Source organism: Avibacterium endocarditidis, from assembly GCF_965138825.1.
Lineage (GTDB): Bacteria > Pseudomonadota > Gammaproteobacteria > Enterobacterales > Pasteurellaceae > Avibacterium > Avibacterium endocarditidis.
The window spans coordinates 1-57,236 of record NZ_CBCSDH010000003.1; the positions used below are offsets into that span (position 1 = coordinate 1).

56 protein-coding genes, 1 rRNA gene, 1 other RNA gene and 1 pseudogene (1 of these 59 running past the window's edge) are annotated in these 57,236 nt (G+C 41.6%); 34 read left to right on the forward strand and 25 right to left on the reverse strand.

The window, feature by feature from the left end; translation table 11 throughout:
- Positions 1-86, forward strand: a 5S ribosomal RNA gene (gene rrf / locus ACNAV8_RS11640); the annotation flags it as partial.
- 373 nt (positions 87-459) lie between these two features.
- Here rrf and ACNAV8_RS02230 read toward each other — a convergent pair.
- From ACNAV8_RS02230 to treB, 3 genes and pseudogenes are all read right to left on the reverse strand, one after another.
- A pseudogene (locus tag ACNAV8_RS02230) lies at positions 460-702 on the reverse strand (lipopolysaccharide kinase InaA family protein); the annotation flags it as partial.
- A 132-nt stretch (positions 703-834) separates the two neighbouring features.
- Positions 835-2,526 (reverse strand): alpha,alpha-phosphotrehalase, encoded by a 1,692-nt coding sequence (treC, locus tag ACNAV8_RS02235; RefSeq protein ID WP_103854753.1) that lies wholly within the window; start codon positions 2,524-2,526, stop codon positions 835-837.
- A 10-nt stretch (positions 2,527-2,536) separates the two neighbouring features.
- Positions 2,537-3,955 carry a PTS trehalose transporter subunit IIBC gene (gene treB, locus ACNAV8_RS02240; protein WP_103854754.1) on the reverse strand — a complete coding sequence of 473 codons (1,419 nt, stop codon included), beginning with the start codon at positions 3,953-3,955 and terminating at the stop codon, positions 2,537-2,539.
- Between the two features lie 357 nt (positions 3,956-4,312).
- Between treB and ACNAV8_RS02245 the strand changes: the two genes are divergently transcribed.
- Together ACNAV8_RS02245 and ACNAV8_RS02250 are read left to right on the forward strand one after the other, a co-directional pair.
- The gene (locus ACNAV8_RS02245; protein ID WP_103854755.1) at positions 4,313-5,365 is read left to right on the forward strand and encodes a helix-turn-helix domain-containing protein; all 1,053 of its coding nucleotides are present in this window, start codon (positions 4,313-4,315) and stop codon (positions 5,363-5,365) included.
- A 2-nt stretch (positions 5,366-5,367) separates the two neighbouring features.
- Positions 5,368-5,856: a PIN domain-containing protein gene (locus ACNAV8_RS02250; RefSeq protein ID WP_415777136.1), complete on the forward strand. Its 489-nt coding sequence runs from the start codon at positions 5,368-5,370 to the stop codon at positions 5,854-5,856.
- Positions 5,857-5,990: 134 nt separating this feature from the next.
- On the opposite strand, the gene treR is transcribed toward ACNAV8_RS02250, so the two are convergent.
- From treR to dksA, 4 genes are all read right to left on the reverse strand, one after another.
- A complete protein-coding gene (gene treR, locus ACNAV8_RS02255; RefSeq protein ID WP_103854756.1) occupies positions 5,991-6,935 on the reverse strand; it encodes a trehalose operon repressor TreR in 945 nt (314 codons plus the stop codon).
- A 32-nt stretch (positions 6,936-6,967) separates the two neighbouring features.
- Positions 6,968-7,465: a 2-amino-4-hydroxy-6-hydroxymethyldihydropteridine diphosphokinase gene (gene folK / locus ACNAV8_RS02260; RefSeq protein WP_415777137.1), complete on the reverse strand. Its 498-nt coding sequence runs from the start codon at positions 7,463-7,465 to the stop codon at positions 6,968-6,970.
- The gene (gene pcnB, locus ACNAV8_RS02265) at positions 7,465-8,769 is read right to left on the reverse strand and encodes a polynucleotide adenylyltransferase PcnB (RefSeq protein ID WP_415777183.1); all 1,305 of its coding nucleotides are present in this window, start codon (positions 8,767-8,769) and stop codon (positions 7,465-7,467) included. The genes folK and pcnB overlap by 1 nt, the downstream gene beginning before the upstream one ends.
- Positions 8,770-9,083: 314 nt before the next feature.
- Positions 9,084-9,521: an RNA polymerase-binding protein DksA gene (gene dksA / locus ACNAV8_RS02270; protein ID WP_103854759.1), complete on the reverse strand. Its 438-nt coding sequence runs from the start codon at positions 9,519-9,521 to the stop codon at positions 9,084-9,086.
- Between the two features lie 382 nt (positions 9,522-9,903).
- On the opposite strand from dksA, the gene ACNAV8_RS02275 reads away from it, so the two are divergent.
- Positions 9,904-11,352 (forward strand): NAD-dependent succinate-semialdehyde dehydrogenase, encoded by a 1,449-nt coding sequence (locus tag ACNAV8_RS02275; RefSeq protein ID WP_103854760.1) that lies wholly within the window; start codon positions 9,904-9,906, stop codon positions 11,350-11,352.
- A gap of 52 nt (positions 11,353-11,404) precedes the next feature.
- Here the strand turns inward: ACNAV8_RS02275 and argA are convergent, their stop codons facing one another.
- On the reverse strand, positions 11,405-12,718 hold the full coding sequence (gene argA, locus ACNAV8_RS02280; protein WP_415777138.1) for an amino-acid N-acetyltransferase: 1,314 nt from the start codon (positions 12,716-12,718) through the stop codon (positions 11,405-11,407).
- A 124-nt stretch (positions 12,719-12,842) separates the two neighbouring features.
- Positions 12,843-13,106, reverse strand: coding sequence for a GrxA family glutaredoxin (locus ACNAV8_RS02285; protein WP_103852784.1), 264 nt, complete (start codon positions 13,104-13,106; stop codon positions 12,843-12,845).
- A gap of 195 nt (positions 13,107-13,301) precedes the next feature.
- Between ACNAV8_RS02285 and ACNAV8_RS02290 the strand changes: the two genes are divergently transcribed.
- Positions 13,302-14,219: an ATP-grasp domain-containing protein gene (locus ACNAV8_RS02290; RefSeq protein ID WP_103854762.1), complete on the forward strand. Its 918-nt coding sequence runs from the start codon at positions 13,302-13,304 to the stop codon at positions 14,217-14,219.
- 109 nt (positions 14,220-14,328) lie between these two features.
- Here ACNAV8_RS02290 and ACNAV8_RS02295 read toward each other — a convergent pair whose 3' ends face one another.
- The 4 genes from ACNAV8_RS02295 to ACNAV8_RS02310 are packed head-to-tail and all read right to left on the reverse strand — an operon-like array spanning position 14,329 to position 17,124.
- Positions 14,329-14,937 carry a hypothetical protein gene (locus tag ACNAV8_RS02295; protein ID WP_194750670.1) on the reverse strand — a complete coding sequence of 203 codons (609 nt, stop codon included), beginning with the start codon at positions 14,935-14,937 and terminating at the stop codon, positions 14,329-14,331.
- Between the two features lie 58 nt (positions 14,938-14,995).
- Positions 14,996-15,385, reverse strand: a complete 390-nt coding sequence (locus ACNAV8_RS02300; protein WP_103854764.1) for a SufE family protein — start codon at positions 15,383-15,385, stop codon at positions 14,996-14,998.
- A gap of 4 nt (positions 15,386-15,389) precedes the next feature.
- Entirely contained in the window at positions 15,390-16,589 is a 1,200-nt protein-coding gene (locus ACNAV8_RS02305) for an aminotransferase class V-fold PLP-dependent enzyme (RefSeq protein WP_415777139.1), read from the reverse strand.
- Positions 16,579-17,124, reverse strand: a complete 546-nt coding sequence (locus ACNAV8_RS02310; RefSeq protein WP_103854766.1) for a thermonuclease family protein — start codon at positions 17,122-17,124, stop codon at positions 16,579-16,581. Before ACNAV8_RS02310 ends, ACNAV8_RS02305 begins: the two co-directional genes overlap by 11 nt.
- A 123-nt stretch (positions 17,125-17,247) precedes the next feature.
- On the opposite strand from ACNAV8_RS02310, the gene ACNAV8_RS02315 reads away from it, so the two are divergent.
- The 3 genes from ACNAV8_RS02315 to ACNAV8_RS02325 are packed head-to-tail and all read left to right on the forward strand — an operon-like array spanning position 17,248 to position 19,698.
- A complete protein-coding gene (locus ACNAV8_RS02315) occupies positions 17,248-17,661 on the forward strand; it encodes a CidA/LrgA family protein (RefSeq protein WP_103852791.1) in 414 nt (137 codons plus the stop codon).
- Positions 17,658-18,344, forward strand: coding sequence for a CidB/LrgB family autolysis modulator (locus tag ACNAV8_RS02320; protein ID WP_415777140.1), 687 nt, complete (start codon positions 17,658-17,660; stop codon positions 18,342-18,344). The genes ACNAV8_RS02315 and ACNAV8_RS02320 overlap by 4 nt, the downstream gene beginning before the upstream one ends.
- A 1-nt stretch (position 18,345) precedes the next feature.
- Positions 18,346-19,698, forward strand: a complete 1,353-nt coding sequence (locus ACNAV8_RS02325; protein ID WP_415777141.1) for an anti-phage deoxyguanosine triphosphatase — start codon at positions 18,346-18,348, stop codon at positions 19,696-19,698.
- Positions 19,699-19,712: 14 nt separating this feature from the next.
- On the opposite strand, the gene ACNAV8_RS02330 is transcribed toward ACNAV8_RS02325, so the two are convergent.
- Positions 19,713-20,048, reverse strand: a complete 336-nt coding sequence (locus ACNAV8_RS02330) for a hypothetical protein (RefSeq protein ID WP_415777142.1) — start codon at positions 20,046-20,048, stop codon at positions 19,713-19,715.
- 238 nt (positions 20,049-20,286) lie between these two features.
- Here ACNAV8_RS02330 and lrp point away from each other — a divergent pair, with 238 nt between their 5' ends.
- The 6 genes from lrp to prfA all read left to right on the forward strand — a co-directional run bounded on the left by lrp (position 20,287) and on the right by prfA (position 28,566).
- Positions 20,287-20,766 (forward strand): leucine-responsive transcriptional regulator Lrp, encoded by a 480-nt coding sequence (gene lrp / locus ACNAV8_RS02335; RefSeq protein WP_103852795.1) that lies wholly within the window; start codon positions 20,287-20,289, stop codon positions 20,764-20,766.
- A gap of 1 nt (position 20,767) precedes the next feature.
- Complete coding sequence (locus ACNAV8_RS02340; RefSeq protein ID WP_415777143.1) at positions 20,768-23,653, forward strand: FtsK/SpoIIIE family DNA translocase; 2,886 nt, start codon at positions 20,768-20,770, stop codon at positions 23,651-23,653.
- 114 nt (positions 23,654-23,767) lie between these two features.
- Positions 23,768-24,388 (forward strand): outer membrane lipoprotein periplasmic chaperone LolA, encoded by a 621-nt coding sequence (gene lolA, locus ACNAV8_RS02345; protein WP_103855139.1) that lies wholly within the window; start codon positions 23,768-23,770, stop codon positions 24,386-24,388.
- 86 nt (positions 24,389-24,474) lie between these two features.
- Positions 24,475-25,824, forward strand: coding sequence for a replication-associated recombination protein A (locus ACNAV8_RS02350; protein ID WP_103855140.1), 1,350 nt, complete (start codon positions 24,475-24,477; stop codon positions 25,822-25,824).
- A gap of 120 nt (positions 25,825-25,944) precedes the next feature.
- Positions 25,945-27,234, forward strand: coding sequence for a serine--tRNA ligase (serS, locus tag ACNAV8_RS02355; protein WP_103855141.1), 1,290 nt, complete (start codon positions 25,945-25,947; stop codon positions 27,232-27,234).
- Positions 27,235-27,483: 249 nt separating this feature from the next.
- Positions 27,484-28,566, forward strand: coding sequence for a peptide chain release factor 1 (gene prfA / locus ACNAV8_RS02360; protein WP_194750759.1), 1,083 nt, complete (start codon positions 27,484-27,486; stop codon positions 28,564-28,566).
- A gap of 63 nt (positions 28,567-28,629) precedes the next feature.
- On the opposite strand, the gene prmB is transcribed toward prfA, so the two are convergent.
- Positions 28,630-29,568 carry a 50S ribosomal protein L3 N(5)-glutamine methyltransferase gene (gene prmB, locus ACNAV8_RS02365; RefSeq protein WP_103855653.1) on the reverse strand — a complete coding sequence of 313 codons (939 nt, stop codon included), beginning with the start codon at positions 29,566-29,568 and terminating at the stop codon, positions 28,630-28,632.
- A gap of 182 nt (positions 29,569-29,750) precedes the next feature.
- Positions 29,751-30,260, reverse strand: coding sequence for a 5-(carboxyamino)imidazole ribonucleotide mutase (gene purE / locus ACNAV8_RS02370; protein WP_103855652.1), 510 nt, complete (start codon positions 30,258-30,260; stop codon positions 29,751-29,753).
- A 275-nt stretch (positions 30,261-30,535) separates the two neighbouring features.
- On the opposite strand from purE, the gene pepN reads away from it, so the two are divergent.
- The 6 genes from pepN to cdd all read left to right on the forward strand — a co-directional run bounded on the left by pepN (position 30,536) and on the right by cdd (position 38,678).
- Positions 30,536-33,151, forward strand: a complete 2,616-nt coding sequence (gene pepN, locus ACNAV8_RS02375) for an aminopeptidase N (protein ID WP_415777144.1) — start codon at positions 30,536-30,538, stop codon at positions 33,149-33,151.
- Positions 33,152-33,226: 75 nt separating this feature from the next.
- Positions 33,227-34,243, forward strand: coding sequence for a quinone-dependent dihydroorotate dehydrogenase (gene pyrD / locus ACNAV8_RS02380; protein ID WP_415777145.1), 1,017 nt, complete (start codon positions 33,227-33,229; stop codon positions 34,241-34,243).
- Positions 34,244-34,416: 173 nt separating this feature from the next.
- Positions 34,417-35,253: an RNase RNM gene (rnm, locus tag ACNAV8_RS02385; RefSeq protein WP_415777146.1), complete on the forward strand. Its 837-nt coding sequence runs from the start codon at positions 34,417-34,419 to the stop codon at positions 35,251-35,253.
- Positions 35,254-35,357: 104 nt separating this feature from the next.
- The gene (locus ACNAV8_RS02390; protein WP_103855787.1) at positions 35,358-36,422 is read left to right on the forward strand and encodes a 3-deoxy-7-phosphoheptulonate synthase; all 1,065 of its coding nucleotides are present in this window, start codon (positions 35,358-35,360) and stop codon (positions 36,420-36,422) included.
- Positions 36,423-36,464: 42 nt separating this feature from the next.
- Entirely contained in the window at positions 36,465-37,589 is a 1,125-nt protein-coding gene (gene tyrA / locus ACNAV8_RS02395; protein WP_103855788.1) for a bifunctional chorismate mutase/prephenate dehydrogenase, read from the forward strand.
- Between the two features lie 177 nt (positions 37,590-37,766).
- Positions 37,767-38,678 carry a cytidine deaminase gene (cdd, locus tag ACNAV8_RS02400; protein ID WP_103855789.1) on the forward strand — a complete coding sequence of 304 codons (912 nt, stop codon included), beginning with the start codon at positions 37,767-37,769 and terminating at the stop codon, positions 38,676-38,678.
- Between the two features lie 37 nt (positions 38,679-38,715).
- Here the strand turns inward: cdd and ACNAV8_RS02405 are convergent, their stop codons facing one another.
- Both ACNAV8_RS02405 and ACNAV8_RS02410 read right to left on the reverse strand, forming a co-directional pair.
- Complete coding sequence (locus ACNAV8_RS02405; protein ID WP_103855790.1) at positions 38,716-39,264, reverse strand: KdsC family phosphatase; 549 nt, start codon at positions 39,262-39,264, stop codon at positions 38,716-38,718.
- A gap of 4 nt (positions 39,265-39,268) precedes the next feature.
- Positions 39,269-40,204: a KpsF/GutQ family sugar isomerase gene (locus tag ACNAV8_RS02410; RefSeq protein WP_103855791.1), complete on the reverse strand. Its 936-nt coding sequence runs from the start codon at positions 40,202-40,204 to the stop codon at positions 39,269-39,271.
- A 120-nt stretch (positions 40,205-40,324) separates the two neighbouring features.
- Between ACNAV8_RS02410 and rnpB the strand changes: the two genes are divergently transcribed.
- Positions 40,325-40,715, forward strand: an RNA gene (rnpB, locus tag ACNAV8_RS02415) — RNase P RNA component class A.
- A gap of 129 nt (positions 40,716-40,844) precedes the next feature.
- Here rnpB and matP read toward each other — a convergent pair.
- Positions 40,845-41,294, reverse strand: coding sequence for a macrodomain Ter protein MatP (gene matP, locus ACNAV8_RS02420; RefSeq protein ID WP_415777147.1), 450 nt, complete (start codon positions 41,292-41,294; stop codon positions 40,845-40,847).
- Between the two features lie 187 nt (positions 41,295-41,481).
- Between matP and ACNAV8_RS02425 the strand changes: the two genes are divergently transcribed.
- The 4 genes from ACNAV8_RS02425 (at position 41,482) to fabA (ending at position 44,731) form a co-directional block, all read left to right on the forward strand.
- A complete protein-coding gene (locus ACNAV8_RS02425) occupies positions 41,482-41,805 on the forward strand; it encodes a hypothetical protein (protein WP_103855792.1) in 324 nt (107 codons plus the stop codon).
- Positions 41,789-42,151: a hypothetical protein gene (locus tag ACNAV8_RS02430; protein WP_103855793.1), complete on the forward strand. Its 363-nt coding sequence runs from the start codon at positions 41,789-41,791 to the stop codon at positions 42,149-42,151. Before ACNAV8_RS02425 ends, ACNAV8_RS02430 begins: the two co-directional genes overlap by 17 nt.
- Positions 42,152-42,193: 42 nt before the next feature.
- Entirely contained in the window at positions 42,194-43,957 is a 1,764-nt protein-coding gene (locus ACNAV8_RS02435) for an AAA family ATPase (protein WP_415777148.1), read from the forward strand.
- A gap of 240 nt (positions 43,958-44,197) precedes the next feature.
- Positions 44,198-44,731 (forward strand): bifunctional 3-hydroxydecanoyl-ACP dehydratase/trans-2-decenoyl-ACP isomerase, encoded by a 534-nt coding sequence (gene fabA, locus ACNAV8_RS02440; protein WP_103852821.1) that lies wholly within the window; start codon positions 44,198-44,200, stop codon positions 44,729-44,731.
- 91 nt (positions 44,732-44,822) lie between these two features.
- Here fabA and ybaK read toward each other — a convergent pair whose 3' ends face one another.
- On the reverse strand, positions 44,823-45,305 hold the full coding sequence (gene ybaK / locus ACNAV8_RS02445; RefSeq protein WP_415777149.1) for a Cys-tRNA(Pro) deacylase: 483 nt from the start codon (positions 45,303-45,305) through the stop codon (positions 44,823-44,825).
- Between the two features lie 67 nt (positions 45,306-45,372).
- Between ybaK and ACNAV8_RS02450 the strand changes: the two genes are divergently transcribed.
- The 7 genes from ACNAV8_RS02450 to ACNAV8_RS02480 all read left to right on the forward strand — a co-directional run bounded on the left by ACNAV8_RS02450 (position 45,373) and on the right by ACNAV8_RS02480 (position 52,807).
- Positions 45,373-46,347, forward strand: a complete 975-nt coding sequence (locus ACNAV8_RS02450) for an oxidoreductase (protein WP_103855794.1) — start codon at positions 45,373-45,375, stop codon at positions 46,345-46,347.
- A gap of 285 nt (positions 46,348-46,632) precedes the next feature.
- Positions 46,633-47,943, forward strand: coding sequence for an NCS2 family permease (locus ACNAV8_RS02455; protein ID WP_415777150.1), 1,311 nt, complete (start codon positions 46,633-46,635; stop codon positions 47,941-47,943).
- A 142-nt stretch (positions 47,944-48,085) separates the two neighbouring features.
- A complete protein-coding gene (gene dinB, locus ACNAV8_RS02460; RefSeq protein WP_103855278.1) occupies positions 48,086-49,159 on the forward strand; it encodes a DNA polymerase IV in 1,074 nt (357 codons plus the stop codon).
- 99 nt (positions 49,160-49,258) lie between these two features.
- The gene (htpX, locus tag ACNAV8_RS02465; protein WP_110479009.1) at positions 49,259-50,125 is read left to right on the forward strand and encodes a protease HtpX; all 867 of its coding nucleotides are present in this window, start codon (positions 49,259-49,261) and stop codon (positions 50,123-50,125) included.
- Positions 50,126-50,494: 369 nt separating this feature from the next.
- Positions 50,495-51,031: an elongation factor P hydroxylase gene (locus ACNAV8_RS02470; protein WP_103855276.1), complete on the forward strand. Its 537-nt coding sequence runs from the start codon at positions 50,495-50,497 to the stop codon at positions 51,029-51,031.
- 91 nt (positions 51,032-51,122) lie between these two features.
- The gene (locus ACNAV8_RS02475; RefSeq protein ID WP_103855275.1) at positions 51,123-52,040 is read left to right on the forward strand and encodes an ABC transporter ATP-binding protein; all 918 of its coding nucleotides are present in this window, start codon (positions 51,123-51,125) and stop codon (positions 52,038-52,040) included.
- Entirely contained in the window at positions 52,040-52,807 is a 768-nt protein-coding gene (locus tag ACNAV8_RS02480; protein ID WP_181022017.1) for an ABC transporter permease, read from the forward strand. The genes ACNAV8_RS02475 and ACNAV8_RS02480 overlap by 1 nt, the downstream gene beginning before the upstream one ends.
- Positions 52,808-52,875: 68 nt before the next feature.
- On the opposite strand, the gene ACNAV8_RS02485 is transcribed toward ACNAV8_RS02480, so the two are convergent.
- From ACNAV8_RS02485 to ACNAV8_RS02505, 5 genes are all read right to left on the reverse strand, one after another.
- The gene (locus ACNAV8_RS02485) at positions 52,876-53,391 is read right to left on the reverse strand and encodes a GNAT family N-acetyltransferase (protein WP_181022016.1); all 516 of its coding nucleotides are present in this window, start codon (positions 53,389-53,391) and stop codon (positions 52,876-52,878) included.
- Positions 53,375-53,668: a type II toxin-antitoxin system TacA family antitoxin gene (locus tag ACNAV8_RS02490; RefSeq protein WP_103855273.1), complete on the reverse strand. Its 294-nt coding sequence runs from the start codon at positions 53,666-53,668 to the stop codon at positions 53,375-53,377. Before ACNAV8_RS02490 ends, ACNAV8_RS02485 begins: the two co-directional genes overlap by 17 nt.
- Before the next feature lie 84 nt (positions 53,669-53,752).
- On the reverse strand, positions 53,753-55,117 hold the full coding sequence (ppnN, locus tag ACNAV8_RS02495) for a nucleotide 5'-monophosphate nucleosidase PpnN (RefSeq protein ID WP_415777151.1): 1,365 nt from the start codon (positions 55,115-55,117) through the stop codon (positions 53,753-53,755).
- A 9-nt stretch (positions 55,118-55,126) separates the two neighbouring features.
- Positions 55,127-55,966 carry an NADPH-dependent 7-cyano-7-deazaguanine reductase QueF gene (gene queF, locus ACNAV8_RS02500; RefSeq protein ID WP_103855805.1) on the reverse strand — a complete coding sequence of 280 codons (840 nt, stop codon included), beginning with the start codon at positions 55,964-55,966 and terminating at the stop codon, positions 55,127-55,129.
- Positions 55,967-55,974: 8 nt separating this feature from the next.
- Positions 55,975-56,751 carry a Zn-ribbon-containing protein gene (locus ACNAV8_RS02505; RefSeq protein WP_103855804.1) on the reverse strand — a complete coding sequence of 259 codons (777 nt, stop codon included), beginning with the start codon at positions 56,749-56,751 and terminating at the stop codon, positions 55,975-55,977.
- Positions 56,752-56,891: 140 nt separating this feature from the next.
- Here ACNAV8_RS02505 and ACNAV8_RS02510 point away from each other — a divergent pair, with 140 nt between their 5' ends.
- On the forward strand, positions 56,892-57,224 hold the full coding sequence (locus ACNAV8_RS02510; RefSeq protein WP_103855803.1) for a YqcC family protein: 333 nt from the start codon (positions 56,892-56,894) through the stop codon (positions 57,222-57,224).
- Positions 57,211-57,236, forward strand: the 5' portion of a protein-coding gene (truC, locus tag ACNAV8_RS02515) for a tRNA pseudouridine(65) synthase TruC (RefSeq protein WP_415777152.1). Its footprint extends 703 nt past the window's final position; only the first 26 of its 729 coding nucleotides appear in the window; the start codon lies at positions 57,211-57,213; its stop codon lies beyond the right edge, outside the window. The genes ACNAV8_RS02510 and truC overlap by 14 nt, the downstream gene beginning before the upstream one ends.

Below are 57,236 nucleotides of genomic sequence, written 5' to 3' on the forward strand. Positions count from 1 at the left end.
AATTCCATGCCGAACTTAGAAGTGAAACGCTGTAACGCCGATGGTAGTGTGGGGAATCCCCATGTGAGAGTAGGACACCGCCAGGTATTGAATGAGAGAAGAACGCCATTGAGGGAACTTGATGGCGTTTTTTTGCTTAATTTAATCTTGTCTATCTTAATTTATCTTCTCTTTCGTTTTCTGGTTGGTTGAATAATAATGTCAGTGAATTTTACCATTTATGCTGTAAGCAAGAGTAAAATTAAATAAGACAGAAAGCATATAAAAACTTAGCAAAATTACACCGCACTTTGGTTTTATGTTTTTCTAGTAAAAACCTTATAACTGGTTTGAAATTAATTTTTGAAAAGTTAAAGTAAAACCTCTATTCTTCTTAAGAAGAACGAAAAAGATTTTATCAGAATGATTTAGTTATTTTTTAGTAGTTACGTTTATTTATAGATAGATATAGCGGTTACATTATCCCTTATACCCACTCAAAATCTCATCCCAATCCTGTTCTGTAAATTTTATTGCCAGCTTATTTACTTCTTTAATGAAAGAGCGGTGTAATCTGGCGAGATTTTGGGGTTTCCAGTGATTGCCTGATTTTTCGGCGCATTTGTCAAAATCAATCAGCCAGTATTTTTGTTCTGGCGTGGCGAAATGTTGGACTAAAATATTATGGGCGTTAAGGTCGGTGTGGCAGATTTGTCGGTTATGGTAACTGGAGAAGTAATTCAGCATATTTGTTTATATGTAATACTTAAGCCGATTATAAATGAATTTTTTAAAAATGCTCTGCTCCTGAAGTATCAAGAGCAGAGCAAAGTACGGTGCTTTTTCTACAAATTTTTATTTTTGATAGAAATACAACCCTTGGAATGGCTCAAGGGTGAGTTGGGTTGCCACTTGTGGCTGACTGGCTTGAATATGGCTGTTTTCGAGCAATGTCCATTGCTGATTTGCCAAATTTGCAGGCAGTTCAATTTGTTGTGGTTTACCCGTTAAATTGGCTAAAACTAACAATTTTTCCTCCGCACTTTCACGCAGATAAGTCCATACATCAGGTGAAGTTGGGTTGAGATCTTGATAGCTTCCCTCAATGAAAATCGGATATTGCTTACGCAAGGCGATGAGGCGTTGATAAGTGTAAAATACCGATTGTTCATCTGCCAGCGCGTGTTCCACGTTAATCTCTGCACGTCCAACGTCAATCCAAGGCTCAACTTGGCTAAAACCACAGTAGCTGCCATTATCCCATTGCATTGGCGTGCGGCTGTTATCGCGCGATTTTTGTGCCAAAATTTTCATTAATAGATCTTCGTCCATTCCCTGTTCACGCAGTTCGGCGAACATATTTAGGCTTTCTACATCACGATATTGGCTGATTTCGGTGAAATTTGGATTGGTCATTCCGATTTCTTCGCCTTGATAAATATAAGGCGTGCCTTCCATTCCGTGCAGCACCATTGCGAGCATTTTAGCGGACTGTTGATGCCATTTGCCCTCATCACCAAAACGAGAAACAATGCGTGGCTGATCGTGGTTGCACCAAAAGAGCGCATTCCACGCTTTGCCGTGCATTCCTTGCTGCCAATAATTAAAAATTTGCTTTAATTCCACGAAATCTGGCTTGGCGTGCGTCCATTTTTCGCCATTTGGATAATCCACTTTTAGATGATGGAAATTAAAGGTCATTGATAATTCTGAGCCTTGGTTGTTGGCATATTGCTGACAATGTTCAAGGTTCGTGGAGGACATTTCGCCCACTGTCATCAGGTTGCGCGGTTGGAACACTTCACGGCTTAATTCTTGCATAAATTCGTGAATGCGCGGGCCATCAGTATAGAAACGGCGGCCATCACCTTGATTATCATTCGGAAAGTCTTGGTTTTTGGAAACCAGATTGATCACGTCTAAACGCAAGCCATCTACACCTTTGTCCGCCCAGAAATGACAAATTTTTTGTAATTCTGACCGCACTTGTGGATTTTCCCAATTCAGATCCGCCTGTTCCGTAGCGAAAAGGTGCAAATAATGTTTGCCAACGCGCTCATTCCATTTCCACGCATTGCCGCCAAATTTAGAACGCCAATTATTCGGTGGCGTAGTGGCATCACCACCACGCCAAATATAAAATGGATGATAAGGGCTTTGCGGATCTTGTGCCGCTTTGAACCATTGATGATCCGTTGAGGTGTGGTTAAACACCATATCCATAATAATACGGATATTGTGCTGATGCGCTTGTTCAACCAGCTGTTCAAAATCTTGCATTGTGCCGTAAGTAGGATCAATAGCGCAATAATCGGCTACATCATAACCATTATCCACCTGTGGCGATACATAAATTGGCGTGATCCAAATGGCATCTACGCCCAGTTTTTGCAGATAATCTAAACGCTGAATAATGCCTTGCAAATCGCCAATGCCATTGCCAGTGGTGTCTTGGAAACTTTTCGGATAAATTTGATAAATTACCCCATTTTTCCACCATTGCGGACGAGATTGCGTAGGCGAAAGTGCGGTGTTTTTTTCTGTCATTTTTTCACCCTTATTCTGGAAGTGTGCCATTTGCTGCACGGCGTTTATACACGATCATTGTTAAAATCAATGGCACAACCACGGACACCACCATCGCTAAAGCAAATACGCCCCAGAACGGTAATTGAATGGAAAGAATACCCGGTAAACCGCCCACACCGATACTGTTTGCCAACACGCCATTTAAGCCACATATTAAGCCTGCGAAGGCAGAACCAATCATTGCACAAAGCATTGGGAAGCGGTATTTCAAGTTGATCCCATACATTGCCGGCTCGGTTACACCAAGATAAGCGGAAATGGTGGCAGGCACGGAAATTTCACGCTCATTGGCTTTTTTGCTCACAATCACAATGGCTAACACAGCTGAAGCTTGCGCGATGTTAGAAAGGGCGATCATTGGCCAAACAGGCGTACCGCCAATGTTTTGGATCATTTGCATATCAATTGCAAGGGTAGTTTGATGAACGCCTGTGATCACCAATGGGGCATAAAGGAAGCCAAATAATGTCGCGCCAATCGGGGCGAAGCTACCGGTTAATCCTGCACGCACCACATAAGCCACGCCATTACCAATTTCACGACCAATCGGCCCGATAATAGAATGAGCAAGGAACACCGCGATGATTAATGAGGTGACAGGCACGATCACTAAATTTAATGACGCAGGCACAATGCGACGTAAGCGGGTTTCGATCCAACCTAAAGCAAGACCAGCCAAAATAGATGGAATCACCTGTGCTTGATAGCCCACTTTATCAATGCTAAACCAACCGAAATCCCACATTTCAGGAATTTTAGAACCGAGATCATAAGAATTCATTAATTGTGGTGAAACGAGCGTTACCCCAAGGACGATCCCCAAAATTGGCGAACCGCCCATTTTTTTCACGGTGGACCAACAAATCCCTACAGGCAAATAGAAGAAAATCGCTTCACCGATTAACCAAAGGAAAGAATGGATTGTCGCCCACATCGGGTGGGTTTGCACCAAGGTTTTGCCGTCAAACATTGGAATATCACCAATCACATTGCGGAAACCTAAAATCAAACCACCACTAATTAAGGCAGGGAGAAGCGGAATGAAAATCTCAGCAAAATGCGAGATAAGTTGTTCATACCATTTCATATTTTGGCGTGCAGCCACTTTCGCTTGCTCTTTATTTGCTTCAGAAATTTGCGTTTGTTTCACTAATTCTTGGTAATAAAGATCCACTTCAGGCCCAATCACAACCTGAAATTGCCCCGCATTGGTAAAGCAACCTTTCACCATTGACAAGGCTTCAATGCCTTTCACATCAGCAATTTCAGGTTGATTTAGCACAAAACGCAAACGTGTAATACAATGCGTTGCTGTCGCAATATTCTCTTTCCCACCAATTAACTGGATTAATTGCGTGATATATTGAGGATTAATTTCCTTTGCCATAATTTTTCCTTTCGTCTGAAAAATGTTCGTGCGTATCTTACGCCTTTTTATTTTTCTCTCAATGGGAACGTTCCCAATCTGTGATCTAAATCACATATTTAGATGAAAAATAGGGGATGAGGAGTAAGAGTAATCAGAAAAGTTATGCAAGATCGGAAATTGAGTCAGACCAATATGATTATTAATCAAATGTAATAGCTTTTAAACACAAAATACGATTTTGATTTTTATGCATTTTGATCTCAATATCTTTCGAAGAATAATGGAGATATTGATAAATTTGTCTAGATTAGCAACGATTATTAGTTTACAATCTAACAAGTTTCTATAAATTTGTAAACCAAGCAGGTATTTCTTATGATAGGTCGTCGCTTAAAAATGGCACGTACTGCACGGGGTTTATCCATGAAGCAATTAGCTGAACAAGTGAAAGTCAGTGCCAATATGATAAAAAAATATGAACATAATGAGAGTATGCCATCTTCCGAAGTATTATTGCGTCTATTGGATTCGCTAAAGGTCTCTATAGACTTTCTTTTTCGTCCGTTTCAAGTAGATTTGGGAGAAGTAGAATTTCGGAAAAAATCCAACACGCCTCAAAAATTGCTTAACCAAATCACAGTAGATGTTACGAATCAGGTAGAGCGTTGGCTCATTTTAAAAGAGCTATGGATGGATTTTCCTATTAAATCTTTCGTTTGGGATATGTCTTTACCAGCAATCAACTCATTTGATGATATAGAGCTGATAGCTAATAAATTACGAATGCATTGGAAGCTGGGAGTCAATCCAATTCCAAACATGATTGATTTATTAGAAACTTTGGGCATTATTGTAATAGTTAGTAATGTGGAAAATATTGGCTATCGCTTTGATGGTCTGCAAGCAGTAGTAAGTGGTTTGCCAATTATTGTCGTATCATCTTTTTGGACTGGTGATCGCCAACGCTTTACTTTGGCGCATGAATTGGGGCATTTGATTTTACAAAATTGTTCGCTCCCTGCAGGTATGGATATTGAAAAAGCGTGTAATCGTTTTGCTGGTGCTTTTTTGTTTCCAAAATCGCAAATATTACAAGAATTAGGTAATCTCCGTAGCCGAATTATGGTACGTGAATTGTCTTTATTAAAGCAGGAATACGGTATTTCTATGGCTGCAATTTTGTATCGTGCAAAAGACTTAGGAATTATTAGTGATAGTTATCACAAATATGTTAGTATTTATTTCCGTAAACAAGGTTGGCACAAACAAGAACCTAAGCTATATGCCAGTGAACAAACTCATTTATTTAAGCAATTGGTTTATCGTGCTGTAGCAGAAGATATTATTAGTGAGGCAAAAGGAGCAGAGTTGCTTGATATTTCAGTATTTGAATTGATGAATTGGCAAAATGAAAATAGTGAGGCATAGAGATGCAACAGATGTTGATCAGTGATGCTAATATTTTTATTGATTTAGAATGTTGCCAATTGATAAGTCTAATGTTTGAATTGCCCTATCGTTTTTGTACACCTGATGTATTGTTTGAACGTGAATTAAAACTACAACACGGACATTTGTTAACTATTGGATTAATAAAATTAACCTTATTGCCTGAGTCTATGACTTACGTTTCCCAACTTACAGATAAATACCGTAAAACTAGTATTCATGATCTAATGGCCTTATCACTTGCGAAACAAGAAAAATGCCCTTTGCTAACGGGAGATAAGGCATTACGCGATGCTGCAAATAGAGAGGCCGTTCTAATCAAGGGTACAATTTGGGTATTAGAACAATTAGTTATTTATAAAAAAATCTCTAAAGATGAAGCTATGTCTGCATTAGATATTATGTTAAAAGCAGGGCGAAGATTACCTTTTGATGAAGCAAAAAGTCTAATAAAAAATATTAAATTATAAGCTATCTAGTATCCAATTTGAAGCAAATAAAAAGATAAATATATTATACTGTTATTCAATCAAATATATTAGATAGTTGATAAAAGAATCTTACATTTTATTATAGTTGTTACTAAGTTAATTAGTAGAAAAGTCTAAACCAACCCACAATCAATACAACTCGCCTTAATTTCTCTGTTTTCTAACAAATCAAATAATTGTTTAACGGCTTGTTTGCCGGCGGTGGTGAAGCCGAGATCCACGCTTAGGGTTTGTGGGAAAAGGAATCGCAATAGTGGGTTGTTGCCGATGCCGGCAACGCTGATATGAGTGATTTGATGTTCTTGCAGCCATTTTACCACGCCGATTGCTAAGGTGTCGGTGGCGCAGACAATGGCGGAAATTTGCGAAAAATCCACCGCACTTGCTAATTGATAAGCGCTGTCGTAGCTCAGTTTACCCAGTACAGCATTAGGTGTAAGCTGATGATCTTGGCAAAAGCTAAGATAGGCTTGATGACGCAAATAACCTGTGGTCATATCACTTTCTTGCACACCCAGATAAGCAATTTCTTGATGATCTTGTTGCAGCAGTTTTTCTAGCAGCAGGGTTACGGCACGTTGTTCATCATAATAGACGCAAGAAAATTGTGGATAATGGCGTGCGATGACCACTAATTTTTTTTCCCAACCTTGCAAATCCTGTTCTTCTAAGCCTGAAAAGGCAAATAAAATCAGGCCATCAACACGGCGCTGTTGGAAGAACTTGAGATGTTCCTGCAAGCGGTGCATTTCCATTTGGCTTTCCACAATAATCGGTTCGCAATTTGCTGCGTAGAGTAGAGGTAGCATTGCAGAAAGGGCTTGGTTTTCCGCATTGGAACTTAAGCGCGTAACGATAATGCCAATCATTGGGTTGCCTTGCCCACGCATTGCTCGTGCAGATTGAGAAGGGGTGAAGTTATGGGCTTGAATAATGGCTTGAATTTTCTCGCGCGTTTTGGCACTCACCTTGCTATCTTGATTTAACACGCGGGAAACCGTGGATTTCCCCACGCCAGCCAAGGCAGCAATATCTTTAATCGTGAGTTTTTTTGCCATTATTCAATCCTGTGAATGGGGTAATATCCTAACTATTCAAGTGCGGTGCTTTTTTGCAAAATTTTCATTTCGTGATGATGAAACTGTTGCACTAAATCCGCCACGTTTTTGCCATCTGGCAAGGTTAAGTTAGGCGCAATATCATACAACGGCACGATAACAAATTCGCGATGTTGCATATCATAATGGGGAACGGTTAAGCGTTCAGACTGAATAATTTCATTGCCGTAAAGCAGAATATCCAAATCCAATGTGCGCTCGCCCCAACGTCGTAGCCGCACGCGCCCTTGTTCTTGCTCAATGCGTTGTAATTGATCTAGCAAATCCAATGGTGCTAATGTCGTGGTTAAGCAGGCGACCGCATTCACATAATCAGGTTGATCCTGTGGCCCGAGTGGCTTGCTTTGATAAAAATGGCTAACCGCCACCAGTTGCGAATAGGGCAGTTGTTGTAACGCTTGCAGCGCGTTTTCTAGCTGTTGCACTGGGGTGGCTAAATTGCTGCCTAAAGCGATATAAACCTGTTTCATTATGCGGTTGGCTCTTTCTGCGTTTTACGTTTTCTTGGACGATAACGTTTTTTCTTTGGTGTTGGGTGAAGTTTTTGATGAGCTTTCACCAAGGCGTTACGCTGTTCTTCATTGCTAAATTGATATTCGTGCCACCAAGTGGCTAACTCAATGGCTTCGCCGCCTTCCACTTGTGCGCGCATTGCTAGCAAATCAAAGGCCGCGCGGAATTTCGGGTGTGCCATTACACGCATTGGTGCGTTACCATTGCGTTTTAGCAGCTGTAATTGTAAGAACCAAATATCACGAATCACGCCTGTATGACGGCGTGGCGCAGCAAGGGTTGTGGCAAGCTGATCGAGAATTTCATTGCTGGCTAAGGCGTAAGCATCGTGATTATTTAAGCCACCTTCATTTTTCAGCAGTTCCACTTTTTCTCTTAATGGATACCAGAAGAAGCAGGCAAACAAAAAGGCCGGATTAATGCGCAGTTTGTCCGCGATGCGTTCATCTGTTGAAGTGAGCGCAGTTAAAATCATTCGCTCGGCAAAGCTATCTTGTTTTTCCGTGAAATAAGGCATTAGCGTTGGGAAAAGCTGATCAAATAAGCCATATTGACGCAATAAATAGTAGGTTTTCACGCCATTGCCTGTTTGCAATAATTTTTGTGCTTCATCATATAAGCGAGCAGGCGGAATATTGCGTAATAGATGCGCCATTTGCTTGATTGGCGCTTCCGTTGGCTTTTCCAAAAACATATCTAATTTTGCCATAAAACGAATGGCGCGCAGCATACGCACCGGATCTTCTTGATAGCGAATAACAGGATCGCCAATTAAACGCAATTTACCTGCTTTGATGTCTTCAATGCCGTGGTAAAAATCACGCAAAGTGTTATCTTGTGGATTGTAATAAAGGGCATTAACGCTGAAATCACGGCGTTCGGCATCTTGTTCTAGTGTGCCATAGACATTATCACGCAGCAACATTCCTTCATCACTTTGCTTAGATTGGCGTTCATTATTGTGTTCAGAATGGTTGGCGCGGAACGTGGCCACTTCAATAATATCACGTCCAAACATCACGTGTGCCAAGCGGAAACGGCGGCCGATCAAACGGCACTGACGTTGAAAAATTGCTTGAATTTGTTCAGGACGCGCATTGGTGGCAACATCAAAATCTTTCGGTTTTTTATCGAGTAACAAATCACGCAAACAGCCACCTACAATATAGGCTTCGTATCCGTTACGTTGTAATTTTTGCACCACGGTTAAGGCATTTTTACTCATCATTCTTGGCTGAATGCCATATTGTGAAGCTTGAATAAGGTGTTTTTGATAGCGATGAAAAGGTTTGCCTTGCGCTTTATTTTCTTTCGGCTCGACATATTCTACGAAAGACGCAGAGAGTCTAGCCTTGCTACGGCTGGATTTGGTATTTTTTTTATTTGCTCGTTTAGGCGAAACCTTTTTGGTGTTGGTTTCTTGTGTTGCATTATCTGCTTTTTTCTTAAACAGATTTTTAATTAAGGTTAAAATAGCGAACCCCTTGCTTGAAAAGCGTAAATAAAATTAATGAAAAGTGCGGTCAAAAATCACCGCACTTTTTAATTTAAGCCTATATTTTAACAGCAAGCTAATTAGCCTACCATTTGTTTTTCACGAATTTCAGATAAGGTTTTGCAATCAATGCAAAGATCAGCTGTTGGACGTGCTTCTAAGCGGCGAATACCAATTTCAATACCGCAAGAATCGCAATAGCCGAAATCACCGGTATCGATTTTTTTCAGTGTATGCTCGATTTTTTTCATTAACTTACGCTCGCGATCACGGTTGCGTAACTCTAAGCTAAATTCTTCTTCCTGTGTCGCACGGTCGGCAGGATCAGGAAAGTTTGACGCTTCATCTTGCATATATGCCACGGTGCGAGTGGTTTCTTCTTGAATTTGCGCACGCCACGCTTCAAGAATTTTTCTAAAGTGAAGAATCTGATCATCATTCATATATTCTTCACCTTCTTTCGGTTGATAAGGTTCCACTCCAGCTAAGGCTAATAAACTTAAAGAGGATTGACTCATTGGTATCTCCTAATAGTAATTCATCCATTTTAACTTAGTATAACTGACCTCATTATCACCATAGGAATAGCAAAATTCAGCTATATTTTTGACCGCACTTTTGCGTTAAGTTAAGACTTTTCGAGGAAAGCCCAATTCCATTTCAAAATTAGGCTCTTTTTTAAAGAGCGGTATAAATATCAGAAGTTTGAGAAATTAGCAAATAAATTTACATAAGATAAAAAATTTTTACACAATAAATCTCAATTTTGCGATCTAGCTAACAAAATCCGCCTCTGCAAAATGGCGTATTATGAGCAAAAAGATAAAAAACACTAGACAACCTTTGGATTAGGCGAGTATCTTTTAAGAATCATTTTGCAAATAGAAACAGGGGACAAAAATGCAAAATTTTTCATTAATAAAAACAAAAGGTTATATTAATGGTGAATATGTAGAAAATGCAGATGGGAAAACTTTTGCGGTGTTAAATCCGGCAACGCAACAAGAAATTTGCCAAGTGGCAGATTTAGGCGTGGCAGAAACGGAACAAGCCATTTTTGCGGCGGAACAAGCGCAGAAAAAATGGAAACAGGTGTTACCGAAAGAGCGAGCTAATATTTTAACCCGTTGGTATGAACTGGTGTTACAACATCAAGAAGAGCTTGCGCAAATTATTAGCTTAGAACAAGGCAAGCCCATTGCTGAAAGCCGTGGCGAAGTGCTTTATGGGGCGAGTTTTATTCAATGGTTTGCAGAAGAAGCGAAGCGAATTCAAGGGGATATTCTGCCTTCAGATAAAAGCAATCATCGCTTAGTGGCAATGAAACAGCCTGTTGGTGTGGTGGCCGCCATTACGCCTTGGAATTTTCCGAATGCGATGATTACGCGAAAATCTGCACCAGCCTTAGCAGCAGGCTGCGCGGTGGTGTTAAAACCTGCGCCAGAAACGCCATTATCTGCTTTAGCCTTAGCAGAATTGGCAAGCCAAGCAGGATTGCCAAAAGGCTTGTTGAATGTGATTCCTACCACGCAAGCGGTGGAAGTAGGCAAAGTGCTGACAGAAAGCCCGATTATTCGAAAATTGACCTTTACTGGCTCAACCAAAGTGGGCAAATTATTAATGGCACAATCGGCGAGTACGGTGAAAAAATTATCCTTAGAACTAGGGGGCAATGCGCCTGCCTTGGTGTTTGATGATGCAGATTTAGACAGTGCAGTGGAAGGGGTATTTGCCTCTAAATTCCGTAATGCAGGGCAGACCTGTATTTGCACCAATCGTATTTATGTGCAGGCAGGAATTTATGAAGCCTTTGTGCAAAAATTCTGTAAAAAAGTACAACAAATTAAATTGGGCGAAGCTAATAAACCAGATGTCACAATGGGGCCTTTAATCCGCCAAAGTGCAGTGGAGAAAGTACAACGTCACATTGATGAGGCGTTGCAAAAAGGTGCTAAATTGGTGCTTGGTGGTAAACCTGCAGATCTTGGCGGAACATTTTTCCAACCTACCGTTTTAAAAGATGTTAATCAAACAATGTTAGTCGCCAAAGAAGAAACTTTTGCGCCTTTAGCACCGATTTTTAAATTTGAAACGGAAGAACAAGCCATTGCAATGGCAAATGATACGGAATTCGGCTTGGCGGCTTATTTCTTCACGCAAAATATTAACCGTATTTGGCGTGTGTCAGAAGCCTTAGAATATGGCATTGTGGGTATTAACGAAGGCTTGGTGACCAACGAATTTGCCCCATTTGGCGGTGTGAAAGAATCTGGCATTGGTCGAGAAGGATCACACTACGGCATTGATGAATTTTTAGAACTAAAATATCTTTGCTTAGGCATAAAATAAATAGGATAAAGATAAAATAAAAAAGGGGCTATGTTGCCCCTTTTTATTTTAATTATGCCGTTAGATCTTTAATCAAAATTTTAGATCGGCGCTGGTAATTATATTTTTCTCTTTTTTCTACGGGTAGATCTTCCACCTGAGCTAAATAAAATCCACGTTCTTGGAACCAATGTACTGTGCGTGTGGTGAGTACGAATAACCGTCCAATGTGCTGTTCTTTGGCGCGTTTTTGAATGGCTTCTAATAAAATATCGCCGCGCGAAGAATTGCGGTAATCAGGGTGAACAGCAACGCACGCCATTTCTGCCATTTTTTCTTGCGGATAAATATTGAGCGCTGCACAAGCAATGACCACGCCATCACGATCAATAATGGTGTAGTTGGAAATTTCCATTTCTAGTTGCTCGCGAGAACGTTTGACCAAAATCCCTTGCTGTTCCAATGGGTAAATGAGTTCCAACAAGGCTGGAATGTCAGCCACATTTGCAAGACGAATGTTTTCTGAATTTTCCATTGAAAGCTGTGTTCCCACCCCATCTCGAGTAAAGAGTTCTTGCAGTAATGAGCCGTCTTCTTCATAACTTAACAAGTGAGAGCGTTTCACGCCCGCGCGACATACTTCAATGGCTGCGTGCAAGAAACGAGCTTGCGAGCTGTGATATTGATCTTGCGAAATAAAGCGGTTTAAATATTGCTCAGCATCTTGTGGCAATAAATCAGCAATGGTTTCGTGCTGATCATTTAAAATCCCTTGCGTATCAGAAAAGGCGATGAGTTTTTCTGCCTTAAGTTTGATCGCCACCTGCGTTGCCACTTCTTCAAAAGGCAAATTAAAGGTTTCTCCCGTTACAGAGGGGGCGATGGGGCCAAGTAGCACTATCGAGCCTTGATCTAATTGTTGCTGAATTTTCTCGCTATCAATACGGCGAATTTTGCCACTGAGTTGATAATCTACGCCGTCATCTACACCAATGGGTTGCGCCAAAATAAAATTGCTACTCACCACATTGATCACTGCAGAATGAGGCAGACGCAAAGAAAGGCGCGCAGCAATATCATAATTTAATTTGCCCACCGCTTGTTTCACCACATCAAGGCTGTGGGGATCGGTAATGCGAATATTTTTATGATAAGTCGGCACGATGCCTTGCTGTTCAAGGAGCTGATTAATTTGCAATCTTGCGCCAAACACAATGGCTAATTTAATGCCAAGGCTGTGGAGCAGGCTAATGTCATTGATAATATTAATAAAATTGGGGCTGGCAATGGTATCGCCATCAAGCATAATCACAAAGGTTTTGCCTCTGTGCATATTGACATAGGGGGTGGATTGTCTAAACCATTGTACAAGTTCGGTGCTGCGCATAACTTCCTTTTCTTATAATTATTCACTTAAAGTGAATTTATATTCATTTTAAACAATATGCAAGGAAAATTTTGCAGAGATAAAAAATGCGGTGAAATTTCACCGCACTTTATGTTTATGGAGATTAGTTTACTACGTTGAACTGTTCTTTCATTAACGCAGCGAAGTCGGTGTAACCGCCTACTGGTTTTTCATCAATGAAAATTTGTGGCACAGTTTCAACAGGTTTACCTACTGAAGCAGATAAATCTGCTTTGCTGATGCCTTCTGCGATAATATCTACATAGCGGTAGTCAAAATCGCTTAAGGTTTCTTTTAATTTGTCAGCAAGCTCTTTTGCACGCACGCAATAAGGGCAACCAGGGCGACCAAAAATAACAACGAACATAATCATTTCCTTCTGTTAGGGCCAAGCACATTGGCTAGATAAAAATGCAAATAGACAAAATGCTTAGCAAGATAAAAAATTGTGCAAATTGTACTGATTATGGCAAAAAGAATAAAGGAGTTTTTTAGCATTGTTGTAATTGGTGTAATATATCAAAATAACAGTTTGAGAGCCTTGTAGCCGAAGTAGGAAAAAATGAAATTATTAATGTTATGCCGCGAGCCGCGCCTTTATAGCTGCCAGCGTTTAAAAGAAGCCGCGGAAAGTTGCGGACACCAAATGGATATTCTCGATCCCAATCGTTTTGTGCTAAAACTCAGCGAAAATGCGCCGCATTTTGATTTATATTATCAGCCAAATCGCGAAGCTGAACCTTATTTATTGCCCGATTATGATGCCATATTGCCGCGCTTTGGTTCGGCAAGTACACAAATGGGCTGTGCTGTATTGCAACATTTTCAGGCAAAAGGTGTAGCTTGTTTAAATGACGTTGAGCCTTTTCTTAAAGCGCGTGATAAATGGTGGAGCTTGCAGATCTTAGTCCAGCACGGCATTGCCGTTCCCCCTTCTTTACTGGCTGGCAGTGAAACGCGAGCGAAAGAAAGTCTTGAGTTGATCGGCTCGCCGACCATTTTGAAAACCTTGAGTGGATCACAAGGTATTGGCGTGATCTTAGCGGAAAGCCAAAGTAGCGCTAGTAGCATTGTGGAAATCTTAAATCATTCTGGCGTGCCGGTGTTAATGCAGCAGTTTATTAGAGAAGCGCAAGGGGGCGATGTGCGCTGTTTTGTGGTGGGTGGAAAAGTGATCGCCACAATGGAACGCAAAGGGCAAGCAGGTGAGTTTCGCGCCAACATTCACCGTGGTGGAACAGGCGAGCAAGTGTGGCTCAGTGAGCAGGAAAAACAAATTGCCCTTACCGCCACGCAAGCCTTAGGCTTAGATGTGGCTGGGGTGGATTTAATTCGCTCACATCAAGGCTTGCTGGTGTTAGAAGTCAATGCTAGCCCCGGTTTAGAGATGATCGAAAAAACCAGTGGTTTAGATATTGCGTTACAGATGATCTTGTATTTGGAACGAAAAAGCCAAGCCAGATCAAAACATAACGAATAGAAGAGCGGTAGAAAAATTGTGTATTTTTGGCTTTAATAAAGCTACTTTCTCGCAAATTTTATAATTTCTAATTAATAAAAAAGCTCGCGATTGCGAGCTTGTTTGTTACCTAAACCTCTTCCTGTTTTTGTAGATCAAGCTCAAATTGTGGCGGAAGTTGAGGGTTGATTTCATCTTCATTAAGCTTTTCTACATCGGGGGTTGGCAAGAGCTTTTCATTATCACTATGTGGGCTTTTTTCTTTACCTAATAGCTGTGGCAAGATTTTGCCGTAACTGCCTTTTGGTGATAAGGCACTGCTGATAAACGCACGGTTAAAATCATCGCCAAATTCCTTGTCTAACACCGTGTCATTTAAAATAAAATAGCCTTTGTTTGGCAAGGCAATGTAGCTCAACACATCTTTAGGCGAGAAATCGGGAAAGATTTTTTGTAGTTCATCTAGCCAATTATCCGTATCGCCTTCCACCTTAAGAGATTTCATTTCTTTGATTAAACTAATGGCGAAACTTTTACCTTCCACGGGCTTGTCAAAGTTGAATGAGAGCATTAAAGGGCGTTGATTTTCTTGATAATTTCCCGTTTCTGAATAGAGGCTTAGAGTGTAAATTTGAAATGGCCCCCAGTTATAATCAGCATTGCCCACCATTTCCCAATCCGCCCAAAGTGCGGTGGAAAATAAGGTAGAAATTAAAAATGCGACAAGTTTTTTTTTCATTCTTCTTCCTGATAAATTGCTTGTGGCGATTATAGCAAGTTTTTTATTTTCGACAGATTTAATTTGTACAAGTTGCTAAATTTCGCACAATTTGCTCAATTTGTTTTAAGCCATTTAAGCGAGTATTGCTTAATCGTTGAGCAATGCCTAGCTCATCAAAATAAGCGGTCAAGTCAAAGGATTGTAATTGTTCTGCGGTTTTGCCGTTAATTTCTTGCAAAATTAGCCAAAGCAAGCCGTTAATAATGCGTGCTTCACTAAAGGCGTTAAACATAAAAGTTCGGTCGCTTTTTTCTTTAAATTTGAACCAAACCTTGGCTTCGCAACCTGAAATAGGCTGCATTTGGGCGAGCGTTTGTTCATCGGGGCGAGAGAGATTTTTTCCGCTTTGAATGATGAAACGGTAGCGATCTTCCCAATTTTTGGCGTTTTTAATTTCTGTTCTCATTGCGTTAATCTAACAAGGCTAAGGCGTTATCCAACGCGTTAAAAAAGTGTTCAATATCTTGCTCATTATTGTAAGGGGCAAGGGAAAGGCGTAATGTACCACGTTGTCCGAGCCTTGCCAAATAAGGTTGAGCGCAATGTTCGCCAGCGCGCAGGGCAATATTTTGTTCACTCAACAGGGTAGCGAGATCAGAAAGATCAATATGCTTAAATAAAAAGCTAATAATTGGGCTGTGATCGCCATAAGTAAAAAGCTGACAGGCAGGGTATTGTTGCAAGCGTGTGATGATTTTTTCGCTTAATTGCGCGACATACTGATGTGCGGCATTGTTATCCCATTTTTCCAACCATTCTAACACCGCATTAAAACCGATTACGCCAGCAATATTCGGCGTGCCGGCTTCAAGTTTATAAGGTAATTCGGCAAATTCTGTTTGCTGTGGACTGACTTTCTGCACCATTTTGCCACCAAATAATAAGGGCTGAAGTTGATTAAGTGCGGTCAATTTTCCTGCCAAAACGCCAAGCCCTGTTGGGCCATAGATTTTGTGGGCGGAAAAGGTGAGAAAATCTACGTCAAGTTGTTGTAAATCAAGGGAAAAATGATTAATGGCTTGTGCCGCATCGGCTAAGATGAATGCGTTACTTTGGCGGCGAATAATCGGGATTAAATCAGCCAACGGCTGCACTACGCCCGTTACATTGGACATCATCGTCAAGGCAACAATTTTGCAATTTTTTTGCACCGCACTTTTTAATGCACGATCATCAATAACGCCGTTAGTCTGCAATGGCAGGACGATCAATTTTGCCCCTGTTTTTTGGCTTAGCTGCTGCCAGCTGACAAAATTGGCGTGATGTTCCGCTTCGCTGATGATGATTTCATCTTGTGGCGTAAGCTGTGGCAGCAGGCCGTTCGCCACTAAATTAATGGCGTGTGTCGTGCCTGATGTCCAAATAATACTTTGTTCGCTTTCTGCGTTGATCAGCTTTTTTACTCTTGTGCGCGCTTGTTCATAGCGCGCGGTTTGTTGTTCGTCATATTGGCTACGATGTACCGATCCTGCGGATTGATAGAACGCAACGGTGGCATCAATCAAGGCTTGCGGTTTTAAGCTAGTAGCGGCGCTGTCTAAATAAACGGCTGCGTTAGGTTGTTGGAAATAAGGGAAATTTTTCCGAAATTCTGTGGGGTTAAAAGCCATAGAATGATCCTTTTTCTTTTTGTTGGCGTTTTTGTTTACGTTGTTCGCTTTGCATTTTGCGCCATTGTTCGGGGTAAATCGGTTGGGGATCTTGCCATAAACCGACACGCTGTGCGCGTGCCTGTTGCTGTGCGTAAAAATAGCTTTGATCGCGCGCATAACGCTCATACACCCAAGCCATTCCTAGTTTTACCATTGCAAGATTGATATTTTGCCCTTGTTGGTTATACACCGTGGCAAGCGTGCGTTGATAGCGATCATAGCCCACAATTTGCAGCTGAACCGCTTGCTTATGAATCAGGTTGGCTAAGGTTTGGCGTGATTTATTACCAAAGGGTTGTTTCTTTTCTGGCGCATCAATGCTGTCTAAACGGACTTTGATTTGTTTGTTATTTTCAAGCAAACAGCGAAAGGTATCACCATCAGAAATTGCCACAACGCGGCAAGGAATGATACGCACTGCTTCTGCTGTTTGAGGAAGCCAAAATATTGTTGTAATTGTTGTAATAAAGAACACTAAACGCTTTCGTAACATTCTGATCACATTGATTCTAAAAAAGTTTGAAATTTTTCTTATTGTAACGAAAAGCCATAACAAAACGAATAAAATAAGAGTAGAATTGTTGCGGTTTTAGTAAATTAACAACTTTATAGCGGTATGACACAGAAGATTTTTCAGTTATTACGTTCTTTTGCCATTCTTTTTTTAATGCTTTTTCTTGGTGAGCAAATCGCTCGTTTTATTCCTATTGGCATACCCGGTAGCATTTGGGGATTGCTTTTATTATTCACCTGCTTAATGTTACAAGTGATTAAAGTGCATTGGATTTTTGCAGGTGCAAGCCTATTAATGCGTTATATGGCGGTGCTGTTTGTGCCAGTAAGCGTGGGGATTATTCAATATTCTGACCTTTTGCTCAACCAAGCCAAAGTGCTGTTAATCCCTAATGTGGTGGCGACAATTTTGACATTGGTGCTCAGTGGCATTTTGGCGGATTATCTTTTTTCCCAACAGTCTTTTGCTGGATTACGCAAAAAAGTCTTGAAAAAACGAGCTAAGGAGAGCAAATGATTTACGCTTATACTTTGCTTACCCTCGCGGTTTTTATGGTTGCCTTGCAGATTAGTAAGCAGTTGAAATCAATCATTTTTAATAGTTTTATCCTTACCGTAGCAATGTTGATTGCCATTGTCGTGATGTTTAATGTGCCTTATCCCGATTATATGGCAGGGAATGCACCGTTAAATCATTTATTGGGGGTGAGTGTGGTTGCCCTCGCATTGCCGTTATACGAACAGTTTCGCCAAATTAAAGAATATTGGAAAACGATTTTATTTATCACCGCACTTTCTTCTTTATTCTCAATGGTAGTGGGGGCAGTGCTCGCCTTATTGCTTGGGGCAGAACCTGAACTGGTTGCAACGATTTTACCAAAATCCGTTACCACGCCAATTGCGATGGAAATTGCTCAAAACATTGGTGGTATTCCCTCCGTTGCGGCAGCGGCGGTATTGATTGCTGGGTTGCAAGGGTCAATGTTTGGTTATTTAATTCTGAAAGCCATAAAAATAAAATATGCCGAATCCATTGGGCTTTCGGTGGGGGCTGTTTCGCACGTTTTAGGTACGGTGAGTTGTATGGAAGTTGATCCTAAAGCGGGGAACTATAGCTCAATCGCCTTGGTGCTTTGTGGTATCTTAAGTTCCATTTTTGCCCCTTTTGTATTCAAATTAATTTATTTCTGGGTGGTGTAGAATGAAAAATGCAGTGAATAGCCTTTGGCACGAACGTTATATCCCTGATAGTCCGCGAGAAAAAGATCACCGTCCGCCATTTCGCCGTGATCGTGGACGTATTTTGCACAGCGCGGCATTTCGCTGCCTACAAGCTAAAACGCAAATTCACGCCGTGGGTGAAAATGATTTTTACCGCACGCGCTTAACCCATTCTTTAGAAGTGGCGCAAATTGGTAGCAGCTTGGTGGCACAACTCAAATTCATCGAAGCATTTGCCCATTTAGCAGAACAATTAAAGACGGATAAAAGCCTTTTACAAAAACAGCTAAAACCCTTATTGCCCTCCAATGATCTGATTGAAAGCCTGTGCTTTGCCCACGATATTGGACACCCGCCTTTTGGGCACGGTGGGGAAGTGGCATTAAATTATATGATGCGCGATCACGGAGGCTTTGAAGGCAATGCACAAACTTTTCGCTTATTGACCAAGTTAGAGCCTTATACCGCCAATGCCGGAATGAATTTAACCCGCCGCACTTTGCTTGGCGTGGTGAAATATCCTGCCATTTTAGATTGTTCTTCACCACAATATGGCGAAATTTTACCACAAGGGAGTGAAAATCCCTTGTATGCCAAAATTGCAGATTGGAAACCGGGAAAAGGCATCTTTCGTGATGATTTGGAAATGTTTCACTGGCTATTGTCGCCATTAAGCGAAAAAGATCGTCAGCTTTTTCAGCAATTTAGCGAAGCTAGAGTTACGCCACAGCAAACGTTAAAAACTCGTTATAAATCTTTAGATTGCAGCATTATGGAGTTGGCGGACGATATTGCTTATGGCGTTCACGATTTAGAAGATGCTATTGTAGTTGGCGTGATTCATTTACATCAATGGCAAGAGGCGTTGCAGCAGCTTAAAAATAGCTCTTCTCAATGGATCAAGCTGAATATTGACAGCCTGAGCAAAAAATTGTTTTCAGCACATCATTATGAACGTAAAAATGCTATTGGTGCATTGGTAAATTATTTTATTATCAATGTGCGGTGGAAAATTAATCCTGAATTTGATGATCCTTTGCTCCGCTATAATGCTGAATTGCCAGAAGATGTGATTAGCGTGCTAAACGTGTTTACCGATTTTGTGTGGCAATATGTCATTCGTGATGTTAATACGCAACGCATTGAATATAAAGGACAACGAATGCTGACAGAAATGTTTCAAATTTTTGAGAGCGATCCTGAACGCCTGTTACCGCGTAACACATCGGTGCGTTGGAAAAATGCAGAGCCGAATCAGAAAAAACGGATTATCTGTGACTACATTGCAGGAATGTCAGATGCTTACGCAATGAAAGTGTATCAACAGCTTTGATCCAAGAATGGGGGCTAAATACAGCCTCCACAGCTTCCGCAACGCCAATCGTCTTTATTTACGGCTTGGTAAAACCAACGCATATAATTTTCTTCTAATGGAATATCGGCAGCAATAAATACATCACTTAGCCATTCAATGTTGGCGAGAATCCAATCATCTTCATCAAGCCCTTCTAAATAAAGTTCATCGGTAGGATCGATGAAATTATAAATTCCTCTTGTTCCCATATCGTGTTCACGTTTGTGTTCTGGAATATCAAGCGGATTGCCTTGATAAAAAATTTCCCAATGTCCTAAACACAGTGTGTTGCCTTGTGTACTCCAGCGAGCAGTGAATGGATTTTCCATAATGCGTATGAGTTGTTATTAATCATTGGTTGAATTATCGATCTAATTAAAATGAAGTCGAATACCCAATTCACCTTATTTTTTATAAGGGCATTATTTTAAAGTGCGGTGTAATTTTGAACGATTTTTAATTTTTAAAGTCTGAAGTTTTCCCTATAAAATTTTATAGAATAGTGTAAAATTAGTCGTTATTTCTATTTTAAGCGGTATTTTACCGTCATTTACGGTGGAAAATTTTATGGAAAAAAAATTACCTAAAGCCCTTGATGCCATTGATATAAAAATTCTGAATGAATTACAGCGTAATGGCAAAATTTCTAATATTGACCTTTCAAAGAAAGTCGGATTATCGCCAACCCCTTGTTTGGAGCGAGTAAAGCGCTTGGAAAAACAAGGAGTGATTATGGGTTACCGTGCGTTGCTTAACCCTGAATTATTGGATTCGCCATTGCTCGTGATCGTAGAAATCACTCTTGTGCGCGGAAAACCTGATGTATTTGAAGAATTTAACGAAGCAGTGCAACAGCTTGATGAAATTCAAGAATGTCATTTAGTGTCGGGGGATTTTGACTATTTACTCAAAACCCGTGTGGCGGATATGGCGGCATACCGCAAATTGCTTGGCACAACCTTGCTACGTTTGCCTGGCGTGAACGATACTCGTACCTATGTGGTAATGGAAGAAGTGAAACAGACCAATTTTTTACAATTAAAATAAGATGATTAAACGAATTACAGCAAAACTAACACCAAAACAATATATGGCGGAATTGTGTTTAGGCACAATTTCCCTGTTTGGTTTGTATTTGATTATTGCTTGGTCAAGTTACAGCCCTTTTGATAACACTTGGGCGGTTTCGTCCTCGCAGCCTGAAACCATCAATAAAGCGGGAGCGTTGGGCGCTTGGCTTATAGGCTTATTTTTTACTTTCTTTGGACATATCGGCAATTTAATTCCTTTTATTTTATGTTTTGTGCCGATTTATTTATTCAAAACCAAAAAATTCACCCAGATCACTTGGATTAAAGCGGCTATTCGCACGCTAGGGGGGATTTTATTATTTGGCGGTTTAACCGCATTAGCCACCTTATTGCTTTCTAACACTAGCTCTTATCTTGCTGGTGGGGTGTTAGGTGGAAGCTTAGTGGTTTCCCTTTATCCTGTTTTAGGCAAAGCAGGAGTGATTTTGTGCGCATTATTGTCAGCTATTGCAGGCTTTATTTTGTGTTCAGGTAAAGCTTTAGTGCAGCTTTTTGTGAGATTTTATTACTGGCTCACAATGAATGAGGACAAAACTCCAGCAATGGCAATGCCCGCCGAGCCACGAGCAGACAGCGAGCCTGAGCCTTTAGAGGAAATTATTATCCAAAAGCCTGCGCCAATTTCGTCATTACAAAATGAAAATGCAGCGCAAAACGAAGCAGGCGAAGAGCAACATAAAGACAATCAAACCTTTATTCAAATTAGTGGCTTACAAGAATTTGTTCAGCCAGAAGCACCATTTGCACATAATGAAAGCCAATCCGTTTCCAATAGCCAAGATCTTTTTGATCCCCGCCAAATGGAATCCCTTTCTAATTATGGTGTAGGGCAAGAAGAACCATTGCCGAATGTGCGTATTCCTCAAACCAGCACAGTAACGAGCTCAGCCACACAAATTGGCGTAAGCACAGAACAGACAATGGTTAAGCCTGTTCAAGCTGTTGTTGAACAGAAGGATTTAACGGCACAGGCAGATTTACCCAATGGGGCAGATTTACCAAGTGCGGTGCATTTTTCTACAGAGTTTTCTGCAATAGAACAAGCACCTGAATTAAAGGTATCCATTCCTGATTATTCGTTAGACAATCATTCTGAAACAGAAAATTTGCCTGAGCAAGATAATGAAATGGATGAATTAGCGCGTCAGTTCGCTGCGCAAGAAGCACAACGCTTGGCTGAAATGCAGCAGCGCGCAAAAGAAATCAATGCGGAAGATGCTTTAGCGGATATTCTGGCTGGGCAAAATCCAACGCAATCAACGGTAAATCAGCCTGCGGTAAGCCAGCCAACTTACAAGCCTTATGGCGATTCCTTAATTCACCCAGCCTTACAAAAGCAGGTGAAAAAAGCGGAAAAACCTACCACGCCGTTGCCAAGTTTAGATTTATTGGATAAACGTGAAGTGGAAGAACAAAATATCACGCGCGAAGAAATCTTAGAAACCTCGCAACGCATTGAACAACAATTACGCAACTTCAATGTAAAAGCGAGCGTAAAAGATGTGTTGGTTGGGCCAGTGGTAACGCGTTATGAATTGGAATTGCAACCGGGTGTGAAAGCGTCCAAAGTTACCAATATTGATACAGATTTAGCGCGTGCCTTGATGTTCCGCTCCATTCGTGTGGCAGAAGTGATCCCTGGTAAGCCTTATATTGGCATTGAAACGCCAAATTTACAGCGCCAAATGGTGCCGCTGCGTGATGTGCTGGATAGCCGAGAATTTCGCGAGTCAAAATCTTTGCTTTCAATGGCGCTAGGAAAAGACATTAGCGGCAATCCTGTGATCGTAGATCTAGCCAAAATGCCTCATTTGTTGGTGGCAGGCTCAACAGGTTCGGGGAAATCCGTTGGGGTGAATACGATGATTTTAAGTTTACTTTTCAGAGTGAAACCTGAAGAAGTGAAATTTATTATGATCGATCCGAAAGTGGTGGAGCTTTCCATTTATAACGACATTCCACACTTGCTCACCGAAGTGGTTACGGATATGAAAAAAGCCGCCAATGCGCTGCGTTGGTGCGTGGACGAAATGGAGCGCCGTTACCAATTATTATCCGCCTTGCGTGTGCGTAATATTGAAGGCTATAACGAAAAAATTGACGAATATAACGCAATGGGAATGCCAATTCCAAACCCAATTTGGCGACCGGGCGACACAATGGACGCAATGCCACCTGCGCTGGAAAAACTCAGCTATATTGTGGTGATTGTCGATGAGTTTGCTGATTTGATGATGGTGGCAGGCAAGCAAATTGAAGAACTTATTGCTCGCCTTGCACAAAAAGCCCGAGCCATCGGTATTCACTTGATTTTGGCCACTCAACGCCCTTCTGTGGACGTGATTACAGGCTTGATTAAGGCCAATATTCCAAGCCGTATCGCCTTTACCGTGGCGAGTAAAATTGACTCGCGCACCATTCTCGATCAAGGCGGTGCAGAAACTCTGTTAGGCCGTGGGGATATGCTTTATTCAGGGCAAGGCTCTTCCGATTTAATCCGTGTTCACGGCGCATTTATGAGCGATGACGAAGTGGCTCGCGTAGCCGATGACTGGCGTGCAAGAGGCAAACCGGATTATATTGACGGTATTTTAGACAGTGCCGATGATGAAGAGGGCGAAGTGGCTCGCAATGGTGATGATGGCGATCTTGATGATCTGTTTGATGAAGTGATGAATTTCGTGATCGAAACTGGCACAACTTCAGCCTCGTCAATTCAGCGCCGTTTCCGCGTTGGCTTCAACCGTGCCGCACGCATTATGGATCAGCTGGAAGAACAAGGCATTGTTTCGCCCCTACAAAATGGTAAGCGTGAAATTTTAGCTCGCCGTTCGGATTATTAGTTCAATCTTTCAGCGAATTACAAAGCTAAGCATAAAGAAAATGCAACAAATGGGAAATTTTATTGTCTGATTAACACAATGGTTTCCCATTATTTTAGGATTAAAGGAAGATTTATGAAAAAAATGGCAGTAAAAATCACCGCACTTTTATGTTTAGGCTTAAGCCAAATGGCTTGGGCTGATGCGGTGAGTGAATTACAAGCGCGCCTTAACAAAGTGGACGTGTTAAGCGCAGATTATGTGCAAAAAGTCAGTGATGCCAAAGGCAAAGAGATTCAACAAGGCAAAGGCAAACTTCGCATTAAACGCCCGAATTTATTCAGAATGGATAACCAATCTCCGCAAGAAAGCCAAATTGTGTCAGACGGCAAAACCCTGTGGTTTTACGATCCTTTCGTGCAACAGGTTACGGCAAATTGGGTGTCTGAAGCGGTGAACAATACGCCATTTGTGTTGCTTACCAGCAACGATCAAGCGCAATGGAAAAAATATACCGTGGCGCAATCAGCGGATACCTTTACCCTTAAACCAAAATCCGCGAAAAGCAATATTAAGCAGTTCAATATTCGCATTGATGCTGATGGCGTGCTAAAAAACTTCAGCACCACAGAAAAAGACGGACAAACCAATTTATACTTATTGCGTAATATCACCAACCAACCGTTGGCAGATAATTTGTTTAAATTCAGCGTGCCGAAAGGCGCAGAGCTGGACGATCAGCGTAAGAAAAAGTAACCAAAAAATCACCGCACTTTTAAGGCTAAATGGTTTACAATTTAGCCTTATTTTTTCCTGAAATGATCCATAGACGAGAGAAAAAAATGCCTAATCTTGCTTTTGATTTTGCTGAAAATGATTTTCGCCCTTTAGCGGCGAGAATGCGCCCAACCCATTTAGACGAATATTGCGGACAGAGCCATCTAATTGGCGTGGGCAAACCATTACGCAAAGCCATTGAAGCAGGGCATATTCACTCAATGATTTTGTGGGGGCCACCCGGCACAGGCAAAACCACCTTGGCAGAAATTATTGCGCAACGCATTAATGCGGAAGTGGAACGGATTTCTGCGGTAACAGGTGGGGTAAAGGAAATTCGTGAAGCCATTGAGCGCGCCAAACAAAATCGGCTCGCAGGGCTGCGTACCATTTTATTTGTGGACGAAGTCCATCGTTTCAACAAAAGCCAGCAAGATGCCTTTTTGCCTTATATTGAAGATGGCACGGTGATTTTTATTGGCGCAACCACTGAAAATCCCTCTTTTGAACTGAATAACGCCTTACTTTCGCGCGCACGCGTGTATGTGCTGAAATCCTTAACCGCACAAGAAATCGAACAAGTGTTACAGCGTGCCATTAATGACAAAGAAAAAGGGCTAGGCAACCTTGATTTAACCTTAGAAGACAATTTGCTTTCAATGCTGGCGGAATATGTCAATGGCGATGCGCGCCTTGCATTAAATAGCCTTGAATTAATGGCAGATATGGCGGAAGAGGGCAAAAATGGCAAATTTTTGCACCGCACTTTATTAACGGAAGTGTTGGGCGAACGGCAAGCCCGTTTTGATAAACAAGGCGATCGTTTTTATGATCTCATCTCAGCCTTGCATAAATCCGTGCGTGGTTCAGCGCCTGATGCCGCTTTGTATTGGTATGCACGCATTTTAACCGCAGGGGGCGATCCCCTGTATGTGGCGCGCCGTTTATTGGCCATTGCGTCAGAAGATGTGGGAAATGCTGATCCGCGCGCAATGCAAGTGGCCATTGCCGCGTGGGATTGCTTCACCCGTGTGGGGGCGGCAGAGGGGGAGCGCGCCATTGCCCAAGCGATCGTTTATTTAGCGGTTGCACCGAAAAGTAATGCGGTGTATCAAGCCTTTAACGCTGCGAAGAAAATGGCAGTGGAAAGCCCTGATTATGATGTACCAGAGCATTTACGCAACGCGCCAACTCATTTGATGAAAGAACTAGGTTTCGGCGCAGAATATCGTTATGCGCACAATGAAGAAAATGCTTATGCCGCAGGGGAAAATTATTTCCCAGAAGCGCTGAAAGATACCCAATATTATTTCCCTGTTGCTCGAGGAATGGAAATTCAAATTCGTGAAAAATTAGAAAAACTTCGCCAACTAGACGAGCAAAGCACAACTATCCGTTATAAATCTGGCAAGTAGTTTGGGAGCTGTTGAACACTCAAATGCAAAATGAATGATCAACAGACCCTAGTTTATTTTTTTTATCCGATCTAAAATAGAACGGTTTTTTGAGCATATTTATTTTCTAAAGGTAACAAAATGATTGATGCAAATTTATTACGCAATAATCTTGCGGAAGTGGCAGAAAAATTAAAAGTAAGACGTGGCTTCGAGCTAGATGTAGCGCGTATCACAGAATTAGAAGAACAGCGCAAAGCCCTACAAGTTAAAACCGAAACCTTACAAGCAGAGCGTAATGCGCGCTCAAAAGCCATTGGCGCGGCAAAAGCACGCGGCGAAGACATTGAGCCATTATTGGCGGAAGTGGATAATATGGGCATTGAATTAAGTATGGCAAAAAGCCAACTTGATGATGTGCAAGCGGATCTGCAAGAAATTGCCCTTAGCATTCCAAATATTCCTGCCGATGAAGTGCCACTAGGCAACGATGAAAACGACAATGTGGAAATTTCTCGTTGGGGCGAGCCAAGAACCTTTGATTTTGAAGTGAAAGATCACGTTACCTTAGGCGAGCATTTGCAAGGGCTAGATTTTGCTGCGGGCGTGAAATTAAGCGGCGCGCGTTTTGTGGTAATGAAAGGACAAATTGCCAAAATGCACCGTGCGATAGCGCAATTTATGCTCGATTTACATACCGAACAACACGGTTATAGCGAAACCTATGTGCCTTATTTAGTTAATCACGCCACCCTTTATGGCACTGGGCAGCTGCCAAAATTTGGCGAAGATTTATTCCACACCAAACCGCTAGAAGGGGAGCAACCTTACGCCTTAATCCCAACGGCGGAAGTGCCAGTTACCAACCTTGTGCGTGATGAAATTTTAGAGCAAGCGGAACTGCCAATTAAAATGACCGCACATACCCCTTGTTTCCGTTCAGAAGCAGGATCTTACGGCCGTGATACCCGTGGTTTGATCCGTATGCACCAATTCGACAAAGTAGAAATGGTGCAAATCGTAGAGCCAGAAAAATCAATGGAAGCCTTGGAAGAACTCACTGGCCACGCGGAAAAAGTGTTGCAGTTGTTAAATTTGCCTTATCGTAAAGTGTTACTATGTACTGGCGATATGGGTTTTGGTTCAGCTAAAACTTACGATTTAGAAGTTTGGGTGCCAGCACAAAACACCTACCGCGAAATTTCTTCTTGCTCAAATATGTGGGATTTCCAAGCGCGCCGTATGCAGGCTCGTTATCGTGTAAAAGGCGAGAAAAAACCACGTCTTGTCCACACCCTAAATGGCTCAGGCTTAGCGGTTGGACGCACCCTTGTTGCCGTGCTTGAAAACTACCAAAACGCAGACGGCAGCATCACCGTGCCAGAGGTGTTACGTCCATATATGGGTGGATTGGAAGTGATTGGGAAATAATCTCACCTAAAGACGGCTTTACTAATCTGTATCTCAAATGCTGAGTTAAACTCAAGAACTTGAGGTACAGATTTTTTTATATTTAAACAAAGCCAACGCTTAACTATTCAAATTATTAAGTGCGGTGCAAAATAAGCGAATTTTTCTTTGTGCATAAATACGCTGAACTTTGCTTACTGCTATAAATTTTTACCAAAATCGTGCTAGAATAAGCGCCGTTTTTTGTCAGTGGATTTTATAGGTCAACAAATGAAACCCTCTATTATCAGTAAATTAGATAGTTTAAATGAACGTCACGAAGAGCTAGAAGCCTTGCTTGGCGATGCCTCAGTCATTAGCGATCAAGAAAAATTTCGTGCTTATTCAAAAGAATATGCCCAACTTGAAGACGTTGTGAAATGCTTTGCACGCTGGAAACAGTTAAATAGCAATATGGAAGAAGCCGAATTATTGCTCGATGATCCAAGTATGCGCGAAATGGCACAAGAAGAAATTGAAGAATGCAAAGCTGAAATTGAGCAAGTAGAAGCGCAATTACAAATTTTATTACTGCCGAAAGATCCTAACGATGAATATAACTGCTATTTAGAAATCCGCGCAGGAACAGGCGGTGATGAAGCTGGGATCTTCGCGGGTGATTTATTCCGTATGTACAGCCGCTATGCGGAAAGTAAGCGTTGGCGTGTGGAAATGCTCAGCGCAAATGAAAGCGAGCAGGGCGGTTATAAAGAAGTGATCGTCAAAATCAGCGGCGAAAATGTATATGGTCAGTTAAAATTTGAATCAGGCGGACACCGAGTTCAACGCGTGCCAAAAACGGAATCGCAAGGACGAATTCATACTTCCGCTTGTACCGTAGCGGTAATGCCAGAATTGCCAGAAAGCGAATTGCCAGAAATTAACCCTGCAGATTTACGTATTGATACTTATCGCTCATCAGGCGCAGGCGGTCAGCACGTTAATACTACCGATTCAGCGGTACGAATCACCCATATTCCAACAGGCATTGTGGTGGAATGTCAAGAAGAGCGTTCACAACATAAAAACAAAGCCAAAGCAATGTCAGTGCTAGCTTCTCGCATTGTGCAAGCAGAGCAAGAACGCCAAGCAGCGGAGCAAGCAGACACACGCCGCAATTTGCTAGGCTCAGGCGATCGTTCGGATAAAATCCGTACCTATAACTACCCACAAGGCCGTGTTACCGATCACCGCATCAACCTAACGATCTATCGCTTAGATGAAGTGATGAACGGCAAAATGGACGAACTAATCCAACCAATCATCACCGAATACCAAGCTGATCAGCTTGCAGCGTTGTCGGATCAAGGATAGTTTTAATTCAAAGAAACGGTGGAAAAATTTCCATTTTTTCCACCGCACTTATTTTGGGGATAATCAAGAACGATTTAATTCAACTAGTTGTTTTTTGGTTAATGCAAAAACACCTAATCCCCCATTTTTCAGTTCTAGCCACTGGAATGGGGCATTAGGGAATTGTTCTATTAGGTGGAGCATACTGTTCCCTACTTCGCAAACTAATACCCCATCATCGGCTAAATAATCCGGTGCAGCTTTTAAGATTCGTTTGGTTATTTCTAGTCCATCAACGCCAGAACCTAATGCCATTTCTGGCTCGTGGTGGTATTCTTCTGGCATATCGTCAAGGTCTTCTTTATCCACATAAGGAGGATTGGTCACGATAAGATCGTATTTATCTTGGGGAAGATTGTTAAATAGATCCGATTGAATTGGGAATACACGATCACTTAGGTTGTGGTGCATAATATTGATTTCTGCCACATCTAAAGCATCGGTAGAGAGATCAATGGCATCAACCTCGGCATTTGGGAATTGGGCCGCACAGGCAATCGCAATACAGCCACTTCCTGTACACATATCTAAAATTCGTTGTGGTGCTTTGGTGAGCAGTCCCGCAAAGCGGTCTTCAATTAAGGCACCAATGGGGGAGCGAGGCACGATCACTCGCTCATCGACATAAAATTCTAATCCACAAAACCACGCACGATTGGTTAAATATGCCACAGGAATGCGTTGTTCAATGCGTGCTAAAATGAGTTCCAACAAACTTGCTTTTTCACTTTGCGTTAAACGGCTATCATAAAGCTCACTGGGCAAATCAGGGGGAAGTTGTAATGCGGTTAATACAAGCTGTTGCGCTTCGTCCCAAGCGTTGTCATAACCGTGTCCATAATATAAATCAGAGCGATTAAAAGTGCTGTATGTCCAACGCAAAAAATCTTTTAGGGTGTGAAGCGAATCTGGAACGTTGTCCGCGAGAATTTGTTGAATGAGTTCTTGGTTAAATGTGGTCATTAATTATTTCCCAATCAGAAAAGAGTAAATTGATGATTGCCAGATGATACATCAATCAGTTAGGTAAGTCAGCTGATAACGAAAGAACAAATAAAATAGACTGAATTGCAACAATAAAGTGCGGTGTAATTTTATTGATTTTTCAAAAAACTCATAAAATTTTGACCGCACTTTGGCGCGTATTAATCACGCGGATCAGGATTATCTAACACAGTTTGGGTTTGATTTTGGCGGAATTGCTGTAAACGTGCTGCAAGCTCAGGATTGAAACGAGCTAAGATTTGTGCGGCTAATAATCCCGCATTTGCCGCGCCTGCCGCGCCAATAGCTAAAGTGCCAACGGGAATGCCTTTTGGCATTTGCACGATAGAATAAAGGCTATCCACGCCACTTAGGGTTGAACTTTTTACTGGCACCCCCAGCACGGGAACAAGGGTTTTCGCGGCGATCATTCCTGGTAAATGCGCTGCGCCACCTGCGCCTGCAATAATCACTTTATAGCCATTTTTTTCGGCATCTTCAGCAAATTGGAATAATTTATCTGGTGTGCGGTGAGCAGAAACAATCTCAATATGATGGGGAACATTGAGAACCGTGAGAATTTGCGCAGCTTCCTGCATTGTCGTCCAATCACTTTTTGACCCCATTACAATGGCAATTTCAGCATTTTGGCTTGGTTTTTGGTCTGGCATAGTTTTTCCTATTCACAACAAAAATTAACAAAAAACAACCGCACTAGAATAGCATACCTTACGCCTTGTAAGCAAACGATTGCCTAAGGTGGTTGCAAGATGATTGATTGGTGAAAAATGAGTGAAATAAGAGAATTAAGTGCTCGTAGAACAGTTTGTTTTTCTTGCAACTTTGGGCTAAAAATCTTATCCTAACAACAATTTTTCTACCTTAATCTTAAAAGATTTCATATTGGATAACCTTCTTAAAACAACAAGCATACTAGGTGTCATATATGCAGACAAAAGCTAAATATAGAAAAGATTATCGCTCGCCAGATTTTACCGTAACGGATATTTTCTTGGATTTTCAATTAGATCCAGAAAAAACCGTGGTAACCGCTAAAAGCCAGTATCAACGTTTAAACCCAGAAGCAACCAGTTTGCGTTTAGACGGCCATAGTTTTCAATTTGCGGCGATTCGTTTAAATGGGGAAGATTTCAAACATTATCAACAAGATAGCGAAAGTCTAACATTAGATTTAAGCAGTTTGAAAGAAAGTGCGGCGCAATTTGAGTTAGAAATTGTTACCTATTTGAAACCAGCCGAAAATACCTCATTGCAAGGCTTATATCAATCAGGTGATGCCCTTTGTACACAATGTGAAGCAGAAGGATTCCGTCAAATTACCTATATGCTTGATCGCCCCGATGTGCTAGCCCGTTACACCACCAAAATCACCGCAGAAAAAGCTAAATACCCTTATTTATTATCTAACGGCAACCGTATTGCTAGCGGAGAACTAGACAATGGTTTTCACTGGGTAGAATGGCAAGATCCATTTCCAAAACCAAGCTATTTGTTTGCCTTAGTCGCAGGGGATTTTGATGTTTTAGAAGACAATTTTATCACCCAAAGCGGCCGTGAAGTAAAACTTGAGCTTTATGTGGATCGTGGCAACTTAAATCGTGCTGATTGGGCAATGCAAAGCCTGAAAAAATCAATGAAATGGGACGAAGAACGCTTCGGGCTAGAATATGATTTAGATATTTATATGATCGTCGCGGTGGATTTCTTCAATATGGGCGCAATGGAAAACAAAGGTTTGAATATTTTCAACGATAAATTCGTGTTGGCCAACCCACAAACCGCTACAGATGAAGATTATTTAGCCATTGAAAGCGTGATCGCACACGAATATTTCCATAACTGGACAGGTAATCGTGTTACTTGTCGCGATTGGTTTCAGTTAAGTTTGAAAGAAGGGCTAACCGTGTTCCGTGATCAAGAATTTTCTTCTGATACGGGCTCGCGTGCGGTAAATCGCATTAATAATGTGAAATTTTTGCGTACTGTGCAATTTGCCGAAGATGCCAGCCCAATGTCGCACCCAATCCGCCCTGAAAAAGTGATTGAAATGAATAATTTCTACACTGTAACCGTGTATGAAAAAGGGGCAGAGGTGATTCGAATGTTGCATACCTTACTTGGTGAAAAAGGCTTCCAAGCGGGAATGCGCGAGTATATTGCACAAAACGACGGTAAAGCAGCCACTTGTGAAGATTTTGTGCAGGCAATGGAAAAAGCCAATGGCGTGGATCTTAGCCAGTTCCGCCGTTGGTATAGCCAATCTGGCACACCAGAACTCACCATTAGCGATAGCTATGATGAGCGCTCTCATACTTATCGCCTGCAAGTTTCACAGCATACGCCAGCAACCGCTGATCAAATGGACAAGGTAAATTTACACATTCCATTAAAAATCGCCCTTTATGATGAGCAAGGCATTATGCAATCTTTGCAATATCATGGCGAATTAGTCAGTGATGTACTAGATGTAACTGAACAAACACAAACCTTTGAATTTCATAATATTTATTCACGTCCTGTGCCTGCCTTGTTGTGTGATTTTTCTGCGCCAGTGCGATTAGATTATGATTACAGTACCAAGCAGCTTATCACCTTACTGAAATTTGCGAAAAATGATTTTGTGCGTTGGGATGCCGCACAGATGTTATTTAATAATGAGTTACGTCGTAACTTATCTCGCTATCAACAAGGACAACCTCTTGAATTTTCTCAAGAAATTTTGACCGCACTTCATCAAGTGTTAGAAAATCATCAGAAAGATCCTGAATTAACTACCTTAATTCTCACGCTGCCAAAAGAAACAGAATTTGCTGAGTTATTCAAAACTATTGATCCAGAAGGCATTGCGGTTGTACGAGAGTTTATGCAACGCACTCTAGCAGAATATTTAAAAGCAGATCTGTTCCGCATTTATCAGCAAATCCATTTGGAAGATTATCGTGTGGTGCAACAAGATATTGCCTTGCGCGCTTTGCGTAACTTATGCTTAAACTATTTGGCTTACACCCATTTAGGCAATAATTTGGTGCATAAGCATTATGTCAATGCAAATAATATGACCGATTGTTTGGCGGCGTTATCGGTGGCGACTAAAGCACAGTTAGCTTGTCGTGATGAATTATTGGCGGATTTTGAACAAAAATGGCAGCACGATGGTTTGGTGATGGATAAATGGTTCACCTTGCAAGCTACGCGCCCTGATGCTGATGTACTACAAATTGTGGTGCAGTTGATGGATCACCCAAGTTTTAACTTTAACAATCCAAACCGTGTACGCGCCTTAGTGGGCAGTTTTGCTAGCCAAAATCCACGCGCATTCCACGCCGCGGACGGCTCGGGTTACCGTTTCTTAACGGATATTTTAATTCGTTTAAATGAAACCAATCCGCAAGTGGCATCAAGATTAATTGAGCCATTAATTCGCTTTAAACGTTATGATGCACAGCGTCAAACCTTGATGAAACGTGCCTTAGAACGCTTGAGTGAAGTAGAAAATCTGTCTAAGGATTTATTCGAAAAAATCGAAAAAGCCTTGCAATAATCCAATATAAAAGTGCGGTCAAAAATCACCGCACTTTTTTACAGTTTAACTATCCAGTGAGATAAACGAGTGAATATGTATCCTTTAATCCGAAAAGCGCTTTTCAGTCTTGACGCTGAAAATGCCCACAATTTAACTATTCAGCTATTAAAACTGGCTGGCAAACCGCCTTTTGTAACCCTAATGAAAGCCTTATTAGCTTGTCCGCAAGGGCAGGAAAGAACGGTAATGGGTGTGAAGTTTAAGAATCCCATTGGCTTGGCCGCAGGGGCGGATAAAAATGCCGAAGCTATTGACGGCTTTGGCGCATTGGGATTTGGCTTTATTGAAGTGGGAACAGTAACACCGCTCGGGCAAGAGGGTAATCCAAAACCACGCCAGTTTCGTCTAATTGAAGCGGAAGGCATTATTAATCGCAACGGCTTTAATAATCAGGGCATTGATTATGTGATTGAAAATGTCAAGAAAGCACGCTTTGACGGTGTAATCGGCATAAACATTGGTAAAAACAAAATCACCCCTATTGAACGGGGCAAGGAAGATTACCTTTATTGTTTGAATAAAGCCTATAATTATGCGGATTACATTACGGTAAATATTTCCTCGCCCAATACGCCAGATTTACGCCAGTTGCAATATGGCGATCCGTTAGAAGATTTATTGCAAAGCATTAAGGCGCGCCAGCAAATTTTGGCAAGCCAATATAATAAATATGTGCCGATTGCGGTGAAAATTGCGCCAGATTTAACGGAAGCCGAATTGGTACAAATTGCCGATACGTTACGACGTAATAAGATTGATGGTGTAATCGCCACCAATACCACCATTGCGCGCGACAATGTACAAGGCTTGAAAAATGCGACAGAAATTGGCGGCCTAAGCGGTAAGCCATTGCAACAAAAAAGCACGCAAATCATCGCTCGATTACATCAAGAATTAAACGGCGAAATCCCAATTATCGGCAGTGGCGGCATAGACAGCGTTGCCAGTGCACAAGAAAAAATCGCAGCAGGTGCGCAATTATTGCAAGTATATTCAGGATTGATTTATCAAGGGCCGGCGTTAATTAAAGAATTGGTTAAGCATTGTTAATTGATACGGTAGGCGAGAGATTTACACAGTACTTGAAATGGCAATAAACAAGTCTATATTAAGGAATAAGGCGATTAACAGGGCGGGCGAATGTCCGCCTTTATTTTTTATTTTTTTAAGGCGGAAAATCACAAAAAAATGACCGCACTTTTTCATTTTATTTAGGAACAAAAATGCAAAAAATTTATGATTTACATTGCCATAGCAGTGCATCAGACGGGGTATTAAGCCCTAAAGAGGTGGTGCAACGCGCTTATGATAATCAAGTGTCCGTGCTGGCTTTAACCGATCACGACAGCGTGGCAGGTTTAGATGAAGCACAAGCGCAGGCAGATTTATTAGGGCTCACACTGATTAATGGGGTAGAAATTTCCACTCAATGGGAAAATCGTGCCATTCATATTGTGGGGTTAGATTTTGATAAAACTCACCCAAAAATGACCGCACTTTTGCAGCAGCAAGCAGAAAAACGCTTAGAAAGAGCGGTCAAAATTGGTGAGAAATTAGCGAAGTTAGGTGTTGAAAATGCCTTTGACGGAGCGAAAAAATTCACCCAAGGAGAAGTTACCCGAGCGCACTATGCGCGCTATTTAGTGGAAATCGGCAAGGTTTCTAATATTAATCAGGCTTTCAAACGTTATCTAGGGCAAGGGAAGTCAGCTTATGTAAAAGCGGAATGGGTGGATATTCCTAGCGCGATTGACATTATTCACCAAGCAGGTGGTGTGGCGGTGTTAGCGCACCCATTGCGCTATACCTTAACCACCAAATGGCTCAAAAAACTGATTGCGGATTTTGCCCAAAGTGGGGGCGATGTCATTGAGGTTTCTGGCTGCGGGCAAACCAAAGATCAACGCTTATTGCTCGCACGCTGGGCGCTTGAACAAGGTTTGCTTGGCTCTGTTGGGTCGGATTTCCATTTTCCTTGTGGTTGGATTGAATTAGGACGTTCTCTTGAATTGCCAGAAAATGTGCTACCTGTTTGGCAGAAATTTCGCACTATTTTGTAAATTCCTTGTAAAACAAGTTGAATTTGCTTTAGTTTAAGTGTAATTTATGCGTTACATATATTGTATATAAAAATTTACACTTTAATTTTGAGTAGGAAAGAAAAATGAACAATGTAAATCACAAAGACAGTATTCATAATGTAAATATTGTTAATGAAAAAGTGCTAATCACGCCAAGTGAACTGAAAGAAAAATTACCGTTACCGCAGCATTTACGTCATCAAATTGAGCAATCGCGCGCTGATATTGCCAATATCATTCATAAAAAAGATAACCGTTTATTAGTGGTGATCGGCCCTTGTTCGATTCACGATCCCCTTTCTGCGTTGGATTACGCAAAACGTTTGAAAGCTTTATCTGATGAGCTAAAAGACGAGCTGTACATTGTTATGCGCGTGTATTTTGAAAAACCGCGTACCACCGTGGGTTGGAAAGGCTTAATTAACGATCCGAAAATTGATGGCAGTTTCGATGTGGAACACGGTTTGCACATTGCGCGTGAGCTTTTGTTAGAGCTGGCAGAAATGGGCTTGCCACTTGCCACTGAAGCACTTGATCCGATCACGCCACAATATATGGCAGATTTATTCAGCTGGTCAGCCATTGGCGCAAGAACCACCGAATCACAAACTCACCGTGAACTGGCATCTGGCTTATCAATGGCGGTGGGATTTAAAAATGGTACAGACGGTAGCATTGCCACTGCGATTAATGCGATGAAAGCGTCAGCAATGGGGCATAGCTTTATAGGCATCAACCAGCAAGGGCAGGTGAATTTGCTCAACACCGCAGGCAATCCAAACGGACACATTATTCTGCGTGGTGGAAAAGCGCCAAATTACCAAGCGGAATTTATTCAACAAGCTGAACAAGAATTACAAAAAGCAGGCTTAGAAGCTGCGATTATGGTGGATTGCAGTCACGGCAACTCGAATAAAGATTACCGCCGTCAGCCGATTGTGGCAGAAGATGTTACACAGCAAATCGCTAATGGTAATAAATCCATCATTGGTGTGATGCTAGAAAGCCATATCAACGCGGGCAATCAAAGTGCTGAACAGCCAGTCAGCGAAATGAAATATGGTGTGTCAATTACAGACGCTTGCATTGATTGGGAAACCAGCGAGCAATTATTACGTCAAATGGCACAAGCATTGAGCAAAAAATAACTGGCAAAAATCATCAGACTGTAAAGAAATAAGGACAATAACGTGGACGCCCTAAAAGAACTGCGTACAGAAATTGATACACTGGATCAAGAATTATTGCAATTATTCGCAAAACGCTTGGCATTGGTAAAAAAAGTGGGGGAAATCAAACATCAACACGGCTTACCCATTTATGTACCAAATCGTGAAGCAGAAATGTTGCAAGCAAGACGGCAAGAAGCAGAAAAACTTGGCGTACCGCCTGATTTAATCGAAGATGTACTACGCCGTTTAATGCGCGAATCTTACACCAGAGAAAATCAATTCGGCTTTAAAACCGTTAATCCCAACATCAAAAAAATTGTGATTGTGGGCGGAAAAGGCAAGCTGGGCGGATTATTCGCACGTTATCTGCAACTTTCGGGTTATCAAGTAGAAAGTTTAGGGCGAAACGATTGGGACAACGCCGCGCAGATTTTATCGGGTGCAGATGTGGTTATTGTGTCTGTGCCTATCGTAAACACGGTGGAAACCATTGAACGTCTTGCACCTTATTTAACAGAAAATATGTTGCTCACCGATCTCACCTCGGTGAAAAAAGCCCCGCTTGCCAAAATGCTGGAAGTGCATAAAGGGGCAGTGGTGGGCTTGCACCCAATGTTCGGGCCAGATATTGCAAGTATGGCAAAACAAGTGGTAGTGCGTTGTGATGGGCGTTATCTAGAACGCTATCAATGGCTATTAGATCAAATCAGCATTTGGGGTGCGAAAATTTATCAAGTGGACGCCGCCGAACACGATCAAAGTATGACTTACATTCAAGCCTTACGCCACTTTGCTACCTTTGCCAACGGTCTGCATTTATCCAAACAACCTGTGGAATTGGCGAAATTGTTAGCCTTATCTTCGCCAATTTACCGCTTAGAACTGGCTATGATCGGACGCCTATTCGCCCAAGACGGCGCACTCTATGCGGACATTATTATGGATAAACCAGAAAACCTTGAAGTGATCGAAAGCCTAAAACAAAGCTATGAAGAAAGCCTGAAATTCTTTGAACAAGGCGACAAACAAGGCTTTATCCAAGCTTTCGAACAAGTACGCGATTGGTTCGGCGATTATTCTGAACAATTCTTAAAAGAAAGCCGCCAACTATTACAACAGGCGAATGATTATCGCGAACATTAGTGAAGAACAAGTGAAAGGCTTGTTTTTATCAGTGCGGTGGAAAATTTGAAAATTTTTTACCGCACTTTAAATCTGAATAAATATTTGATTAAGCTCACAAAATTAACTTTTCTTTAAGATTTTTCCTCTATTCTGCACTATGATAGCGAGAGTTTTAGCTTGAAAGGAGAAAGCAGTATGAAAAATCATCTTCAGCAACACATTTCAGATCGCATTCAGCAATCATTGGGATTATTAGAAAATCAACAACTCGCCCAAGATTTATGGCATATTCTTGCAGAACAGCATTTCCAAGGCTTTTTACCGCAGTTTGTGGTGAATCATCTTTGCGAAAAATATCAATTAAGCGCCAAAGACTTCGCCCTACTTTTATTGCCGATTAGTGCAAGTTATGCCAATCCTACGATTTCTCATTTTAGCGTAGGGGCGGTGGTTACAGGGGAAAGTGGCAGTCTTTATTTCGGGGCAAACCAAGAGTTTTGTGCTACCAATATTCAACAAACTATTCACGCGGAACAAAGTGCGATTGCTCACGCGTGGATGCGTGGAGAACGGAAATTGACTGACGTAACAGTAAACTATACCCCGTGTGGACATTGCCGTCAGTTTATGAATGAATTAAATAGTGCGGAAACCCTGCATATTCATTTGCCGCATAGCCAGAATAATTTGCTGCACAAATATTTGCCAGATTCTTTTGGTCCAAAAGACTTGGATATTACCTGCCGATTATTTGATGAACGTCATAATGGTTTAAATTATCGCACAGAAGATCCCGTTATTTTGGCAGCGCTAAGTGCCGCTAATCAAGCTCACGCGCCTTATTCGCAAAGCTATTCAGGCGTTGCAATTCAGCTTCAAGATCAACAAATTTTTTCTGGTCGCTATGCTGAAAATGCGGCATTCAACCCAACCTTGCCTGCCTTACAAGTGGCATTAAATTATCTATTATTAAGTGGCAATGAGGTGGAAAATATTCAGCGTGTAGTGATGGTTGAACAGCCTTTAACCCTTTCTTATCAAAAAATGGCAGAAGAATTATTGGCTTATTTGGGAGAGGTGAAATTGGAATATATTTTGCTGTCTTAGCGATAGAAAAACGGTCTAGCTTAGACCGTTTTTTGTTTTACTGCGCCATATTTTCTACGGTTTTAAGGAAACCTTGTGCGGTGGCAAAGGCATCACTTTTGCCTTGCGCGCGCATAATCATATCAGACATTTCACGAAATGCACCTTGTCCGCCGTGGCGTTGTAGCACATAGTCGGCACAATCTTGTACATAATCCATCGCATCGCCTACGGCAAAGGCTAATCCGCACACCGCAAAAGCGGGTAGATCCACGCTATCATCGCCGATAAATGCGGTTTCTTCGGGGCTTACGCCAGCTTGTTTCATTAATTCAAAACAGGCGCTTTCTTTTTCTAATTTGCCTAAAAAGAACAGTTTAATCCCAAGATCGGCAATGCGCTTGCGTAAAATCGGGGAATCTCGCCCTGAAAGCACGGCAACTTGCACGCCATTTTCCATTAACATACGAATACCCAATCCATCACGAACGTGGAAACTTTTGAATGCTTCACCGTTGGCATCATAGTGAAGTAAACCGTCTGTGAGTACACCGTCCACATCGGAGATCACGAGTTTGATATTTTGTAATTGTTCGTTTGAAATCATAGTATTAGCTCGAAAATTCAATTAAACCTACCACATTTTTAGCGTCATCTAACACGATTAATGAATGAATTTTGTTTTCTTTCATAAAGTTTTCCGCTTCCGCTAAATAGCAATTTGCGTTGATGGTTTTAGGTTGAGAAGTCATTAATTCTTGCGCAGTTTTGCTGAGTGCGTCCGCGCCATTGCGGGTGAGTGTTCGGCGAATATCACCATCAGTGATAATGCCTTTCAATTCATTGTCTTGCATAACAATCGCAACCCCCATACGCCCCTCATTCATAATGGTTAAGCAATCAGTAAATGAGGTGGTGAGCTGCGCGATGGGTAATTTGGTTTGCATTTGATCTTTCACGCGGGATAACAAGCGTTTGCCTAAACTTCCGCCTGGGTGATATTTCGCAAAATCTTCAGGTTGGAAATTTCTTGCGGTGATGAGCGCAACGGCGAGGGCATCGCTCAAGGCAAGGGTAACCAGTGCCGAGGTGGTGGGCGCAAGGTTATTCGGGCAGACTTCCCGCTCCACCGTAATATCCAGCACATAGTCGGCGTGTTTTGCAAGGGTAGATTGCTTATTGCTAGTTAAGGCAATGATTTTATTACCAAAATTCTTTAAGCTCGGGATCAGTTTATTCACATCATCGGTTTCGCCGCTGTAGGAAATCAACATCACAATATCAATGGGCTTGAGCATTCCCAAATCGCCGTGAAAGGCTTCTGTCGGGTGCAGGAAAAAACTTGGCGTGCCTGTGGAAGCAAAGGTCGCCACCATTTTCTTACCGATCAGACCTGATTTACCAATTCCGCCTACCACCAAACGCCCTTCGCAATTTAGAATTAATTCCACCACTTGGTTAAATTGTTCATCTAAACGCTGGCTTAGTTGTAGCAAGGCTTTTTGTTCCACCGCAAGGGTGTCTTGTGCGATTTTGAGATAATCCATTGTTGCCCCTTTTATATTCAGCAAAAGTGCGGTTATTTTAGCGTAAGTTTTTTGCGAACTCTAGCAGTCATTTATCTGAGTTTTCTTGCATTTGTTTGATATTCCGCTATACTCTCGCCCTGAGTTAGCCAAACAATCGCTGGTTTATTGAAGCCCTAAACCGTTTGTATAAACGACCTAGTGGGACAAATAGACGAGAGGAAAGTCCGGGCTACATAGGGCAGAGTGCCAGATAACGTCTGGGAGGCGAAAGCCTACGACAAGTGCAGCAGAGAGCAGACCGCCGATGGCTCGTTTGAGATCAGGTAAGGGTGAAAGGGTGCGGTAAGAGCGCACCGTGTGAGTGGTAACATTTCACAGCAGGGTAAACTCCACTCGTAGCAAGACCAAATAGGAACTCAATGGGTGGCCCGCTCAGAGTTCGGGTAGGTTGCTTGAGCGTTTGTGCGAACAAACGCCTAGATGAATGATTGTTCAACGACAGAACCCGGCTTATCGACTAACTCAAGGAATAAAATAGCCTCCAGATTTGGAGGCTTATTTTTTGCCTGAATTTAGTCTAAACAGACGTTTGAAAAATACCGTAAAATCCCACCGCACTTTCAATTTCATCATCATTGTATAGAGGGAAAAGTGCGGTCTATTTTTTCAATAAATCCTTCAACCCCTCTTTCATTGCCGACATTTGATGCTCATAGGCTGCTTTGCTTTCCCGCTCATCAATCATATAAGTGATGGTTTCAGACAGGGTCATTTTCATTTTCTTAGCATATCTTGATAAGCGCAACCAAACAGAATATTCCAAATCAATAGATTTTTTCTTAGTAGTTTGCTTTTCCGCATTGAAAAAACGCTTACGCCGCGCACGAATCGCTTGGTCTAATTTCACCACTAAATTAGGCGAAAGATGGCTTTTCACCCATTCTTCCGTTTCCGCCGCATTATTTTGCGCGGCAATTAAACGGCGTACCATTTCTTGTTGCAAACTGCGCTCTTCATAACGCGTAATTTGCTCCCCTTCACGGGCTTTTTTGGTTAAATAGAGCCATTTCCAGTGTGCTTCTTGATTTTCTAGCTTTTGGTATTTCATCGTATTTCCTCAAACTCCGTTACGGGGTAACTCTGTATAAGTTTACGCTGTTTCGATTTTTTTCGCTAGTAAATTTTTCTCATTTATATCAATGGAGAGATTAGTTTTGGTAAAGTGAGGAAACGCATTATTCTTTACAATCTATACTATTTATTGCAAAATGCGATAGATTATTGAGGAGAATTCTATGTCTGATTACATTTCTAGAGCGGAGTTTGAGCGATTTACGCGTTATAATGAGGAACGCTATCTCTCCCTTTTTAACCGAGTGTTAGGGTTAGATCTCGTTTTACGAGGGATTGTGTTGCCATTATCTACACAGCAGAGTTCTGAAAAGGTGATACAAGATATTGTATGGCTATTAGATGACGTAAAAACTCAAATGATTACTTCCGATAGTATTGCACCTGAGCATCAAAAAGATATTTTTGCAAGCACAAATGAAATGATAAAAATGTTGCAGGATAGACTTCATAAAATGGAGAAACAAGGCAATGAAAACAAATTATGAGCGCTCATTAGTGATTGGCACCGTTGTTAGCACCTATGCCTCAACTTATACTGAGCTAAAAGGAAGACAAGAAGAGCTGGTTGCTATTGAAGGAAAAATAAGTGAAGTAAAAGAAGATATTGGAGAGCTCAAAGCAGATTTTAAAACAATGGAAAAAACCTTAATTGAAATTAGTCATAAACTTGACAAAGTTGTTGAGGAACGTAAATGGTATAAAGCCGCGGCGGGTTTTGTAATTGCTGCATCAACAGCAATTATTACATTTATTGCTTTTCTCATTTCATATTCAAGTGAGGTAACTGCATTCAAAGAACTTCTTACTCAGATTATTCAAAAATCTTCTTAATAATCCACCTTTTCAACTATTACCCAAAGAGAGCCACACACTTTGCCTGCATTATTTAATCAAGTTTTATCTTGGCAGAATTTGCGTCCTGAGTTAGCAGGGCAAGCAGATTTTCCGCAATCTATTGATTTTTTTGACCTACAATCGCGCGCCCGCGCGAGCGTTTCGCAATTCTTGCAAAATTCTGACCGCACTTTATTAGTGCTAAAAGCCGATCAGCAAGGGGAATATGCGGTGCTGCTGGAAAAATTTATCAGCCAGTTCCAGCCACAACCTTTGTCTTTAAAAGGCGTGCATTATCATATTGAGCAAGGTTCTGAGCAAACATTGCCTAAAATTACGTTGCAAAATGCGACCAGCGTGGAAGATAATTTTGCCGCGAAAAAACAAGTGGCGAGTGCGATCTATTATGATCAACAACGATTATTCGGTAATGTCCGTTCAAATGGCCAACAGATAGCGTTACAAAGTGGCTTGGTGCATCAGTTAAACGGTGGTGTGTTGATTTTAAGTGTTGAGCCTTTATTAACGCAGGTGGGCTTGTGGGAACGCTTAAAACAGCTTTTGAGTGAACAGCATTTCCATTGGCAATCTTTACATCCTTATAAACCGCTGCCTTGTGATATTCCCAGTTACGATCTGGCATTAAAAGTGATTTTATTGGGGGATCGCACGCAATTGGCGTTATTAGAAGAATTAGACGAAAGCCTTTATCAGCTTGCCGATTACGGCGAAATTGAAAGCTATTTTTCCCTTGATAGCGAGCAAACGCAACAGCAATGGAAAGGTTATGTACAATCTTATGCGAAACAGCTTGGTATTCAGCTCACCACGGACGGAATGAATCGACTCTATCAGCTTTTGGTGCGAGAAAGTGAGGATCGTCATTGTATTAATATTTCGCCGTTAAAGCTAAAAGAGATATTGAGTAACACGCGCACGTTGGCACAATGCAATGAATTAAGTGCGGTGCAATTTGAGCAATATTTTCAAGCCAAACAGCAACAGCAGGGCTTTTTGCAACAACAAACCTATGCGGATATTCTGCACGAACAAATTTATGTGGCAACCCAAGGCGAAGCGGTGGGGCAAATTAATGGACTTTCAGTGATTGAATACCCTGGTAGCCCAGTTTCCTTTGGTGAGCCATCGCGGATTAGCTGTATTGTTCAGCTTGGCGAAGGGGAAGTGATTGATGTCGAGCGCAAAAATGAGCTGGCAGGTAATATACACAGTAAAGGCACAATGATTGCTGAAGTGTGTTTAGCAAATATTTTAGATTTGCCCACTCAACTGCCGTTTTCTGCGTCTATTGTTTTCGAGCAATCTTATAGTGAAATTGACGGCGATAGCGCTTCGCTTGCGTGTTTCTGCGTGCTGGCCAGTGCCTTGGCATTGCAGCCCTTGCCGCAATCTATTGCTATTACAGGGGCAATCGACCAATTTGGGCTGGTGCATTCCGTGGGCGGTGTAAATCAAAAAATTGAAGGCTTCTTTGCCATTTGTGAAAAACGGGGTTTAACGGGCAAGCAAGGGGTGATTGTGCCTTCTGCGGTGTTAAATCAGCTGAGTTTATCGGAAGCTGTGATAAGTGCGGTGAAAAATCAGCAATTTTCCATTTGGGCGGTAGATGATGTGTTCCAAGCCTGTGAAATACTGTTTAAACGCCATTTGTTAGTTGAGGAAGATAGCACTTACAAAGAACAAAATCAGCCATTGAGCGAGCTGATTAGCCAACGTTTAAACACCCATTCGGAACAACAAAAAAGCGGTTTTTGGCATTGGTTATTGGGGCGAAAAAGTTAAATTTTTGCACCGCACTTTGTGTCAGACTTTGATCATCTTAAAAGTGCGGTGAGATTTTTCTATATTTTATTTAGGCGAGCAGCGATGTTCGCCTTTTTTATTTCTCAAAATTGAATAATTTACTCACTGATCGGACAAGTTGAGCGAACAAGTGTTAGCTATATCTATTTTCTTCTAATCCTGATATTATGCGGAATAAATTGATACGTTGCGTATTTTTATACATAGAAGGAAACAAAAATGATGGACAGTTGTACACCAAATAAAAAAAGTAGCTACAGCTATGAGGATCTATTGGCATCAGGACGTGGTGAATTATTTGGCGAACAAGGCCCACAGCTCCCCGCACCCACAATGTTGATGATGGATCGCATTGTGGAAATGAATGAAACAGGTGGCGATTTTGAGAAAGGTTACATTGAAGCGGAATTAGATATTCGCCCTGATCTTCCTTTCTTTGGTTGCCATTTTATTGGCGATCCTGTTATGCCGGGTTGTTTAGGGCTAGATGCAATGTGGCAACTTGTCGGTTTCTATCTGGGCTGGATCGGTGGCAAAGGAAAGGGCAGAGCCTTAGGCGTTGGTGAAGTGAAATTCACTGGGCAAATTTTGCCAACAGCGAAAAAAGTGATTTACCGCATTAATATGAAACGTGTGGTAAACCGCAAATTAGTGATGGGCTTAGCAGACGGTGAAGTTGAAGTGGACGGGCGCGTAATTTATACCGCCAATGATCTTAAAGTCGGCTTATTCCAAGATACTTCAGCGTTTTAATGATGATATTATTGTAATATTAATTGGAACCAATTCCCTTATTGGCTCAGGCGTTACCCTTTTGCGCTTGAGCCTTTTTTATTTTGCTTGTTTATTCTGTATCGTCCACAATATCCGCAAAACTGGCTTGCAATACATCAGCTAAATCTTGCGGTGCGAGTTCCACACTTAAACCGCGTTTACCACCCGAAACATAAATTTGTGAAAAATTTAAGGCAGATTGAGCAATCACCGTTTTCAGTTTTCTTTTTTGTCCTAAAGGGCTAATTCCCCCCACTAAATAACCTGAACTTTTCTGTGCCGCATCTTTATCCGCCATTTCCACTTTCTTCACGCCAATGGCTTTTGCCGCTTTCTTTAAGTTCAGCATATTTGCCGTAGGAAGCACAAAACAAGCGAGCTTTTTCTGATCGCCATTTTCCGCCACAAGCAAGGTTTTAAAGGATTGCTCTGGCGGAATGCCTAATTTTTCCGCCGCCTCATCGCCAAAATGCGTATTATTGGGATCGTGATCGTAATGATGAAGCACAAAAGGGATTTTTTGTTTTTTTAATAAATCAATAGCGGGTGTCATTTTCTTTTCCTGTCAGAATTCGGTAAAATATAACGCTTATTTTACGCTGATTATCGAGAGAGAAAAAATGTTAAAAATTGCGATTGCGGCAGAATTTGAATTAGCCGAAAAACTGGCTGAATGCTTAGAACAAAGCCAGCTAGAAATAGACCAGCTATCCGTGGTGGAAATTTTTCCATTTAACGAAGAACAAGGCATTCGTTTTAATAATAAAGCGGTGGCACAAATTGTGCCAGATGAAGTGGATTGGGCAACTTTCAATTATGTGTTTTTCGCAGGCGAAGTGTCCGCTGCCAGCCATTTAGCGAAAGCCGCAGAAGCAGGCTGTGTGGTGATTGATCTATTCGGGCTTTGTGCCAGTTTACCTGATGTACCACTGGTGATCCCAACGGTTAATGACGCACAATTAGTGGAGTTGCGACAACGTAACATTGTTTCTTTACCTAATCCGCAAGTAACCCAAAGTATTCTGCCATTGAGTGAAATTTTGCAAAATTATCCATTAAAACAAATGGTTGTCAGCTCGCTTCTGCCAGCTTCTTATATGGGCGATGAAAAAGTGGCGCAACTTGCAGGGCAAACTGCACAACTATTAAATGGTATCCCTTTAGATGAAAATGTTCAGCGCCTAGCCTTTGATGTTTTCCCTGTAAAAAGTGCGAATTTGAGCGCGCAAGTGCAGAAAATTTTCCCACAGCTTGATAATGTAGTGTTCCACCAAATTCAAGTTCCTGTATTTTACGGCCTTGCCCAACAAGTCAGCGCCTTTTTTGATTATGATGTGGCCAGTGAAGCCGTAGCAGAAATGTGGCAACAAAATAGCTTGATTGAATACCACCCAGAAAGCCAAATTACCCCTGTAATTAATGGCGAAAATGAAAACGGTGAAAGTGAAGTCAAACTGCACATCAGCAATCTTAATCAGCGAGAAAGTGCGGTGGAAAATGGCATCGAATTTTGGTCAGTGGCAGACGAACAACGCTTTAACCTCGCCTTAATGGCTGTGAAATTAGCCGAATTGGTGTATCAATCGGGTTATTGATTTTCTCTTAAAGAGTTCAAAAAGAAAGAGTTCAAAAAGAAAGAGTTCAAAAAGAAAGAGTTCAAAAAGAAAGAGTTCAAAAAGAAAGAGTTCAAAAAGAGAGTGCGGTGAAAAAATTTGCGTTTTTTCTACCGCACTTTATTCATATTAATTTTATATAAATTACAGCCATTTCTTTAAAAAACCTATCGCGAAATCGTTTTCGTTCTGCTAGAATTGGCAGGAAAAACACCCTTCTTTAAGTTGCGTTTTTCATCTTTTTTATCAACGAAATTGGATTAAAAAATGGAAAATCAGTCTGTTCTACAAAAACTTTTTAAACTCAAGCAAAAAAATACCACAGCAAAAACAGAAATTATCGCGGGGATCACCACTTTCTTCACGATGGTTTATATCGTTTTTGTTAATCCGTCCGTGTTAGGTGATGCGGGAATGGATAAACAAGTGGTGTTTGTTACCACCTGTTTAATCGCTGCTTTCGGCACGATTGCAATGGGCTTGTTCAGTAATTTGCCTATCGCACTCGCTCCCGCAATGGGGCTGAACGCCTTTTTTGCTTATGTAGTGGTGAGCAAATTGGGCTACTCGTGGCAAGTGGGAATGGGGGCGATCTTTTGGGGATCGGTTGGCTTATTAGTGCTAACGCTGTTCCAAATTCGCTATTGGTTAATGGCATCAATTCCGCTCAGTTTACGTGTCGGCATCGGGGCGGGGATTGGCTTTTTTATCTCCCTGATCGGCTTTAAAAATATGGGCCTAGTGGTGGCAAACCCAGCAACTTTAGTGGCATTAGGTGAGCTACACAATCCGCAAGTGTTAATGGGGATTTTGGGCTTCTTTATTATCGTTGTGCTAGCGGCACGCAATATTTATTCTGGCGTGTTGATCTCCATCGCAGTGGTTACAACTTTAGCCTTATTATTTGATGATAGCGTTGTGTTTCACGGGATCATTTCAATGCCACCAAGCCTTGAACCAGTGGTGGGCAAAGTGGATATTGTCGGCGCATTAGATACCGCCTTGCTCGGCATTATCTTCTCTTTCTTGCTTGTCAATTTATTCGATTCTTCAGGCACTTTGTTGGGTGTAACCGATAAAGCAGGGATTAGCGATGAACAAGGCCGCTTCCCGAAAATGAAACAAGCCCTTTATGTGGATAGCGTGAGTGCCGTGGCGGGATCGTACATCGGTACTTCTGCAATCAGTACTTACATTGAAAGTGGCGCTGGTGTTTCCGTGGGCGGACGCACGGGAATGACTGCCGTTGTAGTTGGCGTGTTGTTCTTATTAACTATTTTCTTCTCGCCATTAGCGAGCGTTGTGCCACCTTATGCCACCGCAGGCGCATTGATTTATGTGGGGATTTTAATGGCTTCAAGCTTAATTCGTGTGCAATGGGAAGATTTAACCGAAGCCACACCTGCCTTTATCACCGCAGCAATGATGCCGTTCACTTATTCCATTACGGAAGGCATTGCTTTTGGCTTTATTAGCTACTGTGTAATGAAAGTTTGCACAGGTCGTTGGAAAGAAGTAAACGCCCCTGTTTGGGTGGTATCCTTACTCTTTATTGCCAAATTCGTTTGGGTTGGCTAACTCTTTTTAATTAGGGCGAAAAATTCGCCCTAATTTTTTACCGCACTTTTGTTATTTTCGATTTGCCTTAAAAACAGGTAAAATATTGCCAATTTTGCACCGCACTTTGTCCATTATTTTTTTTCCAGAAATTTACGCCACGATGTCAAAAACAAGAAAAATCATTCATATTGATATGGATTGCTTTTATGCTTCTATTGAGTTGCTAGATAAACCGTATCTCAGAGGGAAGCCTGTGGCTGTTGGGGGAGGGGCAGATCAGCGTGGTGTGTTGAGTACCTGCAATTATGAAGCGAGGAAATTCGGTTTGCATAGTGCGATGCCAACAGCACAGGCGTTGAAGCTTTGTCCGAATTTGATTCTGTTACCTGTAAATATGGCATTGTATAAACAGGTGTCGCAACAAATTCAGCAAATTTTTTATCGTTATACACACTTGGTTGAGCCGTTATCTCTTGATGAAGCCTATTTAGATGTTACAGATTGCGATAAATGCTCAGGCTCAGCCACTTGGATTGCCCAAGAAATCCGTCAAAAAATTTGGCAGGAAACCCAACTGACTGCATCAGCGGGCGTTGCACCGTTGAAATTTTTAGCCAAAATTGCCTCGGATAAAAATAAGCCTAATGGGCAGTTTGTAATTCACCCCGATGAAGTGGCGGAGTTTGTGAGAAAGTTGCCATTAAGTGCTATTCCCGGTGTCGGAAAAGTGACAACGCAACGTTTGTTAGAAATGGGGCTGAAAACCTGTGCTGACGTGCAAGGTTTTGAACAACATCTATTGTTAAATCAATTAGGTAAAGTGGGGCAGCGTATTTGGTCGTTTAGCCTCGGAATTGATGAACGAAAAGTGCAACCTGAACGGTTACGCAAATCTGTTGGGGTGGAAACAACATTATTGCAAAATATCACTGAGCTGCGTGATGGAGAAGCGGTTTTAGATCACCTCTACCCGCAATTAATAGAGCGTGTGCTGCGGGCTTGTCCGCATATTTCTTTGGAAAAACTCAATAAAATCGGGATTAAACTCAAATTTGAGGATTTTCAAATTACCACGCTAGAAAAAAGTGCGGTCAGTTTTCAGCACGAAAATTTTCGCGCATTGTTATCGCAAATTTGGCAACGTCGTCAGGATAAATCCATTCGATTAATTGGCTTACACGTTAATTTACCCGAGCAACAAGAAGAAAAACAGATGAGTTTATGGGAAAACTGATCCGTTAAATCTTGAAATTACAAAATTTATAATTATATTGGTTATTCCTTTAATCATTTATTGGATAATCAACTACATACTCACAGCGAGGAACTTTTTATGATGCGAATTTTACTTTTTTTAGCCACCAATATGGCGGTGCTAATTGTCTTTAATATTATTTTGAGCCTAACAGGGATCCGCGCCCAAGATGCCAGCGGGCTACTTATTATGGCGGCACTGTTCGGTTTCAGCGGATCATTAATTTCCCTGTTTTTATCCAAAACAATGGCGTTAAAATCGGTCAATGGGCAAGTGATCGAACAGCCGCGCACAGAGCAAGAGCGCTGGTTATTAAACACCGTAGCTACACAGGCGCGTGAAGCTAATATTCCAATGCCAACCGTGGCGATTTATCATTCTGCGGACGTCAATGCCTTCGCCACTGGCGCAAGTAAAAGCAATTCTTTGGTTGCCGTGAGTACAGGGTTGCTCAACGCAATGACAAAAGATGAAGCCGAAGCGGTGCTAGCGCACGAAATTAGCCATATCCAAAATGGCGATATGGTTACAATGACGTTGCTACAAGGCGTGTTAAATACTTTCGTGATTTTTATTTCTCGTCTTATCGCCAACGTGGTGGCGAGCAATCGCAACGACAACGGCGAAAGCAGCAGCGGAATTTATTTCTTAGTTTCAATGGTGCTAGAAGTGGTGTTCGGTTTCTTGGCGAGTATGATCGCAATGTGGTTCTCTCGCTACCGTGAATACCGTGCGGATGCGGGTTCAGCACATTTGGTTGGCAAACAAAAAATGATCGCTGCATTACGCCGCCTGCAACAAATTCACGAGCCACAACAAATGGAAGGGCAATTTGCCGCTTTCGGCATTAATGGTAGAACAGGCGGTTTAGCCTCATTATTTTTAAGCCACCCGCCGTTGGAAAAGCGTATTGAAGCGTTGCAACAAAGTGATAGCTTGAAATAAATGTTTTTTCGGGCAGACACATAGGTCTGCCCCTACGAAAATCAATTTAATTACAATAAGTTATCATTATATACGAGTGTAGGGGCGGACCGATGTATCCGCCTTTTAAATTATTACCATTAGCAAGACGTGTTAAAGCGTTGTAACAAATTAATAGCTTAAAATAAACGTTTTTCCGGGCAGACACATAGGTCTATCCCTACGAAAATCTATTTAATTACAATCAGTTATTATATATGAGTGTAGGGGCGGACCGATGTGTCCGCCCTTTAAAATAATTAATGTAGCTAAACCGCCATAAATGTTAAAATAGGGCATTTTCAAATTTTCAGGCACAGACTTTGTGCCTTATTATTTTTTGGAGTTGTGATGGAACATCGTTTAGAAGATATTATTGCCATTTTTAATCAATGCTTTGAGCAAGAATATAATACCAAATTGGTTAAAGGGGGCGATGAGCCGCTTTATGTGCCAGCGAATGAAGATTGCCCTTACAATGCCATTTATTTTGCGCGGGGCTTTTACAGTAGCGCCTTGCACGAGATTTCGCACTGGCTGATTGCAGGCAAAGAGCGGCGTAAATTAGAAGATTTTGGCTATTGGTACGAACCTGACGGACGTTCTGAACAACGTCAGCGAGAGTTTGAACAAGTGGAAGTAAAGCCACAAGCGTTAGAGTGGATTTTAGCCACCGCGGCAGGATTTCGCTATATTGCGAGCAGTGATAATCTCAGTGGCAACCCTGGCGATACTCAGCCTTTCAAGCAAGCTGTTTATGAACAAGTGAAAAGCTATGCCGCGAAAGGGTTACCAAAACGCGCAGAAACCTTACGCCAAGCCCTTGCTAAATTTTACGGTACGCCAGATTGCATTAATTTGGATTTGTTTGACGTGAGTAAAATTTAAGTCAAAAATCAGCAAAATTTGCACCGCACTTTGTTTACTTATGTTCTAAAAAGTGCGGTGCAAAATTTTAATAAATTTAACGGAACATTGAATGTTAGCATTAGAAATCAAAGGATTAACCAAAGAATATAAAAACGGGGTCAAAGCCTTGCACGGCATTGATCTGAGTGTTGAAGCAGGGGATTTTTATGCCCTGCTTGGACATAATGGCGCGGGGAAATCCACCACCATTGGGATTATTTGTTCTTTGGTGAATAAAACATCAGGCGATGTGAAAGTGTTTGGCGCGGATTTGGATAGCAATCCAAGCCAGTTAAAACAGAATATCGGTTTAGTGCCGCAAGAGTTTAACTTTAACCAATTTGAACGCGTGATTGATATTCTCACCAATCAAGCGGGTTATTATGGCATTCCACGTAAAGAAGCTTTAGTGCGCGCGGAAGTGTGGCTGAAAAAGCTGGATTTGTGGGATAAACGCCATCAGCAATCACGCCAACTTTCAGGGGGAATGAAACGCCGTTTGATGATCGCACGAGCCTTAATGCATAACCCTAAATTGCTCATTCTCGATGAACCTACAGCGGGCGTGGACATTGAATTACGCCGTACAATGTGGGAATTTTTACGCGAACTCAACGAGCAAGGCACAACCATTATTCTCACCACCCATTATTTAGAAGAAGCGGAAATGCTTTGCCGTCATATTGGCATTATTCAGCAAGGGCGTTTAGTGGTAAATATGTCAATGAAAGCCTTATTGGCGAAGCTAGAAACAGAAACCTTTATTTTTGATTTAGCACCACAAGCGGTTAAGCCTGAAATAATGGGTTACAACGTCACTTGGCTAGATAACAATACGCTTGAAGTGGAAGTGAAAAGAGAGCAGGGTTTAAATCAGCTATTTTCACAACTGACGCAACAAGGCGTGCAAGTGTTGAGTATGCGTAATAAAGCCAACCGTTTAGAAGAATTATTTGTTTCAATGGCATTGAATAAAGGAGTGCAATAATGAGTTTAGCTTGGGTTGCCTTTCAAACTATTTTTGTGAAAGAAGTACGCCGTTTTACCCGAATTTGGGTGCAAACCCTTGTGCCGCCGGTGATCACAATGACCTTATATTTTGTGATTTTTGGCCAGCTGATTGGCAATCGTATTGGCGAAATGCACGGCTTTAGCTATATGCAATTTATCGTACCGGGGCTGATTATGATGTCTGCCTTAACCCATTCTTTCGCCAATGTGGCGTCATCTTTTTACAGCACGAAATTTGCCCGTAACGTAGAAGAACTGCTAATTTCACCAACTTCACCGCACATTATTATTTTAGGCTATATGGCTGGCGGAATGGCACGTGGATTGAGCGTGGGCATTCTCGTTACCTTGGTTTCATTATTTTTCGTGCCATTACAGATTTATTCTTGGACGGTAATTCTTGCCACCTTATTACTCACCACCGCAAGTTTTGCGCTCGGGGGCTTGATTAATGCAGTTTTCGCACGCTCTTTTGACGACATTAGCATTATCCCCACTTTTGTTTTAACACCATTAACCTATCTCGGCGGCGTATTTTATTCGATTTCTTTATTACCACCTTTCTGGCAAGTGGTGTCAAAATTTAACCCCATTGTTTATATGATCAGCGGCTTCCGCTACGGTTTTCTCGGCATTCAAGATGTCAGCCTTGTTTACACTTTCAGCGTTTTAGGCATTTTTATCACCGTACTTTATGGCATCGCCTATTATTTGATTAGCAGTGGGGTGGGGTTAAGGAGTTAAGAAAAGTGCGGGTGAAAAATTAAATTATTTCTTAATTTATTCTTTTAAAAGGCATTTATTAATGCCTTTTATTTTTTGATCAATTTCGTTAAAGGGAGAAAGAGCATATTTTTTCGTTCAAGAAAAGCGATAAAACCTAATTTATGATAGAACGCAACCGCTTGTTCGTCTTTGGCTTGTACCAGCAATGCGGCAACAGCAAGCTTTGACTCCTTTATTTTGCTGATGGCGTCCGCGATTAAAAATTTACCATAACCACAGCCGACAAATTGTTCATCAACTGTTAATCGTCCAATTAATGCAGCAGGAATGTTAGGGTAGCGAATCTCTTGTTTAATTTGTGTTTTGGGAATATCACTTACGTTAATTGCAGAGGCAGATAGGGTATAATAGCCAACAATTTTGGCCTGTCTTTGATGAATTAAAACGAAACATTTTGATAATTCTTTTCTCTCATCTTGTGAAGCTTGAGTATGAAAATAGCGGTTTAACTCAGGTGAAAGACTGCAAAAGGATTTTCTATCTAACTTCAACTGAGATAATGTCACAATATCAATATGCTCTAAATCAATCTGCACGTGCATTTTTCCTTGCTAAGAACTGTTGGTGCATCGAAAGTGCTTCTTCCATTGTTGGATTGACTTCATAAGAATCAAGATGTTTCAATAAATGGACTTGATCCGCTACAGATAATTTCACAGACTGATGTTCAGCAATAGTTTTTACGGATTCTTTATATACCACATCAACAATAAAATCTGTCAATGTGCGTCCAGTAATCGCTGCGGCTTGTTTAAATAATTGATAAATTTCAGGATTTACTTTTGCTTCTAATCGAGCTTTGGGGATTTTAGTTTGCATAATAATTTGCTCTGTTCTATTGATATGAAGAAATTATACGGCCACAAGCCGTATAATTCAAGAGTAAGGGAGGCTAATTATTTACTAACGAATAATCTCATAACAAGGCTCGTAAGCCTCGCCGTCTGGCAGTTTCATTCGGTGTTGGGTGATGAAATCTTGTAGCACGTTGTCCACTTTTTCCATTAAATCCTTATCCCCTTTGAGTTGGAATTTGCCTAGTTCAGCGATGCGATCTTGTGTATCTGGTTTAATGTTACCCGCCACAATACCAGAGAATACACGGCGAAGATTGGCGGCAAGGCCCACTTTGCTTTGGTTCATATGCAAATCTAAATTTGCCATATTTTCGTGGGTTGGGATAAATGGCTGTTGGAATTCAGGATCAATTTTCAACGACCAATTAAAGCCATAAGAATCATTATTTTCATAGCGTAAATGACGAATTTCTTCTATTGAAGATTTCATATGGCGCGCTACTGCCACAGGATCATCAATGATGATTTTATACAAGGATTGCGCTTCTTTCCCTAAGGTTTCGCCAACAAAGCGATCAATCGTGGCAAAATAATCCGCACTTTCTTTTGGCCCGGTTAAAATGAGTGGGATAGCTTGCGCTTGATTTTCTGGGTTGAGCTTAATTCCAAGGATATACAGTAATTCCTCGAATGTCCCAGGGCCGCCAGGGAAGATAATAATGCCGTGTCCCATACGAACAAAGGCTTCAAGGCGCTTTTCAATGTCAGGCATAATGATCAGCTCATTAACAATTGGGTTAGGTGGCTCAGAAGCAATGATTGAAGGCTCGGTGATGCCAATAAAACGGCTGTTTTTATAGCGTTGGTTGGAATGGCCAATCGCCGCCCCTTTCATCGGCGCTTCCATCACCCCTGGTCCGCAGCCTGTGATGATATTTAATTCACGATGACCTAGTTCTAACCCCACCGCACGACAATATTGGTATTCAATTTGGTTGATGGAATGGCCGCCCCAGCACACCACCAAATTCGGCAATTCGCCCACAATTAAGGCTTTGGCATTACGCAAAATGGAAAACACTTGGTTGGTGATATGCCGGCTGTCTTGAATATCACAAGGATTAATCCGTTGACTTAGCACATTGACGAACACAATATCACGCAGGACGGCAAAAAGATGATACTGAATATTGCGGATAATATGTTGATCCACAAAGGCACTTTCTGGCGGATTGTGCAATTCAAGGGTGATACCACGCTCTGTCGCCACCAGTTCAATATCAAAATCAGGATATTGATTTAATAGTTTGCGGCTGTCATCGGTAACTGCACCAGAATTTAGCACCGCAAGCGAGCAGTTGCGATATAGCTGATATAGCTCGCTTTTGGCTTGCTTGGTGAGCAATTCCACTTCAAGATGCGAGAGCTGTTCCATACTCCCACGGGGATTCACATAATGAATATTCGCCATTGCGACCTCCTATTGTCTGGCTAAGCGTGCGTTGTGTGGCACGGTTTCAAAGTTCGAGCGGAACGGATTAATATCTAACCCACCGCGGCGTGTATAACGTGCGTAAACGGTGAGTTTTTCAGGCTGAGCAAAACGCATTAGATCACAATAAATTCGCTCAACGCATTGTTCGTGAAATTCGTTATGCTGACGGAAAGAAACCAAATAGCGCAACAATTTCTCGCGATCAATCCGTTTGCCTACATAATGAATTTGTAACGATCCCCAATCCGGTTGCTGAGTGATTAAACAATTTGATTTAAGCAAATGGCTCACCAAATGTTCTTCCACCTGTTCTGCGTGTGTGCAGTGTTCTAAATAATTGGGATTGAATTGATAATCTCGGATTTCGATATCCTGATCATCAATACAATCTCCTTGCAGGCTGTTAATGAAAGTGCGGTGGTAATTTTGCAAAGAATTTAACCGCACTTTGACTTGCCCTTTAGCGCAATCAGCCAAATCTTGCTGCAAGATCTGTTGCACCTGCTCGAAGCTGTCAAAATGGCTTTGATTAAAGCTGTTGAGATAAAGTTTAAAACTTTTAGATTCAATTAAATTTTCACTGCGGAAATCAATTTCCACGTCCGCAATCGCCACTTGCGGCACACCTTTGGGATTAAGCCAAGAGATTTCATAAGCCGTCCAAATATCTGCGCCAAAAGTAAAAGGCTGATTTTCCACAATCCCAAGCTGCGCGCGGTTTAATTGACGTGGCACGGCTTGCAATAAAGTGCGGTCGTAATGTTGTGCATATTTTGTTTCTTGCCCTAATTTTAAGGCGTGTAAACTTTCGTGGTTGTAATCCATATTTTTCCTTATTGCCAGTGCCAAGAAAGGTTGGATACCAATCGGCACTGATCACATTTAAAATCAAACAGATCAAAGAGCGGTGTTTTTAATGCCCAATTTTTATGGCAGCGTGGGCAGCAGCGTTGTTGTTCAGCTGTCAAACTTTCGCCACCAATGCGATATAAATAATAGTAAGTCGGAATGCCAGTGTGTTGCTCAATTTCTTGACATAAAGCATAACCGTGTTTCGATAAATTGCTGTGCAGATCAGAAATTTCAGCAAGGGCTTGGCTTTCTAGGGCTGTGCCGTTCATTTGTAACTGATCGCAAGCCTGCCAATTTTCTTGCCATTTGATGAGGTCTAAACTCAAGTGCGGTGCATTTTTGAAAAATTTATACAGTGGAATAGGCAAGTTATCATCGCCACTGTGCAATGGTGAGCAAGATTGCAAATAGGTGGTGTAAAGCACTTGCCAGCTTGGTCGCTCGCCTTGATAGGTGAGATCAGAATTTAAATCATCGGCAATCACTTGAAAACTATCAAAATTTATCCCCGCACTTTGTGCCTTATCTAAGGCATTTTGTACCGCTGAATTATTAAATTCGGGCAACAGGCTTTGTTGTTCGGGGCAAACTACACGCACGGCAATGCCTTGCTGGTGTTCTAATTCAGCGTGAAAAAGGGGAATTTCTCGCCCAAGAATTTGCCCGTTATAACGCCATTGTTCAATCACTTGATTAATCAATGGGTAAACCGCATTGTTGGGTTCAGTAAGGGTAAAAAAAGCTTCAATTAAATACATTCTCTGCCTTAATTTATAGGAAAGCGATTGCGTTTTTTCGCACTTAGCTTTGTGGTATCATAACGCCTTTGTTTCTGCACGAAAGGTGAACGCCACATTTTAGGCAGAATAAGATGAGAAAGCAAATTAAGGAATCCACAATGCGTGAACAAACAAAATATCAGTTACAACAGTTACAAAAAGCAATGGAGGAATTAGCCCTTTGGCAAGCCGTTGCACCGGAAGCGGCAGCATTTGACAGCGTTGAACCGTTTTGTATCGACACAATGAATGCGCACGAATGGTTGCAATGGGTGTTTATTCCGAGAATGTATGCCATTATTGAAAGCAACGAACCGTTACCGCACAAAATGGCGATTGTGCCTTATATTGAAGAAGCCTTAAAAGAAAAGGATATTGTGGAAGTGCAACGCTTAATTGAGCCGTTGAAAGCTATCGAAGAAATTTGCAACGCTCAAAATGATCGCACTTAATATTCTTTATCA

Coding starts and splice junctions, on each gene's coding strand:
- htpX (WP_110479009.1), top strand. CDS start 49,259: ATGATGCGAATTTTACTTTTTTTAGCCACCAATATGGCGGTGCTAATT.
- lolA (WP_103855139.1), top strand. CDS start 23,768: ATGAAAAAAATGGCAGTAAAAATCACCGCACTTTTATGTTTAGGCTTA.
- ACNAV8_RS02455 (WP_415777150.1), top strand. CDS start 46,633: ATGGAAAATCAGTCTGTTCTACAAAAACTTTTTAAACTCAAGCAAAAA.
- ACNAV8_RS02290 (WP_103854762.1), top strand. CDS start 13,302: ATGAAATTATTAATGTTATGCCGCGAGCCGCGCCTTTATAGCTGCCAG.
- ACNAV8_RS02300 (WP_103854764.1), bottom strand. CDS start 15,385: ATGAGAACAGAAATTAAAAACGCCAAAAATTGGGAAGATCGCTACCGT.
- argA (WP_415777138.1), bottom strand. CDS start 12,718: ATGCGCAGCACCGAACTTGTACAATGGTTTAGACAATCCACCCCCTAT.
- ACNAV8_RS02250 (WP_415777136.1), top strand. CDS start 5,368: ATGCAACAGATGTTGATCAGTGATGCTAATATTTTTATTGATTTAGAA.
- queF (WP_103855805.1), bottom strand. CDS start 55,966: ATGGATTACAACCACGAAAGTTTACACGCCTTAAAATTAGGGCAAGAA.
- prfA (WP_194750759.1), top strand. CDS start 27,484: ATGAAACCCTCTATTATCAGTAAATTAGATAGTTTAAATGAACGTCAC.
- ACNAV8_RS02305 (WP_415777139.1), bottom strand. CDS start 16,589: ATGGCTTTTAACCCCACAGAATTTCGGAAAAATTTCCCTTATTTCCAA.
- purE (WP_103855652.1), bottom strand. CDS start 30,260: ATGCCAGACCAAAAACCAAGCCAAAATGCTGAAATTGCCATTGTAATG.
- ACNAV8_RS02410 (WP_103855791.1), bottom strand. CDS start 40,204: ATGGATTATCTCAAAATCGCACAAGACACCCTTGCGGTGGAACAAAAA.
- ACNAV8_RS02330 (WP_415777142.1), bottom strand. CDS start 20,048: ATGGAAAATCCATTCACTGCTCGCTGGAGTACACAAGGCAACACACTG.
- ACNAV8_RS02450 (WP_103855794.1), top strand. CDS start 45,373: ATGTTAAAAATTGCGATTGCGGCAGAATTTGAATTAGCCGAAAAACTG.
- dinB (WP_103855278.1), top strand. CDS start 48,086: ATGTCAAAAACAAGAAAAATCATTCATATTGATATGGATTGCTTTTAT.
- treB (WP_103854754.1), bottom strand. CDS start 3,955: ATGGCAAAGGAAATTAATCCTCAATATATCACGCAATTAATCCAGTTA.
- ACNAV8_RS02510 (WP_103855803.1), top strand. CDS start 56,892: ATGCGTGAACAAACAAAATATCAGTTACAACAGTTACAAAAAGCAATG.
- ACNAV8_RS02425 (WP_103855792.1), top strand. CDS start 41,482: ATGTCTGATTACATTTCTAGAGCGGAGTTTGAGCGATTTACGCGTTAT.
- ACNAV8_RS02475 (WP_103855275.1), top strand. CDS start 51,123: ATGTTAGCATTAGAAATCAAAGGATTAACCAAAGAATATAAAAACGGG.
- ACNAV8_RS02245 (WP_103854755.1), top strand. CDS start 4,313: ATGATAGGTCGTCGCTTAAAAATGGCACGTACTGCACGGGGTTTATCC.
- ACNAV8_RS02285 (WP_103852784.1), bottom strand. CDS start 13,106: ATGTTCGTTGTTATTTTTGGTCGCCCTGGTTGCCCTTATTGCGTGCGT.
- ACNAV8_RS02340 (WP_415777143.1), top strand. CDS start 20,768: ATGATTAAACGAATTACAGCAAAACTAACACCAAAACAATATATGGCG.
- ACNAV8_RS02275 (WP_103854760.1), top strand. CDS start 9,904: ATGCAAAATTTTTCATTAATAAAAACAAAAGGTTATATTAATGGTGAA.
- ACNAV8_RS02350 (WP_103855140.1), top strand. CDS start 24,475: ATGCCTAATCTTGCTTTTGATTTTGCTGAAAATGATTTTCGCCCTTTA.
- ACNAV8_RS02485 (WP_181022016.1), bottom strand. CDS start 53,391: ATGCACGTGCAGATTGATTTAGAGCATATTGATATTGTGACATTATCT.
- ACNAV8_RS02405 (WP_103855790.1), bottom strand. CDS start 39,264: ATGATTTCAAACGAACAATTACAAAATATCAAACTCGTGATCTCCGAT.
- ACNAV8_RS02480 (WP_181022017.1), top strand. CDS start 52,040: ATGAGTTTAGCTTGGGTTGCCTTTCAAACTATTTTTGTGAAAGAAGTA.
- ACNAV8_RS02390 (WP_103855787.1), top strand. CDS start 35,358: ATGAACAATGTAAATCACAAAGACAGTATTCATAATGTAAATATTGTT.
- serS (WP_103855141.1), top strand. CDS start 25,945: ATGATTGATGCAAATTTATTACGCAATAATCTTGCGGAAGTGGCAGAA.
- ACNAV8_RS02320 (WP_415777140.1), top strand. CDS start 17,658: ATGATTTACGCTTATACTTTGCTTACCCTCGCGGTTTTTATGGTTGCC.
- ACNAV8_RS02295 (WP_194750670.1), bottom strand. CDS start 14,937: ATGAAAAAAAAACTTGTCGCATTTTTAATTTCTACCTTATTTTCCACC.
- ACNAV8_RS02490 (WP_103855273.1), bottom strand. CDS start 53,668: ATGCAAACTAAAATCCCCAAAGCTCGATTAGAAGCAAAAGTAAATCCT.
- ACNAV8_RS02315 (WP_103852791.1), top strand. CDS start 17,248: ATGACACAGAAGATTTTTCAGTTATTACGTTCTTTTGCCATTCTTTTT.
- ybaK (WP_415777149.1), bottom strand. CDS start 45,305: ATGACACCCGCTATTGATTTATTAAAAAAACAAAAAATCCCTTTTGTG.
- ACNAV8_RS02430 (WP_103855793.1), top strand. CDS start 41,789: ATGAAAACAAATTATGAGCGCTCATTAGTGATTGGCACCGTTGTTAGC.
- treC (WP_103854753.1), bottom strand. CDS start 2,526: ATGACAGAAAAAAACACCGCACTTTCGCCTACGCAATCTCGTCCGCAA.
- pepN (WP_415777144.1), top strand. CDS start 30,536: ATGCAGACAAAAGCTAAATATAGAAAAGATTATCGCTCGCCAGATTTT.
- folK (WP_415777137.1), bottom strand. CDS start 7,465: ATGAAACAGGTTTATATCGCTTTAGGCAGCAATTTAGCCACCCCAGTG.
- ppnN (WP_415777151.1), bottom strand. CDS start 55,117: ATGGCGAATATTCATTATGTGAATCCCCGTGGGAGTATGGAACAGCTC.
- fabA (WP_103852821.1), top strand. CDS start 44,198: ATGATGGACAGTTGTACACCAAATAAAAAAAGTAGCTACAGCTATGAG.
- prmB (WP_103855653.1), bottom strand. CDS start 29,568: ATGACCACATTTAACCAAGAACTCATTCAACAAATTCTCGCGGACAAC.
- treR (WP_103854756.1), bottom strand. CDS start 6,935: ATGGCAAAAAAACTCACGATTAAAGATATTGCTGCCTTGGCTGGCGTG.
- dksA (WP_103854759.1), bottom strand. CDS start 9,521: ATGAGTCAATCCTCTTTAAGTTTATTAGCCTTAGCTGGAGTGGAACCT.
- pyrD (WP_415777145.1), top strand. CDS start 33,227: ATGTATCCTTTAATCCGAAAAGCGCTTTTCAGTCTTGACGCTGAAAAT.
- cdd (WP_103855789.1), top strand. CDS start 37,767: ATGAAAAATCATCTTCAGCAACACATTTCAGATCGCATTCAGCAATCA.
- ACNAV8_RS02325 (WP_415777141.1), top strand. CDS start 18,346: ATGAAAAATGCAGTGAATAGCCTTTGGCACGAACGTTATATCCCTGAT.
- ACNAV8_RS02505 (WP_103855804.1), bottom strand. CDS start 56,751: ATGTATTTAATTGAAGCTTTTTTTACCCTTACTGAACCCAACAATGCG.
- ACNAV8_RS02470 (WP_103855276.1), top strand. CDS start 50,495: ATGGAACATCGTTTAGAAGATATTATTGCCATTTTTAATCAATGCTTT.
- matP (WP_415777147.1), bottom strand. CDS start 41,294: ATGAAATACCAAAAGCTAGAAAATCAAGAAGCACACTGGAAATGGCTC.
- ACNAV8_RS02310 (WP_103854766.1), bottom strand. CDS start 17,124: ATGTTACGAAAGCGTTTAGTGTTCTTTATTACAACAATTACAACAATA.
- rnm (WP_415777146.1), top strand. CDS start 34,417: ATGCAAAAAATTTATGATTTACATTGCCATAGCAGTGCATCAGACGGG.
- lrp (WP_103852795.1), top strand. CDS start 20,287: ATGGAAAAAAAATTACCTAAAGCCCTTGATGCCATTGATATAAAAATT.